The 57139-nt window shown below is 69.8% G+C and carries 49 protein-coding genes, 1 tRNA gene and 1 pseudogene (1 of these 51 cut by a window edge); 30 read left to right on the top strand and 21 right to left on the bottom strand.

Features of this window, described 5'->3' with window-relative positions; all coding sequences use genetic code 11:
- Positions 1-54, bottom strand: partial view of a hypothetical protein gene (locus AC07EJ_RS24905; RefSeq protein WP_478884955.1) — the 5' end (the start) only. The gene continues 594 nt to the left of window position 1, outside the view; the window shows 54 of its 648 coding nt (coding positions 1-54); the start codon lies at positions 52-54; the stop codon falls past the left edge of the window.
- Positions 51-305 (bottom strand): helix-turn-helix transcriptional regulator, encoded by a 255-nt coding sequence (locus AC07EJ_RS24900; RefSeq protein ID WP_383900498.1) that lies wholly within the window; start codon positions 303-305, stop codon positions 51-53. The genes AC07EJ_RS24905 and AC07EJ_RS24900 overlap by 4 nt, the downstream gene beginning before the upstream one ends.
- A 442-nt stretch (positions 306-747) precedes the next feature.
- Here AC07EJ_RS24900 and AC07EJ_RS24895 point away from each other — a divergent pair, with 442 nt between their 5' ends.
- Positions 748-1200 carry a nuclear transport factor 2 family protein gene (locus AC07EJ_RS24895; RefSeq protein ID WP_389477010.1) on the top strand — a complete coding sequence of 151 codons (453 nt, stop codon included), beginning with the start codon at positions 748-750 and terminating at the stop codon, positions 1198-1200.
- A 104-nt stretch (positions 1201-1304) separates the two neighbouring features.
- Here the strand turns inward: AC07EJ_RS24895 and AC07EJ_RS24890 are convergent, their stop codons facing one another.
- Positions 1305-1679, bottom strand: coding sequence for a hypothetical protein (locus AC07EJ_RS24890; RefSeq protein WP_389477012.1), 375 nt, complete (start codon positions 1677-1679; stop codon positions 1305-1307).
- Entirely contained in the window at positions 1676-1987 is a 312-nt protein-coding gene (locus AC07EJ_RS24885; RefSeq protein ID WP_389477014.1) for a hypothetical protein, read from the bottom strand. The genes AC07EJ_RS24890 and AC07EJ_RS24885 overlap by 4 nt, the downstream gene beginning before the upstream one ends.
- Positions 1988-2182: 195 nt before the next feature.
- On the opposite strand from AC07EJ_RS24885, the gene AC07EJ_RS24880 reads away from it, so the two are divergent.
- The 3 genes from AC07EJ_RS24880 to AC07EJ_RS24870 all read left to right on the top strand — a co-directional run bounded on the left by AC07EJ_RS24880 (position 2183) and on the right by AC07EJ_RS24870 (position 3735).
- Positions 2183-2977: a helix-turn-helix domain-containing protein gene (locus AC07EJ_RS24880; protein ID WP_478884954.1), complete on the top strand. Its 795-nt coding sequence runs from the start codon at positions 2183-2185 to the stop codon at positions 2975-2977.
- Positions 2970-3191, top strand: a complete 222-nt coding sequence (locus tag AC07EJ_RS24875; RefSeq protein WP_478884953.1) for a DUF397 domain-containing protein — start codon at positions 2970-2972, stop codon at positions 3189-3191. The genes AC07EJ_RS24880 and AC07EJ_RS24875 overlap by 8 nt, the downstream gene beginning before the upstream one ends.
- Positions 3192-3324: 133 nt before the next feature.
- Entirely contained in the window at positions 3325-3735 is a 411-nt protein-coding gene (locus tag AC07EJ_RS24870) for a hypothetical protein (RefSeq protein WP_393582159.1), read from the top strand.
- Between the two features lie 8 nt (positions 3736-3743).
- Here the strand turns inward: AC07EJ_RS24870 and drmB are convergent, their stop codons facing one another.
- The 5 genes from drmB to AC07EJ_RS24845 form a co-directional block, all read right to left on the bottom strand.
- Positions 3744-5618 (bottom strand): DrmB family protein, encoded by a 1875-nt coding sequence (gene drmB, locus AC07EJ_RS24865; RefSeq protein ID WP_393582158.1) that lies wholly within the window; start codon positions 5616-5618, stop codon positions 3744-3746.
- A complete protein-coding gene (locus tag AC07EJ_RS24860; RefSeq protein ID WP_478884952.1) occupies positions 5615-8902 on the bottom strand; it encodes a helicase-related protein in 3288 nt (1095 codons plus the stop codon). Before AC07EJ_RS24860 ends, drmB begins: the two co-directional genes overlap by 4 nt.
- Positions 8899-10815, bottom strand: coding sequence for a UvrD-helicase domain-containing protein (locus AC07EJ_RS24855; RefSeq protein WP_393582156.1), 1917 nt, complete (start codon positions 10813-10815; stop codon positions 8899-8901). The genes AC07EJ_RS24860 and AC07EJ_RS24855 overlap by 4 nt, the downstream gene beginning before the upstream one ends.
- A complete protein-coding gene (locus AC07EJ_RS24850; RefSeq protein WP_393582155.1) occupies positions 10812-15569 on the bottom strand; it encodes a DEAD/DEAH box helicase in 4758 nt (1585 codons plus the stop codon). The genes AC07EJ_RS24855 and AC07EJ_RS24850 overlap by 4 nt, the downstream gene beginning before the upstream one ends.
- Positions 15570-15699: 130 nt before the next feature.
- On the bottom strand, positions 15700-15960 hold the full coding sequence (locus AC07EJ_RS24845) for a hypothetical protein (protein ID WP_393582154.1): 261 nt from the start codon (positions 15958-15960) through the stop codon (positions 15700-15702).
- Positions 15961-16495: 535 nt separating this feature from the next.
- Here AC07EJ_RS24845 and AC07EJ_RS24840 point away from each other — a divergent pair.
- The 3 genes from AC07EJ_RS24840 to AC07EJ_RS24830 are packed head-to-tail and all read left to right on the top strand — an operon-like array spanning position 16496 to position 20513.
- A complete protein-coding gene (locus AC07EJ_RS24840; protein WP_393582153.1) occupies positions 16496-18649 on the top strand; it encodes a helix-turn-helix transcriptional regulator in 2154 nt (717 codons plus the stop codon).
- The gene (locus AC07EJ_RS24835; protein WP_393582152.1) at positions 18646-19638 is read left to right on the top strand and encodes a hypothetical protein; all 993 of its coding nucleotides are present in this window, start codon (positions 18646-18648) and stop codon (positions 19636-19638) included. The genes AC07EJ_RS24840 and AC07EJ_RS24835 overlap by 4 nt, the downstream gene beginning before the upstream one ends.
- Positions 19635-20513: a DUF6339 family protein gene (locus AC07EJ_RS24830; protein WP_478884951.1), complete on the top strand. Its 879-nt coding sequence runs from the start codon at positions 19635-19637 to the stop codon at positions 20511-20513. Before AC07EJ_RS24835 ends, AC07EJ_RS24830 begins: the two co-directional genes overlap by 4 nt.
- Positions 20514-20529: 16 nt before the next feature.
- Here AC07EJ_RS24830 and AC07EJ_RS24825 read toward each other — a convergent pair whose 3' ends face one another.
- From AC07EJ_RS24825 to AC07EJ_RS24805, 5 genes are all read right to left on the bottom strand, one after another.
- The gene (locus AC07EJ_RS24825) at positions 20530-21912 is read right to left on the bottom strand and encodes a DNA cytosine methyltransferase (RefSeq protein WP_393582252.1); all 1383 of its coding nucleotides are present in this window, start codon (positions 21910-21912) and stop codon (positions 20530-20532) included.
- An 11-nt stretch (positions 21913-21923) separates the two neighbouring features.
- Positions 21924-22919: a DNA cytosine methyltransferase gene (locus tag AC07EJ_RS24820; RefSeq protein ID WP_393582251.1), complete on the bottom strand. Its 996-nt coding sequence runs from the start codon at positions 22917-22919 to the stop codon at positions 21924-21926.
- A 17-nt stretch (positions 22920-22936) separates the two neighbouring features.
- Positions 22937-23317 carry a very short patch repair endonuclease gene (locus AC07EJ_RS24815; protein WP_393582150.1) on the bottom strand — a complete coding sequence of 127 codons (381 nt, stop codon included), beginning with the start codon at positions 23315-23317 and terminating at the stop codon, positions 22937-22939.
- A 444-nt stretch (positions 23318-23761) separates the two neighbouring features.
- Positions 23762-24808 (bottom strand): SEC-C domain-containing protein, encoded by a 1047-nt coding sequence (locus AC07EJ_RS24810; protein WP_478884950.1) that lies wholly within the window; start codon positions 24806-24808, stop codon positions 23762-23764.
- Positions 24809-24848: 40 nt separating this feature from the next.
- Positions 24849-25298 (bottom strand): DUF3592 domain-containing protein, encoded by a 450-nt coding sequence (locus tag AC07EJ_RS24805; RefSeq protein ID WP_478884949.1) that lies wholly within the window; start codon positions 25296-25298, stop codon positions 24849-24851.
- Between the two features lie 290 nt (positions 25299-25588).
- On the opposite strand from AC07EJ_RS24805, the gene AC07EJ_RS24800 reads away from it, so the two are divergent.
- The 4 genes from AC07EJ_RS24800 (at position 25589) to AC07EJ_RS24785 (ending at position 28700) form a co-directional block, all read left to right on the top strand.
- Positions 25589-26404: a class E sortase gene (locus AC07EJ_RS24800; protein ID WP_478884998.1), complete on the top strand. Its 816-nt coding sequence runs from the start codon at positions 25589-25591 to the stop codon at positions 26402-26404.
- Between the two features lie 103 nt (positions 26405-26507).
- Positions 26508-26819 carry a DUF6412 domain-containing protein gene (locus tag AC07EJ_RS24795; RefSeq protein WP_389477030.1) on the top strand — a complete coding sequence of 104 codons (312 nt, stop codon included), beginning with the start codon at positions 26508-26510 and terminating at the stop codon, positions 26817-26819.
- Positions 26820-26953: 134 nt separating this feature from the next.
- Positions 26954-27727, top strand: a complete 774-nt coding sequence (locus tag AC07EJ_RS24790; protein WP_389477032.1) for a YidC/Oxa1 family membrane protein insertase — start codon at positions 26954-26956, stop codon at positions 27725-27727.
- Between the two features lie 115 nt (positions 27728-27842).
- Complete coding sequence (locus tag AC07EJ_RS24785) at positions 27843-28700, top strand: fumarylacetoacetate hydrolase family protein (protein ID WP_389477034.1); 858 nt, start codon at positions 27843-27845, stop codon at positions 28698-28700.
- Between the two features lie 117 nt (positions 28701-28817).
- Here AC07EJ_RS24785 and AC07EJ_RS24780 read toward each other — a convergent pair whose 3' ends face one another.
- Positions 28818-29282: a heme-degrading domain-containing protein gene (locus tag AC07EJ_RS24780; RefSeq protein WP_389477036.1), complete on the bottom strand. Its 465-nt coding sequence runs from the start codon at positions 29280-29282 to the stop codon at positions 28818-28820.
- Positions 29279-30406, bottom strand: a complete 1128-nt coding sequence (locus tag AC07EJ_RS24775; RefSeq protein ID WP_478884997.1) for a Gfo/Idh/MocA family oxidoreductase — start codon at positions 30404-30406, stop codon at positions 29279-29281. Before AC07EJ_RS24775 ends, AC07EJ_RS24780 begins: the two co-directional genes overlap by 4 nt.
- A gap of 67 nt (positions 30407-30473) precedes the next feature.
- On the opposite strand from AC07EJ_RS24775, the gene AC07EJ_RS24770 reads away from it, so the two are divergent.
- The 11 genes from AC07EJ_RS24770 to AC07EJ_RS24720 all read left to right on the top strand — a co-directional run bounded on the left by AC07EJ_RS24770 (position 30474) and on the right by AC07EJ_RS24720 (position 41634).
- A complete protein-coding gene (locus AC07EJ_RS24770) occupies positions 30474-31865 on the top strand; it encodes an ROK family transcriptional regulator (protein ID WP_478884948.1) in 1392 nt (463 codons plus the stop codon).
- Positions 31866-31988: 123 nt separating this feature from the next.
- Positions 31989-33035, top strand: a complete 1047-nt coding sequence (locus AC07EJ_RS24765; RefSeq protein ID WP_478884947.1) for a hypothetical protein — start codon at positions 31989-31991, stop codon at positions 33033-33035.
- A 115-nt stretch (positions 33036-33150) separates the two neighbouring features.
- Complete coding sequence (locus tag AC07EJ_RS24760) at positions 33151-33909, top strand: GntR family transcriptional regulator (RefSeq protein ID WP_389477042.1); 759 nt, start codon at positions 33151-33153, stop codon at positions 33907-33909.
- A 186-nt stretch (positions 33910-34095) separates the two neighbouring features.
- Positions 34096-35151 carry an ABC transporter ATP-binding protein gene (locus AC07EJ_RS24755; protein ID WP_389477043.1) on the top strand — a complete coding sequence of 352 codons (1056 nt, stop codon included), beginning with the start codon at positions 34096-34098 and terminating at the stop codon, positions 35149-35151.
- Positions 35144-36016 carry a 2-aminoethylphosphonate ABC transporter permease subunit gene (locus AC07EJ_RS24750; RefSeq protein ID WP_389477045.1) on the top strand — a complete coding sequence of 291 codons (873 nt, stop codon included), beginning with the start codon at positions 35144-35146 and terminating at the stop codon, positions 36014-36016. Before AC07EJ_RS24755 ends, AC07EJ_RS24750 begins: the two co-directional genes overlap by 8 nt.
- Positions 36003-36800, top strand: coding sequence for an ABC transporter permease (locus AC07EJ_RS24745; RefSeq protein WP_389477047.1), 798 nt, complete (start codon positions 36003-36005; stop codon positions 36798-36800). The genes AC07EJ_RS24750 and AC07EJ_RS24745 overlap by 14 nt, the downstream gene beginning before the upstream one ends.
- Positions 36801-36846: 46 nt before the next feature.
- On the top strand, positions 36847-37908 hold the full coding sequence (locus AC07EJ_RS24740) for a 2-aminoethylphosphonate ABC transporter substrate-binding protein (protein ID WP_478884946.1): 1062 nt from the start codon (positions 36847-36849) through the stop codon (positions 37906-37908).
- A 140-nt stretch (positions 37909-38048) separates the two neighbouring features.
- Positions 38049-38828 (top strand): HAD-IIA family hydrolase, encoded by a 780-nt coding sequence (locus tag AC07EJ_RS24735; RefSeq protein WP_356273178.1) that lies wholly within the window; start codon positions 38049-38051, stop codon positions 38826-38828.
- A gap of 98 nt (positions 38829-38926) precedes the next feature.
- The gene (locus AC07EJ_RS24730) at positions 38927-39490 is read left to right on the top strand and encodes a hypothetical protein (protein WP_389477052.1); all 564 of its coding nucleotides are present in this window, start codon (positions 38927-38929) and stop codon (positions 39488-39490) included.
- 13 nt (positions 39491-39503) lie between these two features.
- Complete coding sequence (locus AC07EJ_RS24725; protein WP_478884945.1) at positions 39504-40190, top strand: class F sortase; 687 nt, start codon at positions 39504-39506, stop codon at positions 40188-40190.
- 403 nt (positions 40191-40593) lie between these two features.
- Complete coding sequence (locus tag AC07EJ_RS24720; protein WP_389477056.1) at positions 40594-41634, top strand: glycoside hydrolase family 6 protein; 1041 nt, start codon at positions 40594-40596, stop codon at positions 41632-41634.
- A 66-nt stretch (positions 41635-41700) separates the two neighbouring features.
- Here AC07EJ_RS24720 and glxA read toward each other — a convergent pair whose 3' ends face one another.
- The 4 genes from glxA to AC07EJ_RS24700 all read right to left on the bottom strand — a co-directional run bounded on the left by glxA (position 41701) and on the right by AC07EJ_RS24700 (position 47409).
- On the bottom strand, positions 41701-43638 hold the full coding sequence (gene glxA, locus AC07EJ_RS24715) for a radical copper oxidase GlxA (protein WP_478884944.1): 1938 nt from the start codon (positions 43636-43638) through the stop codon (positions 41701-41703).
- Positions 43639-43953: 315 nt separating this feature from the next.
- A complete protein-coding gene (locus AC07EJ_RS24710) occupies positions 43954-45903 on the bottom strand; it encodes a glycosyltransferase family 2 protein (RefSeq protein WP_393582138.1) in 1950 nt (649 codons plus the stop codon).
- Positions 45904-46415: 512 nt separating this feature from the next.
- Positions 46416-47102, bottom strand: a complete 687-nt coding sequence (locus AC07EJ_RS24705) for a FadR/GntR family transcriptional regulator (RefSeq protein WP_389477062.1) — start codon at positions 47100-47102, stop codon at positions 46416-46418.
- Positions 47103-47335: 233 nt separating this feature from the next.
- Positions 47336-47409 (bottom strand) — tRNA-Lys (locus AC07EJ_RS24700).
- 186 nt (positions 47410-47595) lie between these two features.
- Here AC07EJ_RS24700 and AC07EJ_RS24695 point away from each other — a divergent pair.
- The 5 genes from AC07EJ_RS24695 (at position 47596) to AC07EJ_RS24675 (ending at position 53444) form a co-directional block, all read left to right on the top strand.
- Positions 47596-48942 (top strand): peptidoglycan-binding protein, encoded by a 1347-nt coding sequence (locus AC07EJ_RS24695; protein ID WP_389477064.1) that lies wholly within the window; start codon positions 47596-47598, stop codon positions 48940-48942.
- 181 nt (positions 48943-49123) lie between these two features.
- Positions 49124-50419: an SPFH domain-containing protein gene (locus tag AC07EJ_RS24690; RefSeq protein WP_478884943.1), complete on the top strand. Its 1296-nt coding sequence runs from the start codon at positions 49124-49126 to the stop codon at positions 50417-50419.
- A gap of 166 nt (positions 50420-50585) precedes the next feature.
- Positions 50586-51182 (top strand): lytic polysaccharide monooxygenase auxiliary activity family 9 protein, encoded by a 597-nt coding sequence (locus AC07EJ_RS24685; protein ID WP_389477068.1) that lies wholly within the window; start codon positions 50586-50588, stop codon positions 51180-51182.
- A gap of 98 nt (positions 51183-51280) precedes the next feature.
- The gene (locus tag AC07EJ_RS24680; RefSeq protein WP_389477070.1) at positions 51281-51718 is read left to right on the top strand and encodes a DUF3592 domain-containing protein; all 438 of its coding nucleotides are present in this window, start codon (positions 51281-51283) and stop codon (positions 51716-51718) included.
- Between the two features lie 58 nt (positions 51719-51776).
- Complete coding sequence (locus AC07EJ_RS24675) at positions 51777-53444, top strand: long-chain-fatty-acid--CoA ligase (protein ID WP_389477072.1); 1668 nt, start codon at positions 51777-51779, stop codon at positions 53442-53444.
- Between the two features lie 23 nt (positions 53445-53467).
- Here the strand turns inward: AC07EJ_RS24675 and AC07EJ_RS24670 are convergent, their stop codons facing one another.
- Positions 53468-54304 (bottom strand): NAD(P)H-binding protein, encoded by an 837-nt coding sequence (locus tag AC07EJ_RS24670; protein WP_389477074.1) that lies wholly within the window; start codon positions 54302-54304, stop codon positions 53468-53470.
- A 109-nt stretch (positions 54305-54413) separates the two neighbouring features.
- Here AC07EJ_RS24670 and AC07EJ_RS24665 point away from each other — a divergent pair.
- From AC07EJ_RS24665 to AC07EJ_RS24655, 3 genes and pseudogenes are all read left to right on the top strand, one after another.
- Positions 54414-54785: pseudogene (locus tag AC07EJ_RS24665) on the top strand (winged helix-turn-helix transcriptional regulator); the annotation flags it as partial.
- Between the two features lie 263 nt (positions 54786-55048).
- Positions 55049-56314 carry a sensor histidine kinase gene (locus tag AC07EJ_RS24660; RefSeq protein ID WP_389477076.1) on the top strand — a complete coding sequence of 422 codons (1266 nt, stop codon included), beginning with the start codon at positions 55049-55051 and terminating at the stop codon, positions 56312-56314.
- Positions 56299-56958 carry a response regulator gene (locus AC07EJ_RS24655; RefSeq protein WP_389477078.1) on the top strand — a complete coding sequence of 220 codons (660 nt, stop codon included), beginning with the start codon at positions 56299-56301 and terminating at the stop codon, positions 56956-56958. Before AC07EJ_RS24660 ends, AC07EJ_RS24655 begins: the two co-directional genes overlap by 16 nt.
- The last annotated feature ends 181 nt before the right edge of the window (positions 56959-57139 follow it).

The raw sequence follows: 57139 nt of genomic DNA, 5'->3' as shown, positions 1-57139 counted from the left end.
CCAGGAGCGACGGGCGGGGGCGTGGTCGTTCGCCGACTGTTCTTCGTTCGTCATGAAGTGCTTCCGATCCGGGGGAAGGGCTTGAGGGAGAAGACCACTTCGACCGGGACCTCGAAGTATGCGGCGATGCGCAGAGCCAGGTGAAGGCTGGGACTGTACTCACCGCGCTCGAGATAGCCGATGGTCTGGTAGTGGACGCCCAGGGCGGTGGCCAAGTCGCGGCGCGAGATACCGCGCTCGGCCCGCAGCATCGGGATCCGGTTGTAGGCGTTCCCTTCGTCCTTGTCCTGTTTGCCGGCGGGCATCAGGCGTCACCCAAGGCGGCCGGGTGTCGCGCGACCGTGTCATCCATGTGCTTCTCCTTGTATATGAAGCTTGATGTCTCATCCTATCTCTAGGGTCATCGGTAGTAGTTCTACTACAGAAAATTGTAGGTTCGCAACCGCGGTGCCATGACGGGATTGACCGGTGTGGTGCGCGGAGAAGCGCTATGAGCAGGCGTCACGGCGGGTGTGGCCGCTGTGCAGCCGCCGCGCCGACACGGCGATGGGTGGCACCTGGAAGCTGGTTTCGCCAGCCAGGGCGGGGAGTCTGCGTTCTCGCAGGCGAGTGCACTACTGGGCGGGCGCACGCAGCTATGTCGCTGAGTGCGCTCTGCCCCAACGCCTCGGCAACACAAGGGCGTTGAAAGTCGTCCAGGCCCAGTAGTGATTGGAGGCGGACAACCAGAGTGCTACGTTCGCCGCCATGCCGAAGGCCACCGAAACCGCCAAGTCCGCCATGACCGCCAAGACCGCCATGACGGCCAAGGTCGAGATAGATGAGATCACGGCCGAATTCTTCGGCGCGTTCGACAACAGGGGCGGCGGTGAGGCGGACGTAGACCGGATCCGCCGGCTGACGCTCCCGGGCGCGCTGATCGTGAGCACCGGCCCGGCTACCACGGCCTACACGGTGGACGAGTTCATCGAGCCGCGCCGAAAGCTCCTGTCGGACGGCCGACTGGTGGAGTTCTCCGAGTGGGAAACCTCCGAACGGACCGAGATCGCGGGGGACATCGCAGCGCGCTTCGGCGAGTACCGCAAGTCCGGCATCATGAACGGCGAACCGTTCGAGGGCGGCGGCACGAAGTCCATCCAGTTCGTCCGCACGGCGGAGGGCTGGCGAATCGCGTCGTTCACTTGGTACGACCGGCCTTGACGGCCGTTGCGCGCGGAACGGGGCGTCAGCTGGTCGCCGATCGAGACATGCGGATGCAGGGCCCGATCGACGAACTGCTCAGTCCAGCGACACGATCGGCCACGCTAGTCCGTCTGTAGTTCAGTACCGGATGGCTCGTCGTCATCGGCATCGCTGTCTGGCGCGGCGAGGCGGGCGCCCCTGCTACAGGCGATGCGGTGCACGTCACGCAACGCCTCAGCCAACCGGGCAGCCAGGAAGCGTAGTTGGGGCGCGGTGGTCTTGCTGTCGCAGCCACCGTCGCAGAGCAGGTCGGCGGCATGGTTCAGGAGTTCTTCGGCCATGCCGAGCTGAACGGACTCGACGGTGTCGGCTACGCGGGAGAGGTAGCTGCTGCCTGTGCCGTCGCTGAGGAGGTAGCAGGGATTGCCGTCGATGTTGGACCAGGGGAGAAGGCGGGGTCGGCTGACGGTTGTGGCGTCGTGGCTCTGGTAGTTCACGCTGCCACCTCAACGCCGTGGATGCGGCGCGGGCCGATGTCCACTCCGTGCACGGCGAGCCAAAGGGCGCGGCGCCGGGCGCGTTGCCGCTTCGCCTGCTCGCGTTGCTCGTGGGCGAGGAGGTAGGGGCGGACGAGTCGCGAGTCTTCACCGCGGAGGAGCATCGCGTGTGAGGAGGGGCGGCGAGGCGGGGTGAGGGCTGCGGGCGCGGGGCTCGGCGGCGCCCCCGCGTGCTGCCGGTGCCGCCCGGAGGCGGGCCACGCAAGCCGCAGCAGCACCTCGATGAGGCGGGCGACAGGGTTCAACACGTCATCAATTCCTCTGAAGTTGGTGGCCATGCCCCGGGCCGTTTCGAGGACGGGCGCGGGGGTCTTCCGTGCCTGATGGCAGGTCGACCTGCATGGACATCGCTGTGTAGCGATCCACCTACAGAGTGAGATGGGTCGAGTTAGTCTCGCCAGGGGGTCAGAGGTGACAAAGCATCTGTCGCACGGGAGTTGACCATGAGCAACACCTATAGGGAATGGTTGAAGGCGCAGCGTGAGGCGGCGGGCGTAACGCAACAGGAGCTGGCCACGGCGGCAGTCATGACGCGTTCGCACATCTCGCACATCGAGGCGGGGCGAAGGTTGCCGTCGAAGGCGGACGCGCGGAGGCTGGACAAGGCCCTGAACACCGGGAATGTGTTGAGCAGCTTCCTTCCTGACAGCGACGGGGCGGTGGCCGAGCACTTCGAGTCAGCCCATGCGCTCGAACAACAGGCGGTTGAGTTAAGGGAGTTCGCGCTCTCCTTCGTCCCCGGCATCCTCCAGACGGAAAGGTATGCCCGTGCGGTTTTGAGTCCTTCCTACCCTCCCGTGAGGGGAAAGGAATGTGACAGGCTCGTTGTCACACGGCTCGAGCGAGCGAAGATCCTTGAGGATCCGGTATCGCCCGTAGTGTGGGCTCTCTTGGACGAGGCCGTGCTGGGCCGACCTATTGGCGGCCCCGACGTCATGGCCGAGCAGATAATGCACATCGTCAGGCTGGCCGAGTCGGGACGCATCCGCGTGCATGTACTGCCGCGTTCCTTGGGGTTCCACCCGTTGCTGGAGAGCATGCTGACGCTGATGTGGTTCGACGATCAGCCGCCGGTGGCATACAGCGAGGGGGTACGGATGGGGAAGGTGCATGACTCCCCGGCCATGGTTCAGGAGCTGCAAGGTCGTTACGATCTTGCGCTGAGCGACGCACTGCCGCTCAAGGAGTCTCTGGCCCTGCTACGGGCGACGGCAAAGGACTACGGACATCATGACTGAACCGATCATCTGGAACGCTGCCGGACTGAACGGCTGGCGGAAGTCGTCCTACAGCGGCAGCGAGGGCGGCAGCTGCCTGGAAGTCCTGGACCACCACCCCGCAGGCATCCCCGTCCGCGACTCCAAGACCCCGAACGGGCCCGCTCTGGTCTTCCCTTCGACTGGCTGGTCCTCGTTCATCACAGCGATCAAGGCCGGAAACCTCCACTCCTGACCTCTCGCGCCGGATCGGGCTTATTGTCTGGACTGGTGGCGAGCGGTAGCCGACTGTGCAGACAGGTGCGGTTGCGCTTCAGGTCTCGGAGCTCGCGGCGAACGCACTGCTGCACAGCCTCCACCTCTTTCAAGTGGCACTGACCCTGGCTAACAGCATGTTGAGGATCTCACTGTTCGGCCCCAGGGGAGAGCTGCTGGTGGATGCGTTCGCCGACCTTGGGGCGTCGTGCCGCGCGCGGGGTATGTCGCACTCGAAGATCACGTGGTGCGAACTGGCCACTGGTCTGTCCGCTCCGAACGGCCATGCCGGTGGACGGAGAGTGACCAGGGCGGAGTCACTCGTCACCCTTTTCGGCGAGGTCGGCGCACCGAGAGAAGCCCGGCACACACACCTGAGCATCGCCCTCGCGGAAGAGTCCGCGATCGACGTGATCACGGACCTCTCCACTGGCTACGAGCCCACGGCCGCGACCCGGACGAGGCATTGGATTGGGGCGAAGGGGCACTTCGAGGCCGAGGTGCGCGCGAGGGAATCCGGCTGATGTGTGCCTCAGCGATCCAGGAGCCCGGCGAAGAACCCGATGGACGGGGCGTCGGGGGTGCCTACGAGGAGCGCTCGGTCGAGAAGGATGTTGTTGTGCTCACAGCTCGTCTCGGGGAGCATCACGCAGGCGTGGCACGCGGCGAGGTTGGTGCCACCGGTGCCGGACCTGCGTGACTCGACGCACAGGGGGTCGGACGAGCACCATTCCGCGCGACGCACGGCCGAGTGCAGGGCGTCCGCCAGGCGCTCGGGCTCACCCTGGGCCACCAGGCCGCCGAGACTGCCCGCCGAATCGCTTGTCGCCGTGTAGATCAGTACGCCGGCCATGTGCTCGTCCGCGTACAGGCGCTCGCGCAGGGCCGCCGCCGGGTATCCGGCGTCCAGGCTCCACTCGTTGATGAGCACGTGCGCCAGCGTGTGCAGGAGCACCATGCGGGGGGACGCGGGCGAGGCCGGGACGTGTGCCGGGTCGGTGGCACGCTGTTCCAACTGCTTCTGGTGGGCGACACGAATCCTCTCGACCCGGGCACCTGCGGCCAGGGCAGTCTCCCAGGTGTGCAGCCGCTCCTCGTCGAGGCGCAGGAAGACACCCTCACCACGCACCTCCATCGCGGGCAGCCAGTTGAGGCCCGAGGCGGAGAGCGCGGCCTCGTGGGCCTCGGTCGCCGACTCGGGGTCGGCGAGCCGGGTGAACGCCCTCAGGGCGCGCACCTCGCGCAGCTTCTTCACCAGCATGGGGCCGGTGACACCGAGCGGGTCCAGGAGCTTGGGGTCGCCGAGCGGGGGTTCGCAGACGAACTGCTCTTCGCGGGAGCGCTCACGGTCGTCGTTTCCCGTGCGCAGACGCTCGTACTCCTTGTTGCGCAGGGCCTGGTAGCGGTGCTCGAAGGTGGGGTCGTCCTCGCCCTGGGGGTCCTCCTCGCGCTCGGCCTCGAGCAGTTCCATCACCTCGTCCACGGAGACCGGGGGGCCGTCCGGGAACGCTCCAGAGAGGAAGGCCTCAATCGCGGCGCGTCCCTCCAGCCGGCGCAGCGCAGGCCACCGATCGGCGAGCGGGTCGGCGCGCCCGTCGCTCCACGGCGGGATGGACAGCGCGGACTTGAGCACCGGCTGCCAGGCGGAGGAGGAACCGCGTTGGATGGCGCGCGCCGTGTGTGCGCAGGACTGCGCGGGCACGGAGGTGCCGAGCCAGGGGCGTGTGCCGCGACAGCGCAGCCCGAGGTCCTCCAGTGCGTTCTTGCGGAACGAGCCCTCCATCGACACCTCGGGCACCGTCCCGCACGTGCACGAGACGAGGATCGAGCGAAGCGACGAACTGCGGCCGGAGGAGCGCAACTTGAGCGTGCCGCCGCATGAGCCGGCGCTCGAACCCGAACCTCCGCCACGCTCCGAGGAGCGGTGGACCCAGTGCCAGTACGGGAACTCGTCGATGTGCCCCGCCTCGCAGGCGACGACGAAGCGGGAGGGGACGAGTTCGACCTCGCAAGTGCCGCAGAGGCTGCGACCGGTCGGGGAGTTGAACGCCTGGTGCCTCTGCAGGTCCTTGCATTCGGGGCACGAGTGCATGAGCGGGAACCGCCGGACCCGTAGCCCGTCGCGGCTGTCCTCGTCGGACGCGGGAGGCAGCCGGAAGTGGCTGACGCCCAGGAGACGAGACAGACGCTGCTCGTGGATGCGCGGAGCCTCGTCCCGGCTCCAGTGCTCCTCGGCTCCGTCCAGACCGGAGACGATGAACGACTCCTGGTCCACGGCGATCATCGCTCCGACCCCGTAGGTGGTGATGGCCTGCGCGCGGCGGACGGTGCCGCGGCGCGGCAGGTTGAGCGCGGGGGCGGAGCCGTTCGATCCGGTCCTGCGGCGGCGAGCGGGGGGCGGGGTCATCGGGAGGCCTCCATGAACAGAGCGGACTCGGCGTCGACGTCGCGCAGGCTCCACAGCGTGGGCCAGGCCTCGGCGTCCTCGGCCTCGTCGTCGTACGACTTCAGGAGCGAAGGGGTGCGGTTGCCCTTGATGGGCTCGAAGAGCAGGCCGCCGTGGACCTCGGCCTCGTCGCACCACCAGTTCACGAACTCGTCGAACTCGTGAGAGGTGACGTCGACCTCGCTCGGAGCGATCTTGCGGACACGGTCGAGGAGCAACGTCTTGATCTCGCCCCGCAGCCGGTGCTCGTAGTCGGCTACCCGACCGGCGGCGTCGTTGGCGCGGGCCGCCGGGATCAGGATCCGTGCCAAAGCCACGACCACCGCGTGCAGCCCGCGGTCGCGGGCACGCGCGGAGAACGGGGTGACCGAGGTGGACTCGACCTCGCGGTAGAGCGCCGAGTGGAAGTGCTGGAAGCTCTCGTAGTGCGAACGGTCACGTGAGCGAGCCGAGTTCAGCATCACGGCGACCAGACCGGGGTGCGCGCGTCCGACGCGGCTGGTGGCCTGGATGTACTCGGCCGTCGTCTGGGGCTGCCCCATGACGGCCATCAGTCCCAGGCGGTCCACGTCGACACCGACGGCGATCATGTTGGTGGCGAGGAGGACGTCCACGGTGTCCTCGTCGGGGAGCTTCTTCTCGATGCCCTTGAGGCGGGCCGGGATCTCGCTCGCGTCGATCCGGCTCGTCAGCTCCGAGTAGTTCGACACGGACCGGACGTCGACGCCCTCACGCGCGGCGAGCAGCTCCAGATAGGCCACGACGTCGTCGTGGACCTGGAGCTCCGCGGCGGACAGCAGTCGGAGGCTGTTGAAGTAGCCGACGAGGCTGATATACGCGTCACGCACCTCGTCCTCGGTCTGCGCGTGCTTCGCCCGGTGCAGCAACGTGGCGTACGTGCGGATGAGCAGCGTCGACTGGCTGGTGCCTGGGGCGAACAGGCCCACGTAGCGACGGCTGGCCTTTTCCTGCCGCGGGGTCTCGACGGCGAACCAGGAGTCGCGGGCGTCCAGACCGGCCGGCGGGAACTGACAGACCGCACGGTCGAAGAGGTTGGTGCCCTGATCCGCCGCGCGGCGGATCGTCGCAGTGGAGGCGATCACCTTGGGGCGGCCCGCCCAGGGACGCTCGGGAACGGCGGGCAACGAGGAGAGCGCGTCGACCGCCGTCTCGTACAGGCCCGTGAGCGTGCCGAGCGGCCCGGAGATCAGGTGGAGCTCGTCTTGGACGATGAGCTCCGGGGGAGGAGTCGCGTCGTCCCGGTCACGGTTGAACAGCGCGGCGGTCGCCGGGCGCCACGGCATGGACGCGAACTTGTCCACGGTGGCGATCACCAGTGTCGGGCGCGCGGCGTACACCGCCTCGTCGACCATGTGCACCGGCAGCCCGTCCGCGAAGTCGCAGCCGTCGCCCGGGCAGCGCACGAACATCCGTTGGGCTTCCTCGTCCGCGTCGTAGTTCCTTGCGTCGAGTCGGGTACCGCACCACGGGCAGGCGTGCAGCTGGACCGGGTTCTCCTTGGCGAGGCGTTTGTTCAGGTCGGCACGGAGCTCCGCGAGCTTCTTGTCCGCGCTGTCCAGGGTGTTCGGAGTCGCCGACTTACCGACCCACATGCCCAGGGAGAATTCCTCGTCCCCCAGCGTCGAGGGGGCGGCGCGCCGCATCTGCTCCATTGCGCACAGCAGGATCGCGGCGCGCTCGAACTGCTGGAGCGTGAGCAGCCGCAGCGTGTAGCGCATGAGCACTGTCACACCGCCGCCGTCCGCGCCGAGGCGGATGCGTCGAAGGAACGAGGCCAGCGCGATCAACCCGAGGTACGCCTCGGTCTTGCCACCGCCGGTGGGGAACCACAGGAGGTCCGAGACACCGCGGTCGGGGTGCTCGGGGTCGTCGACACCCGCCAGGCACAGCAGCACGAAGGCGATCTGGAAGGGACGCCAGTGGCCTGCCTCCGGGTTCGGGACGCCCTGCCGGCCGCCCTTCACCCAGGCGCTGCGGGCCCGCTGCTCGGCCATGGCCCGGTTGGCGAGCCGGAACGCCTGCATCAGGTCCGGCTTGGCGCCCAGCAGATCGATCCCCTCGCGGATCCTGGCCAGGGCTTCGCGGCAGTCGCTGATTCGTTCCTGCGCGGGTGTGTGATGAGCCTCGTCCTTGAACGTGGCCGCCTCGAACTCCTTGGCCTCGATCCAGTCCTCGTAGCCGTCGGCGAGCGCGCGCAGCGCGGCGAGGACCTCGGAGTCCGAGCGCTCTGCCAGGCCGACCATGGACAGGGCCGAGGTGTCGATCTCCGGGTTGGAGTCGGTCAGGAGCACTTCGACCGAGGGCACGAACGAACTGCGTACCTCGGAGACCGCTGCCTCCCGGGGGTCGTTGACCCCGACCGGCGACGCGGTCCAGTCCCACTCGACGGCACAGCCGTGACCGACCGCGAAGGTCGGGGCGTGCCGGTGCAGCAGGCGGCTTGTGGCCACCTCGGGGTCGTGGGAGGCGGTGTGTGCCCGACGCTCGACGATGGAGCTGGAGCCGTCGGCCGAGCGCACCGTCAGACCGCACTGGAAAAGCGAGAGGGCGTCCTGGAGTTCCCGCTCGCTGACCTTGTTCTCGTTGACCAGGGTGACTGTGACCGTCACCGTGCCCGTGATCGGGCTCAGGCGGCGGACGATGAGCCGGAGCTTGAGATCTGACCCCAGGTTGATCGCGAGGTTCGGGTTCGGCACCGTCACGTCGATCGGCGCGATCGGGGCGAACTCGAGCTCCTTGCGACGCCAGTGCTCGCGCTGGTCGGAGGTGGTACGCGCCTCGGCGCGACGGGCGGAGACCACTTTGCCTTCGGCGTCGATCGGCTCGTACATCGCGGCCCGCACGTCCACACGGATGGATCCGCAGATGCCCGGGTCGACCGCGAAGCTCAATCCCATCGAGGACGGACGCCGGCTCCCCGCCGTGTCGGTCTCGGGGGCCGTCGAGTCGTCCCCGTCCCTATGCGCTGACAGGGGTGTCTCGTCGTCGCCTTCGTGCTCGTCGGCGTCCTCACGGAGAGCTTGAGCCGCGACAGCGTCCGACGGCATCGGGTACAGGACACCGGACAGATACCGGTCGATCGGCGCGTCCTGAGTCAGTACCTCTTCGCGGTCCTCGGGCGCCGCGTCCAGGGCCGGGCCGAACAGCTCGCGACGCAGTCCCACGAGCAGTTCCTCGTCCCGGACCCGGTAGTGCTCGGCGTGCCGACCTGCGATGTGCCTCATGCGAGCTGCTCCTGCTCCTCGTCCGTCTCGCTTTTTCGATACCTGCCGATGCCGATGATCCGCGGGGCGATCCACACGCCCCGCTCGCCGAGCCCGGCGTTGGAGCCGGCGGCGGCACTTCCCGTGACCGTCTCGAGTGTGTCCACCCGCAGTTCACGGATCTCATCGGGCCACCAGGGGTCCCAGGTGCGGCTCACCTTCTGCACCCGGAACAGATCCTGTCGGAACCGCTCCGACGCCTCGCCGATCTCGCGTCCTTCGTGCAGCAGGACGTACGGCGGGCTCTGCCACTCGCCGAGCGGCAGATCGTGTCGGCGGCTCAGGACCACCTCGTTGCCGGGACGGACCTTCTCCAGGAGGTAGGCCTGCGTCGCCACGGCGTCGGACTCGGCCCCGGCCGGGGTGTCCGAGCAGATGTCGTGGGGGCCGGCCACGATGGCGTACCGCTTGTACGACTGCTTGCCGTATCCGCTGACGTACTGCCGTCCCGTGCCGTTGGCCCCGGCGCGTTTCATGTTCGGCAGCTCTGGGCCGTCCATGAAGTACAGGTCCTCGCGCGCGCGGGTCATCGCCACATAGAGGGCCCTTGCCTCGGCCGGGAGGTCCAGGCCGTCCTTGAACTGACTCTGCAGCTCGGCGACGGTCATCGGCGTCAGCACGATCACCCGGTCGAACTCGAGCCCTTTGGCCCGGTGTGTGGTGGAGACCGTCAGCCGTGCGGTTTCCGGATCGGCCGCCTCGTCCGGGAACCGCCGGTCGGCGACCACGCGGCGAAGCCGGTCCAGGTCGACCACGCCGCGACCGGGACCGCGCGCCACGCGCCGCAGCACGGTCCACAGGACGTCCGCGCTCGGCTCGTACGGCAGGGGGATCGAGGCGAGAAGCGAGCGGAACCTTTCCTCCGAAAGGCCCGACGCCTCGGTCCGGCGCAGCAGCTCGGCCACCCAGTACGGCATCGGCCGCTCCTCCAGCGGCTGCCGCAGCCGGTGTTCCACACCGTTGGCGTGCAGCAGGCCGGAGACGACGAGCGCCTGGCGGTTGTCGCGAGTGAGGATGGCCGTGGTGCCGCCGGAGGATCGCAGACCGTCCAGGGTGAACGGGTCAGTGAGGTCCGCCATCCTGTTCGCGGGCGTCAGCAGCAGCTCGCGCAGCTCGTCGAATAAAGTCGCGGCCTCGTCCTCGTCGGCGATCTCCTGGAGACGGGCACCCTGTGCGAGCGCGACCCGGGCCTCCGGAGTGGTGGCACGGAAGTTCTCGGTCAGGCGCAGCTCCACGAGGTCGTCCGGGAACGAGGCGCGCAGCCAGGCGAAGAAGAGACCGGTCTCGTCGGCACGCTCGGCCAGGTCCTTGATCTGGAAGCCGTAGACGAACTGTGCGGCATCGCCGACCACGGTGAATCCGCAGCTCCTCTGATACACGTCGAGCAGGGTCTGTACGAGTTCCCTGCGGTCGCCGACCAGGTCCTGTACCTCGTCGATCACGACGTGCGCGGGGGGTACGGCGTCACCGGCCTCCAACGCGCCGGCAGCGATCGCGTCGGCAGCAGCCCTGATCCGCTCGTCGAAGCCCGCCGCACCCCAGTCGCGGTCCGGATACGCCTGGGCGACGATGTCGTAAGCCCAGGCGTCGAAGGTCTGCGCACGGACGCGCCGGGCCCGCTCCCCGTGTCGGGAGATCCGCTCGCGGAGCTCGCGTGCTGCCGCCCGGGAGAACGTCAACACGAGGATCTCGGAGGCCTCCAGGGCCTCCTCGGGGTCCTCGTGCCCGCACAGCTCGTCGAGCCGGCGCACCAGGGTGTGCGTCTTGCCCGCGCCTGCCCCGGCGGTGACCAGGACGCGTGCGTCCCAGGGCTGCTCGACCACGGCCCGCTGCTCTTCGGTGAGCGGAGGGGTGTCGAGGTAGGCGTCGGTCACTTACGGCTCCAGAGGTGTTCGAACTCGGTGAAGGCGAGGTCGGTATCGAAGTTCGTGATGTTGTCGCTCACGTTGAGAATCAGGCAGGTGTCCTTGCCGCCGTTCTTGGGCCCGCGCAGGCCACGCCCGATCATCTGCTGGTAGACGTTCTTGCTGAAGACCGGCCTGGCCACGACCACGACGCGGGTGGCCGGGGCGTCGAAGCCCTGGGTGAGGACGCCGTAGTTGGTGAGCACGCGGATTCGATTGTTGCGGAAGTTCTCGATGCGGCTGCGGCGGTCTTGGGTGCTGGTGGTCGAGTCCACAGCAGCGGAGCGGATATCGCGGTCGTTCAGCATGGCAGCCAGGTACTTGGCGTGGTCCACAGATGTGGCAAAAAGCAGAGTCGGCCAGTCACTTGGCAGCGCGGCCACCGCATCGACGATGCGACGGCTGCGCGCGTGGTCGTCGGCGAGCCTCTGTTCGGCGGACCGGGAGAGCATCGCCATGGTGTCCGCGTGGCTCTTCTCGTCCCGCGTCAGCTCGATCTGCCCGCCTTCCAGAGTGCGGTGTTCCACCTGGGCGAGCATTTCCCATTTCTGAAGATCCTGATACGGGTCGCCGGAGGGGAAGACGCCCTCGTCGAGCCGGCGGTTTCCGAAGCGGCTGACCAGGCGACGCGTCTCGTCCTCGTTGTTGTTACGGAACGGCGTCGCGGTCAGGCCCAGGAGATGGCGCTCGGTCTCGTACTGCGTGAGCCCGAGCCGGCCGAGGATCTCCGTGTAGCGCTTGGAGACGGCGGTGTGCGCCTCGTCCACGATCACCAGAGCGGCTTGCCGCAGCCAGTCGTACTGGTCCGTGCCGAGGCAGCGTTCCAGCTTGGCGTCCGTGGCGACCACGAGATGCGGGTGGTCGACCACGTCGCCGACCTCGTTGCTGCCCCACAGCCGACTGATGACGAGAGGACGCTCCGCCCCGACCTTGCTCCATACGAACTTCCAGCTCTGGACGGCCTGTTCGCAGAGCTCTTCGGTTTGCGCGATCCACAGCAGCGGACCTGCGAGATCCCTGACTCGCTTGACCCAACGGATCACAGCCTCGGCTGTCACACGCGTCTTGCCCGCGCCCGTGGGCAGTGACAGCATGCCGCGCTGAGGTGCGAGGCGGTCGAGCATGATCGTGACGTTGCGGACCAGGTCCTCCTGGTAGTCGTGGAGGCTCGGGAAATCGCGGGGGCCGTCGATCGTCTCGAAGGGAGGAGGCGAGGGTGTGCGCGATCCCGCGAACGACACCGGGAGCCTGAGATCGGAGACGAACGCGATCGCGTTGGACGTTCCGGTGTAGCTGCCCGGGGCATTGGGGAACCGCGCCTGGACGTCGCGTGCGTGCTGCTGGAGCACGCCGTCACCGTGCGCGTTGAACGCCATTTGCGCGATGCGGCGCGGGGTCGGCTCGGCGCCGTCCCCCTCCTGCATCTCAGCCTCCACGAGCCCTTCGGGCAGGCCTGCGCGCAGGGCGTCCGCACCGATCAGCAGCTCGATCTTGGTGACCACGTCCTGTGCCTCGCGTACGGCCTTCACGGCGGCCTGCATCGCGCTGTCCCGGGCCATGCGCTCTTCGAGCTCCAGCACGGCACGGCACCCTTCGGCGCGGAGCCCGAGCCCGAGCTCGGTGTCGATCAGGGCCAGCATCGGTGCGCGCTCCAGCGGCACCCGCACCTTCACGACGTCGCCCTGGCGCACGGCCTTGAGGGGTGCCGAGCGCGTTCCGTTCGGAGTGCGGATCACCTCCTCCAGCTCACTGCAGCGCTGGACGGAACTGGAGCGGTTCGTGCTGTTCAGACGCTGGCGCAGCCCCGGATAGAGGTCGACGAGGAGCACCGGATCGCCGTCGGGGACCTCGCGCGTCTCCGTGCTGATCACGTCGGCGTAGCGGAGCATGCCCCACCGCTCGACCAAGAGCTCGGCGTCGGCAGCAGACGGGACCAGGAGCGCGGGAAGCTGCTCGGCGCGCAGCGCGCGGTATTCGGCCGTGTCGACGGCAAGCGTGATCTCGTCGTCGGGCCGGGTGCCCCACGTGTCGCCGATGCGGCATCGTGTCAGGGAGTCCTCGGGGAATTCGGCCTCGAACCGGGTGAGCATTACGTACGTGGCTCCGACGAAGACGTCGTCTTCGCTGCGGGCCACCGCGTCGAGCAGCGACTGCCAGAGCTGGGGCGGCACCTCGTCGACCGTGACGGGCAGATGGAGCTTGCGCGCCTTCTCCGGAGAGATATCGGCGACGGGCAACACGTCGCGGTAAGAAGCGAGTTGTGGTCCCACGGCCTCCTTGAGGGGCTTCAGACCCTGGGTGGTCCCGACGACCCCGTACTTACGCAGCATCCACCGGATGGGAGAGGGAACCGCCTGCCGGGTGTTCGTCTGCGCACCGAACTGGCGGGTCCAGTGGTCCACCACGGACTCGTCGGGGAGAGCCTTGAGGAAGTTGGCCCGGGACTCCTCGGACATGGCACGGAAGAGGTGCAGAGGTCCGCCGATCGGCGCGCCCTCCAGCTTGAGCCGGGTGATCGCGGGTCGAGCAGCGCGACTGTCCAGCCCACGCAGATGCGAGGCATGAACGGCTTCGCGGTACTCCTGGAACCACTCCTCGTTCGTGCTGGGTCGGACACCGCTCGACGGCTTCGGACGCAGCCCGACCTGGGCGAAGAACGGAAGGTCGTCCGAGTGGAACACGACGTCGACCGCGATCTCGGGATCACGGCTGACGTCGACGACGGGACCGGGCAGCATGCAGTCCGCGATCGGCCGGAAGCGGCCGTCACCGGTCCGGACATGCAGTGTGTCGCGAGGGTCGGATACCCGCTCCAGCACCTTGTAGGTCTGCTGCCTGATGCCGGCATGGCGGAACAGTTCCCAGAAGCGCTGCCATTCGGCTTCGCCGTAGTGGTCGAAGCCCTGATCGAGGACGCTGGTAAACCGACCTTCGACGTCGGCTTCCCGAACTCCCAGGACATTGAGCGCGTGGCCCAGTTCCGGGTCCCGCGCCAGCTCGTCCACCACATACACGAGCGACTCGCGCAGTCCGCCCTGCTCGGTGCGGCGGAAGACCTTGCCGTGCGTGGGTGCCACGAAGCCGTGCTCCTCGGTGAGGATGACACGGGCTGTGCGTGCTTCACGGGCCTCGGGGCGGTTCGACTCCACCAGGGCGGCGAGGATCCTGATCGCCGCGGCGGACGACTCGGCGGTGTCGGCCTGCACCAGTGCCTCCAACCACTCACGCACACCTGCGCGTTCCTGGCGCCGCTCGCCGAGGATGTGCTCCACCTTTCCCGAGCGCAGCCCGTCGGCATCTGCGCTGGGGTGCAGCCATTTCGACGGACGACCGGGGCACTCGTGCCAGAGACGCAGCCAATCGGCCTTGTCCTTCGCGTCCTTGAACCGGGGAGGGGCCTGCAGATCCGCAGGGTTGCGCAGAGTCCCGTCCTGGTCCGGCAGGGAAGGACTGCTCGCGGCACGGTTCCAGATCTCGCGCGTGAGGAACTCGTCGGCCCAGCTGATCGACTCCTTCACACGGCCCGGTAGCAGCGGCAAATACGCAGCGGGATCCTGCTCCGGGGCAAGCGAAGGGAGGGAATCGACGACGAGTCGTGCAGCCACCCGGATCATCTCCTGGTTGAACGGAGACGAGTCCAACAAGTTCTGGCGGTCCTCGTTCGTCTTCCAGGCACCGTTGAGAACGCCGCTCAACGTCATCTCGTATTTGGTCGGGAAGAAGGACCAGAACCGCCCGCGGCCACGGGCGTTGGCCGTGTAGAGACCGGTCGACGGGTCCTCGGTCAGCGCCGGAACGGCCCAGGACAGGTCCAGCGTGACGCGATCGTGGAGCTCACCGGCGTCCGCACGCGCCGCCGGCCCAGGCTCGTGCGTGGTGGTGAACACGCGCCAGGAGGTCTTGGCGACGGCCTTTCCGGTCCGCTCCTCATCGATGGTGTGCAGGTTGTCCACGAGGTGTGAGGCCAGGACACGACGCAACACCGGACGCGGCCTTCGGTCCTCCAGAACCACCCGTCCGACATGCGGGGAGAACAGCTGGAAGCCGACGGGGAATTCATCACGGATCTCGCCATGGTTCTTGGCCCGGCCTCCGTGCATGTCCCGGCCCAACCGATCGTCCGCGCCGGCGAGCAGGGGGAGGCGAACCACAGTGGTCGCCCAGGTCAGCAGCTCGTTCAGCACGGGGTCGGTGTCTCGTTCGGCCTGCATGTCGAGAGGGCGGGCCATGCGAAGCACCGGGGCGTCGAAATTCTCTCCGTACCGGTCAGTGACGCCAGGCACGGAACTGATCTCCTGGTAGGACCAGGACCGGTCGAACCCGAAACTCCCGGTTGTGCTGAAGAATTCAGGAGTGTCCGTCACCACAAGGACGGACTTCACGCCCACGCCGAAGCGGCCGATCTGACCTCCACGCTTTCTGGACATGCTCATACGGAGAATTGTCTCGGCACCCTCGGGGGTGACGGCATCCCCTTCGTTAGCACAATAGAGATGTGATTCTGTGAGAACGACCTGAATCTTTCCGCCAGGTGCCGCGGCTATTTCATCAGCGGCGTTCTGGACGAGTTCGAAGAGCTGCCTGTCCCCGTATCCACCCTGAGTGATTCGACGCTCGCCGTTCGCATGCTCGGCCACGAGGCCGGGGTCTACGGAATAGGTCTGAAGGACGCGTGAGGACTGCTCGAGGACGGTCTGAACGACCTGCTGGTCTGAAGGCTGCACGGCTGCTGCGCTCCTGGTGCGTCAAATGCGATGAAGACTGGGATGGGGGTGGGCCGGCCGCCGAAACGTGTGCGGCCGGCCCACGGGAGCGGGGGAGGGCTCGACTGACGCGCCCTCCAGGGGAACGGCGTCAGATGTCCCTGGAGGGCGCGTCAGGCCAGTCCTCCGAACAACCCTCGTTCCCCTCGGCGGGGGCATGCAGGTCATCGGGGAGGCTCTGGATCGTCTCTGCCAGGTCGGGCTGGTGGTGCGGGAGGGAATCCTCGGACAGCTCGTGGAGATCGAGGACCTTCTTCGCCTCTGCCTTGCTGCCCTCCATCAGGATGTCCAGCTCGATGGCGCTGAGCTCCCGGGAGGAGAGGATGAAATTTTCGTCGCTCGGGTCGATCATGAAACGTATCGCCTCTTTCTTTGGGGCGGCGTCGAAGTGATTTCAGGCATGAGTCATCTGCTGTGGGCAGATTTCTGCCCGAGGGTCGAGGAACACCAGTCGACCAGGGGTTGCGGTCGACTTGCCGGTGGATCCCCCCGATTCGGGGAAATGATTCTGCGGACGTCTTGGTCGTCGGTGTGTGGATACACCTCTCCCTATGCCGCACGCCGCCTCTTGTTGGAGGTTTGGCCGAGCGAGATGCACTGCATCGCCGTCGAAGGTAGCGGTGCGGGGGGTCGGCGCGCAACCTTCAATTCGCCCTGAGATTCGATGAGTTGAGGGGGTGGTACGGAACTGACGCTTCCGATTTTTGGAGCGGTACGGGTCGACGGAAAAGGGGGAAATCTGGACAAGTGGGCTGAGCCTTCAAGGGGGAATCGCGAAAGAGCCCTGGTCAACTGGCAGTTGACGTTGGCTGTGGTGTCAAATTACGCTGCGGGACCATCCGGTCACATGCGGTCTGGCCGGGGGCCCGAGCGAGGAGTAGCGGAGCATGGAGATAGGCGAGGAGTTCGGGCCCTGGTTGGCTCGACAGCTCAAGTTCGCGGGGAAGTCGCAGGCGGAGCTGGCGGACGAACTCAAGCTCACCCGAGCTGCGGTCTCCGCCTGGATCACCGGTAGGTCGACCCCGCGTCCGACGGTCATGACAGACATCGCGAGGGCGCTCGGCACGGACATCGGCACGGTGCACACCCGCACCACCGACACGCAGTCCGGCCTGCCGGTCACCTGGTACCACCGTCCTGGATACCCGGACGGCGGCCGGGACTTGGGCAACGCGGCCGCGTTCGCCTTCGACGCCGACGTGCAGGTGCTCGCCCGCGAGACCTGCCAGAACAGCCTCGACGAGCGCCTGCGTGAGAACGGCCGGCCGGTCCGTGTCCGCTACACCCTCCACGAGCTGACCGGCGACGCACTGGACGACTTCCGCGACGCCATCCTCTGGAACGACCTGTTCCCGCACTACTCGGCCGTCTCCGACGCGTCCGGGAACCAGAAGGTCGGCCGCGTAGTGGACTCGGGTGTCCGGGACATGTACGAGCAAGGGCGGCTGGTCCTGCTCCGGATCGACGACTACAACGCCTCCGGGCTCACCGGTGACGACTACGGCGACGGCAAGTTCGCCGCCGTCGTACGACGTCAGCTGGAGAGCCTCAAGTCCGGCCCCGGTGCGGGAGGTTCGTACGGCCTGGGCAAGGCGACCCTGTGGGCCACCAGTGCGCTCGGCCTCGTACTCATCAACTCCACTCTGTCGGCTGCGCATGAGGGCCGTACCGAGCGCCGGGTCATCGGGCGACTCGAACTGCCGTGGCGTGAGATCGACGGCGTACCCTATGCCGGTCCTGCCTGGCTGGGGCGCCCCGACCCGGACACCCCGGGCGCGGCGGTGGCCCGCTCCTGGTGGGCCGACGAAGCGGAGGTGAAGCGGCTGCACCTGACCCGCGAGAGCGATGAACCCGGCACCTCGTTCCTCGTCGTCGGCGCTCACGACGTAGCCAGTCTGGACGCGTCGACCTCCGGGACCGACGACGACATCGACGAAGCCGACGACGAGGGCACGGACCCGCGCAACATCGAGCGCATGCATGTCCGGTTGGTGGAGGCTCTCGGCCGGGACTTCTGGGCGGCGATGACGGGTGGTGGTGGAAGGCTTCCCCTGCTCGAAGTCTTCGTGCGGACCATGCGAAACGGCGAAGTCGTCGTGCCCGAGGAGCAGATCGACCCCTCCGCTGAGCAGCCGGCCCGCACCCGCGCGCTGAAGGCGCACTACGACGGCGCCACCGTGGAGAAGCTCACCGAGGCGGGGCAGGTCGCGATGCGGCAGATCCCGCTCAAGCTGCCACTGTCCGGCGGCGCCCGAGGATCGCTCGGCACTCACCAAGGTGTCCTCCTGCTCACCGACGCGGAGGAGAACGACCACGGCGGCAAGAATCAGGTCCACTCCCTGCGCGGAAACCGGATGACCGTCAAGCGGTCCGGGGTCCCAGGGCTACCACTCGGGGTCAACCCCTTCCAAGCGGTGCTCCTGCTCGGAGAGGCCGCCGGCGAGACAGCCGCCTTCACCCGCGAGGCCGAAGACTTCCTGCGTGCCGCGGAACCCCCCGAGCACGACGGCTGGGGACAGACCGACGAGCTGACCCTGAGGTGGTCCCCGGCTGCGTACCGACGGATCAACGCGCTCACCACCGAGGTCAATCGGGCCGTCAAAGATCTCGTCGCGCGACCCAAACGCGGCAGTACGGAGGGCGGTGCGGCTCTGCGGAAGGCGCTGACCGTGAAGGCGAAGCCCAAGGCCAAGGCGCCGAGCGGACCTGTCGTGCCCGTACTGGACACGCTGGATGCGGAGATCGGCGACGGGGGAGACTGGAGGATCACTGCCCAGGTGACCATTCCTCGCGGCGACGAGATCACGCCCATGGCGCCGATCGCTCAGCTCGACGTACGGTCCGGCGGCCGTCCCAACCTGCGGTGGGCTGAGCTGGAGGGAATCGAGGGTTGCGAGGTGGTCGACGGCACCCTGCGCTTCGCCCCCGGCGCCCGCCGAGCCACGTTCCGCGGTGCCACTGACGTCACCAGCCACCCCGTCCGGACGGCGCTCAGCCGCCTGGTCGTCGAACTCCGCACCGGCAAGGGGGAGGACGCGTGAAGGTCTACCCGTACACGCGGCTCAACCGGCCGATCTCCCTCCGGGTGACGGCGGTGTCGCTCAAGCTCACCGACGGTACGCGGGACCCGCTGGAGGCCAGTGCCTTTTCCACTGCGCAACGGGCGGTCGCGCTTGGCACAGCCGGTCACGACAGCTGGGTGAGCGCCGGCCTCCGGGTCTCCGCGACGATGCCGCCCGGGGCGGACGCGGAAGACGCACCCTGGTCCGAACTCCGTGTTCTCGCCGTGCTGACCGACGGCGAGACCAACGTGCGCACCTGTGTCGAGCTGACGCGTGACACGGAGGACGGCCGGGACTGGTCCGGCACGGTGGACATGCTCCGGGACGACCACGCGGGGAGAGCGTCCCTGTCAGCCTTTGCTGTCGGCACCGTCGACGAGATGCCGGGCCGCGTGATCACAGAGAGCAGCGCGAACTGGATCGTCGACACGCTGTCCGACGACCCGGTCAGTGAGCTCCGACTCAGCGTCCAGAAAGCGCCGTTCAGGACGAGCGCACGGGAATGGTTGCGCGCCTACGCCGATGTCCCATGGATCGTCGACACCTCGGCGCGCCTTCCCACGGTCTTCGTGAACACGGACGTCGACGGATTCCTCGGCCTGCTGGACAGCGTCGGTTCCGGTGTCGAGAGCAAAGTCAGCGACCTGCTGATCTCGCAGATGGCCACCGATGTCTGGAGCGCGGTCTTCCACAGCGCCCTCGGAGACCTGGAACTCGACGGGGGGGACCCGGTGTTCCCCACCGACTGGAAGGGCGAGGTGCTGCGGGAGATGCTTCCCGACGTGATCCCCGGCCTGCACGTCGAGGACGCCCTGCGCCAGGTCCACCGCCGTCGCACCGGTGACTCCGGCTGGGCCGAACTGCAGACCCGTATCCACTACGCGGCGGTGCGCCGCTCCGACACCACGAAGGCACTGAGCCACGCCATCCGGCGGCTGGAACAGATGAACCGAGAGAGCGCGACGTGATCAACAAACCGAACCACGTGCCCGATCGTCTCGGGCTGCTCGACACCTCCGCCGCCGACCCGTTCCTCACCGAGGGACTACTGAGGGGCGAGGAGGTGCACGGTGGGATCGACCTCGCCAAGGTCGTCGAGCCGCTCGCCGAGGACGATGCCAGATGGTCCACGGAGCCGATTCGGGGCTTGGTGGTGGATGCCATGTACGCGTTCGATGACGAACGGGCTCGCGCCGACGCCTGGCTGGCCCCGCGGCTCCACGCCACGCTCCGGTTGACACGCCGCGAAGCCGCCGACAAGCGTCTGTGGAACCACATCGCCGTGGCTGTGGCCCCCGACTACGTGGTGTGGCGGCACCTGTCGGAGGCGACCGCGAAGAGGAAAGTGCCGCGGGTCCCCGCCGAACGCTTCCGAGGCTCGCCGGACCGACAGTGCTTCTCACGGCTGTGGTGGGCGGCGGAACTCTTCAGGAACGGGCCCGACTACGCGCCCGTCGAGACGGCTTGCGGCAACCAGGACCTCATCCACAGCGTCCTGCGCAAGGAGCTGGTCGACCATCGTCCGACAGCCCAGGCCCTGGTTCGGCTCCTGCAGAGCGGAACCGTCACCACGGGCAGGGAGATCGACGGCCTGAGCGTCGCGATCAACGCGGCCGGCGCGACAGTCGTCTACGATGCCTTCGCCCCGGACGAACCCCGCGACCCCGAGCCGCTGCGCCGCTGGATCGGCGAGGCCGAATGGGCGCCACCGGTCGACCGTCACCTGCTGCCGGAGGGGCCGGATGAGGATCCCGTGCCCGAGGAGTCCGTGGCTGACCTCACCAAATACTTCGCGGAACTGTTCGAGACCGCGCCTGTCAGGGGCCGGAAGAACGCCGACTGAAGGTGCCGCGGCACGCTCACAGGGCGTACTGCGGCACCACAAGCCCCGCCGACGCGGGCACTCGCTTCGGTGGGTTCGTCGACGGTGGGGTCGAGCGACGCGGTGCCTTGTCGTCGGAGCGAGGGCACCTGTCGGTGCAGTCGTCGGGAGCACCGCAGCCGTGGAGCCGCCGCTTGGCCCGCTGCTCTTCAGTGGCCGCGGTCCATGGCTTGTCCATGAGCGAGGCCGAGGGCGTCGGAAGCCCCAGGGCGGCGCTCAACATGTGGGCGCCGAACAGCGGCGGGACCGCGTTGCCGACCTGCTGGGCCTGGGCCGCGCCGGACCAGGGGTAGTCGGGCGGGAAGCTCTGCAGCATGCCTGCCTCGTTCATGCTGAACCGATCGCCCTCGTGGACGATGTCCTCGTTCAGGTGCTGGAAGACCACGAAGCGAGAGATACGTCCGGTCACGGTGGTCGCCGGCTGCCGGTCGGTGCGCACACCGCGCCGCCCGGGGTTGCCGGAGCTTCCGTAGTTGGAGCGCACGATGAACGGCGTGGGGCGACCGGGATGCGAACCGGCCGGTTCGCCGAGTGCGTCACCCATCGATCTCCATGCCTGCAGCTCGGCGGGAGTCATCGAGTCGCCGTCGAGCGTCTCCTGTCGCACCTCCACCTCGGCTTCCTCGACCACCGGCACCGAGTCGTGGTTCCACTTCCTGGGCTCGTACGCCCGGTGCGTGGGAGGAGGAAGGGAAGGCCTGCCCAGCCCGACGCGCCGGGCGATGAGCACCGCGCGCTTTCGCGTCTGGGGCACACCGTAGAGCTCGGTGCCCAGGACGCCGACGCTGACCTCGTACCGAGTGCCGTCAGGCAGGCCCTGCTTCTGCAGCACCTTCGCGTACTGCTGCCAGAGCGCTTTGACCGCCGGAACCTGTTCCAGCACGATGACGTCGTACGGCCGGTGCGAACGGTTCGGGCTCCGGGTGGCCTGGATCGCATACCGGAGCGGTTCCAGGACCAGGGCGGTACGGGGGTCGCTGAGGTTGCTCAGCGCCTTGTCGATGTCCTGGTCCGAGTCGCCGTGCATCAGGCGGTCGATGTAGCCCTTCACCTCGTCCAGGGCCTTCCGGCCGACGCCGCTACCGGCCACCGAGTACGTCTGGCACGGCGGGCCCCCGGCGAGAATGTTGATTTCGGGCGGCAGTGACTCGAATTGCTCCCTGCGTACGGCACTCACGTCCGCATGCAAGGTGTCGAGGCCGGCGGTATATCGGGTCAAACACGCGCTTTTGTCCCATTCGATGCCGAGGCTCGGAATGTCGAGCGCGTGCGCGGCGACGTCAAGTCCTCCAGGACCAGCGAACAAGTCCAAGACGAACGGCGCGTCGAGAATGGACTTGTGGGGTGCCGTGCTGGTCATGGTGCTGAATTCTAGCCGGCTGCGCGACATGCTGAATCCCTCTTGAGCGCTTCCGCCACGGCCCGTCCCAGGGCCCGCCCGACGGGCGGCGGCAGTGCGTGTCCGATCTGGCGATAGCGAGGCGTCTTGGGACCGCTGAACTCCCACGATTCGGGGAAGCCCTGAAGGATCGCCGCCTGCTCAGGGGTGATCTTCACCATGTGATCCCGACCCCGCTCGGGATCCCAGACGAAGTCCTCGCCGGGTACCTGGTCGCCCAGGGTGTGCCCGTTGACGCCCATGGTCGCCCACTTCTTCTTGGAGCCCGTCGGCCCCAGGTCGGCGCCGCCGCGGTTCTTGGAACCTCCCACGAGAGTCGGCGCAGGCCGGTCGGCATGCGCGGCCCAGCGCGCTGCGTCCGGCCAGCCCCGGGCGCTCATCGAATGTCGCAGGGCGGCGCCGACGGTCGTCGGCTCGTCCACCGTGGGAACCGGAGGACGGAACGAATTGCCGTGGCCTCGCTCGACGGCGACGAGCACGCCCGACCTGCGGTTCTGCGGGACCCCGAAGTCGACGGCGTCCACGACGAACCAGCTGAACTCATAACCGAGGTGCGCCAGTTCGGCGCGAGCGAAGTCCCTGAACGGCTGGTAGTCGTCCGAGTGCGCAAGACCGGGGACATTGTCGATGAGTACCGCCCGCGGCTTGATCGCATGGGCCAGAAAGATGGTGGCCCGCAGCAGCCGCTCTTCTTCGCCGGAATCCGGGCGGCTGACCGTCGCACTCGACTTCACCCGGGGGAGCCCCGCGGAGAGCAGATCCACGTCATAGCTCTCGGGGTGCTCGCTCGGGTCGAAGTCCAGGAGATCTTCGAGCACCACGTTCCAGTGCGGCCGATTGGCCGTGAGGGTGGCGACGGCGCGCTTGTCGTCGTCGAGCAGAAGGCGAGGTTCGAATCCGGCTTGCTCCAGGCCGAGCGCGAGACCGCCTGCTCCTACGCAGACATCTACCAAGGTCAGCCCGCCCATGTTCCCCGTCCCTCTGCTCATCGATCGCTGCTCCGCAGTACGACGGCTCTGATCTGCGCCGCCACGTCCTCCGGGTCCTCGTGCTCCCAGAACCGCAGTACGGTCCAACCCGCTGCCGTCAGGTGCTCGGTGGTCTCCCGGTCCCGCGCCATGTTCCTGTCCAGTTTCTGGCGCCACCACCCCGCGTTGACTTTGGGCTGCGTCGCGTGCTGCGGACAGCCGTGCCAGAAGCAGCCGTCGATCAGCACGGCGACCTTGGTGCGGGTGAAGGCCACGTCGATCCGACGACGGGCCATCCCCGGCACCGGGTACTCCACGCGGTACCGCAGCCCCGCCGCGTGCAGCAGTCGCCGGACCGCCAGCTCGGCACCGGTGTCCTTGCTGGCCTGCTTGCTCATGCGAGCCGATACGTCGGGGGAGGAGGGCTTCATCTCGGTCACAGCTGTCGTGCCTCACGCATGTGGGTCTTCACGATCGATGATCGCAGCTTCGTTCCTGCCCGAGTCGACGGCTCGGAACCGCACCAGAGGACGGCCGCCGGTCGCCGTCGAAGTCGGGGCGACGAAGGCGAACGCCATCACGAGGTCACGCGGATCGACCGACCGGCGGACGCGATCCGGGGTTCGGATTCCATCACGGGGTACAGCACCAACGTACCTCGGCGCGGTCGGACGTTCTCCTCGACCGTCGCGTTCCCGGTCAGAGACGTGGCGCCCGCCAGACGCATCGCGGCGGCCACATGGCGAGGCTCGCGGATCGCGCCGAACAGGGCCCCACGGCGCCGGGTCCGCCTGCCTTCGCGAGTATCCGGACCGCCCAACTCCCCTCAGCCCGCCGTCAGGTCAGCTCTCCTCCACCCCATGACACTCCCCGTAAGCCGACCCCGACCCGCACCAGCACTCCGCCCCCCGCTCCGGCGGCCACGGGATCGCGCGGCCTCGGGCCGCCAGCGTCGTGGCGTACTGCGGTAGCAGCGACGCATCTGTGGGGGGCGAGGACTCCGACGCCGCGAACGCCTCGTACGACGGGACCGTGCCCGTGACGATGCCCAGGTTCGGGGTGCCCGATGCCGCGAGTTCGCGGAGGGAGGACTCTATGGTCGCCAAGTGCTCCTCGTGGGACGGGTATTCGGTGGACAGGGTCGGGTACGCGGCCAGTAGTTCCGTCAGCTCCGTCGACGGCCAGTGCAGTACCGCCACCGGGAACGGGCGGGACAGGGCCTGCCGGTACGTGCCCAACTCTGCGCGCAGGCGCATGATTTCGGCCTTCAGCTCCGCCGGGTTGTTCGAGCCGAGCGCCCACGTCCGGTTCGGGTCGTGGAGTTCGTCCAGGGACACCGCCGCCTTGTGGACGAGGTCCGCGAGCGCGTCCCAGTCGTCGTGCTCCGCACCGATCAGGCGGCGTACGCGGTGGCGGCCCAGGAGGAGCGGGTGCGTCTCGTACGGCGGGTTCGCGCGCTCCGCCTCCGGCAGGAGCAGCGTCAGGGCCTCCGTGAAGGACTCGTGCGCCGCTTCGAGTTCGTCGTGCGACTCCAGGGACTCCGCCACGATCACGTACGCGGCAGGGTCCCGCGGGGCCGCCGTCCGGATGCCCGCGATGATCGCGCGGGCCTCCGCCTCGTGGCCGTACTCCCACAGGTTCGCGGCCATCAGGGCCTTCACCAGATGCGGCTGCTCCAGCTCGGACGGCGGTCCGGCAATGAGGCCGTCGTACAGCGAGGCCGCGCGTTGGCGGGCGTCCGCCAGTTCGTAGTGCGCCGCGGCCTGGAGGAGCAGCTGCTCCGCGTCCTCCGGGTACAGGCCGGCGATGCGCTCCAGGCGCTCGGCTTCGGCGATGTGGTTGACAGGGTCTACAGGCTCGGCGGGCGTAGCAGGCGTGTCGGGGCGCATGGGTGACACCGTACTGCCGACCACCGTCACCGGCGCCAGGTCACCACCCGCTCGCGTAGCCGTTGCTTTCGTTCAATACGTACGCCATGCGCCCGACCACCACGGCCAGCGTGCCCGCCCACAGGACCGTCCCCGCCCACAGCCAGGCCACGCACGAGCGGTAGCGGCCGTCGGTGTCCAGGGCCGCGAGAGCGGGGTGCGCCGGGTCGAAGCGGACGCGTACGCGGCGGCCCTCGGGGAGCGCGTGGGCGCCCACCTCGTCGGGGAGCGCCTGTTCGTGTGCCGTGCCGTCGGGCGCCGTCCAGCTGACCACCGGATGCAGTACCGCGTACGACGCCTCGTTCGACGCGACATGGCCCGTCACGATCGCGTCGACCACCGTGCCGGTGCTGCGCCGGAGCGTCTCGGTGACGAGTTGCAGCACCTGCGAGGTGGCCAGGGCGACGCCTGAGATGAAGGGGATCAGCGCGAGCAGCCAGAGGGGACCCATGGGGCGCGAGCTTAAGGGCCGGCCGGTCGGACGGCCGGGGTGGGGGAGTGGCCGGGTGCGGGGCCGGTCGGCCGGCCGATCCCGTAGGCAGTCGGCCGGTCAGTTCACTGGTGAGTTACGGAGGCAGGGCCTATCTTGCGGCCGTGCGGCAGCGGCAGCGGAAGCGGGAGTGGCGACGGGACCGGGAATGGGATCCGGACCGAGACCGAGACCGGGAACGGGAACGTCAGCCGGTCGTCGTGCGGCAGGGGCCGCGCGCGGGACGCCGTGCGCCCGGCCGCCGTCTCTCGATCCTGCGCGCGGGGCGCCGTGCGCCCGCGGGGCGGCGCCTCTCGACCCTGCGCCGCACCCTGTGGACCGGCGCCGAGGTCACCGTCACCCTCGGGGTCGTCCTTCTCCTTCTCGTCGTCCATCAGCTGTGGTGGACGAATCGCGAGGCCCGGGCCGGCGCCGAGCGCAAGGTGCAGGCGCTGGAGCGTGAGTGGGCGGCCACGCCCACGGACGGGCAGGGCGACGGAGGCCAGGACAGCGCCTCGGATCAGGCCGGTGACGACACCCCAGCCGGCTCGTCTGGCGAGGGGGACGGTGGCGGGTCCGGGGGCCGTACATCCGCCGACTCCACCTCCACCTCCACTTCCCGGGAAACGCCCCGCTGGGACCAGGCCTACGCCGTCCTCACCATCCCCCGCCTCGGCCTCACCGTCCCTGTCGCCGAGGGTGTCGGGAAGCAGAACGTCCTCAACAAGGGCTACGTCGGTCACTATCCGGGCACGGCCCAGCCCGGCCGCGCCGGGAACTTCGCGCTCGCCGGGCACCGCAACACCCACGGGGAGCCCTTCCGGTACATCACCCGGCTGCGCAAGGGCGACGAGGTCCAGGTCCGTACGCGCGGCGCTGTGTACACGTACGTCGTCGACAAGAGCCTCGCGCAGACCTCCGCGCGCGACGGCGGCGTCATCGCGAGCGTGCCGCGCAGCGGCGTCGTGCGGGGCGCCGGGTACAGCGAGCCGGGGTACTACATCACGCTCACCACCTGCACCCCCGAGTACACGTCCAAGTACCGGCTCGCGGTGTGGGGGAAGCTGCGGTCGATGCGGCCCCGGTGAGCGGGTGGCCGAGAAGGCGCCCCTTCATCCGATCGGGGCGCATCCTGTATAACGGGCAGAACGCCACAACGCGAGATACGGGAAGGAAGGAGGGACGCCGGACATGACGCGCACCTGGGGCACGGCCCTGCGGCCCGCCGCCCTGCTCCTGTTCCTCCTCGTCGAGACCGTTCTCGTCGACACCGGCAGCCTCACCGCCGCCGTCGCGCTCGCCGCGACCGCCGCCGCGGGCTCCGCGCTCGCCGTCTGCTCCCTGCTCGCCGCGCGCAGCGCCCCCGCCGTGCCCCCCACCCGGGTCCGCACAGCGATGCGCGACCGTGAGCAACGCACCGCGTTCCTGCCGCAGCGCGATCCCGACGCCCGAGGGCGCAGTCGCCCCCGAGCACCCGGCCGTCTCCTCCTGACGGCCGCGTAGGGGACCCGCTCCACCCGCTCCACCCGCAGTCCCCCAAGGGGACCGCAGTCCCCCTACGGGCCGTCACGCCGATCGGCCGCCCTTCCCGGCGGTCTTCCGATTCCGGCACGACGGGACCCCCGGAGGGCTCACCCATGTCGACGTTCATGTCTGTCTTCGCCAGCCTGGTCGAGCACATCGCCGACCTGCTCGACCCGATCTTCCACGCCTCGGCGACCGCGGCGGCGATCGTCCTGTTCACCGCGTTCGTACGCCTTCTCGTCCACCCCCTGTCCCGGGCCTCGGCCCGCGGGCAGCGCCAGCGCGCCAAGCTCCAGCCGCGCATCGCCGAGCTGCGCAAGAAGCACAAGAAGAACCCCGAGAAGCTCCAGAAGGCGATCATGGAGCTGCACAAGGAGGAGAAGGTCTCGCCGCTGTCCGGCTGCCTGCCGAGCCTCTTCCAGCTCCCCGCCTTCTTCCTGCTCTACCACCTGTTCTCGAACGGCAGCATCGGCGGCGAGCCCAACGCCCTGCTCGGCCACACCCTCGGCGCCGCGCCGCTCGGCGGGCGCTTCAAGGACGCGCTCGCGGACGGCGGCCTCTTCGGCGCGCAGGGCGCCGTCTATCTGGTCCTGTTCGCGATCGTCGCGGCGGTGGCGACCTTCAATTACCGGCGTACGAAGCGTCAGATGGCGGCCCAGCCCGTGCTGCCGGCTGCCGCGGACGGGCCGCAGGCGCCGGGCGCGGGCGCCATGGCCTCGATGACGAAGATCATGCCGCTGATGTCGTTCATGACGCTGTTCACGGTGGGCTTCGTGCCGCTCGCGGCCGCCCTGTACGTGGTGACGAGCACGACGTGGAGCGCCGTCGAGCGGGCCGTCCTGTACCGCGACATGCCCTCCGCCGCGGTGCTTGCTACTGCCGCGTAAAGGTCCAGTCCGTGAACGAGGTATTGCGGACTGGACGAGGACCTTGGACGATCGACCAGTCCTCCGATGGCTGCACCCATCGTGAGGTCCCTCCTCGATCAAGGGAGTCTCAACCATGAAGCTGCTGCGAGTCGGTACCGCGGGGGCGGAGCGCCCGGCCCTGCTCGACGCCGAAGGTGTCCTGCGTGACCTGGGCGGAGTCGTCCCCGACATCGACGGGACGCTGCTCGCCGACGACGCGGCGCTGGCGCGCGTACGGGCCGCCGCCGAGTCCGGCGAGCTGCCCGTGCTCGACGCGGACGGCCTGCGCGTCGGCCCGCCGGTCGCGCGGATCGGCAAGGTCGTGTGCATCGGCCTGAACTACCACGACCACGCCGCCGAGACCGGCGCCCAGCCGCCGGCGGAGCCCGTCGTCTTCTTCAAGGCGGCGGACACGGTCATCGGCCCCGACGACACCGTGCTCGTACCGCGCAAGTCCGTGAAGACGGACTGGGAGGTCGAGCTGGCCATCGTCATCGGTCGTACGGCGCGCTACCTGGAGTCGCACGAAGAGGCACTCGCGCACGTCGCCGGATACGCGGTGGCGCACGACGTGTCCGAGCGCGAGTTCCAGATCGAGCGCGGCGGCACGTGGGACAAGGGCAAGAACTGCGAGACGTTCAACCCGCTCGGCCCCTGGCTCGTGACGGCGGACGAGATCGCGGACCCTCAGGCGCTCGACCTGAAACTGTGGGTGAACGGCGAGCTGAAGCAGGACGGCTCGACGGCCGACCAGATCTTCCCGGTCGCCGAGGTGGTCCGGTACGTCAGCCAGTTCATGACCCTGTACCCCGGCGATGTGATCAACACGGGGACGCCGGCGGGCGTGGCGATGGGGCAGCCCGAGCCGAAGCCGTATCTGCGGGCCGGGGACGTGGTGGAGCTGGAGATCGAGGGTCTGGGGCGCCAGCGTCAGGAACTCAAGGACGCGTAAGCGCTCCGCCGGGGCAGGTGGGGAACTGCGGGGCCATCGGGTGGCGGTCGTTCGTCGGCCGCCGGTCCGTTGTGGCTGAGCGCGCAGTTCCCCGCGCCCCTTTCAGGGGCGCTTACCTCACCCGGCGACGAAGAGGTCCAGGGCCTTGACCACCAGTGCGTGGTCCTCAAGCTGGGGGAGGCCGGAGACCACCACAGCTCCGATGACTCCCGCGCCCTCGACGGCGAGCGGGAACGCGCCGCCGTGTGCCGCGTACACGTCCGGGTCGAGCCTGGACGAGTCCTCGAACGTCGTGCCCTTCGCCCGGAAACGGGTTCCGACCAGCAGCGACGAGCAGGCATAGCGCTCCACGACGCGGCGCTTGCGGGCGATCCAGGCGTCGTTGTCCGGGGTCGATCCCGGGAGCGCCGCGTGGAAGAGCTGCTGGCCGCCGCGCGTGATGTCGATCGCCACCGGAGCCTGACGCTCCCTGGCCAGCTCGACGAGCAGCGAGCCCAGCTCCCAGGCGTCCTCGTAACCGAACTTCGGCAGGACCAGGCGGCGCTCCTGCTCCTCGATCTCCTCGGCCGTCGGCGCGCTCACAGCGTCACCGTCACACCGTCGCGGGCCGAGCGGCGGGCCGCCTCCAGGACGTCGAGCGCGGCCGCGGCCTGCTCGGCGGTGACCGGGTTCTCGCCGGTGCCGCGCAGGGCGGCGGCGACGGCCGCGTAGTACGCGGGGTAGGCGCCGGGGAGCGTCTCGACGGGGCGTCCGCCGCCGGTCAGCGGGGATTCACCGGAGCCGATCCGGCCCCACATCGACTCGGGCTCCACGCCCCAGGGCTCGCCGGCCGCCGGGATCGTGCCCTCGCGCAGCACCGCCTCCTGCGGGTCGAGGCCGTACTTCACATAGCCGGCCTGCGAGCCGAGGACGCGGAAGCGCGGGCCGAGCTGGGCCGCGGTCGCGGAGACGTACAGGTGGGAGCGGACGCCGTTCGCGTGCGTGATCGCGATGAACGTGTCGTCGTCGGCCGCCGCGCCCGCGCGCCGCACGTCCGACTCCGCGTAGACCGAGACGGCCGGGCCGAACAGGACCAGGGCCTGGTCGACGACGTGACTGCCGAGATCGTAGAGGAGACCTCCGATCTCTTCCGGATCGCCGGACTCGCGCCAGCCGCCCTTGGGCTGCGGCCGCCAGCGCTCGAAGCGCGACTCGAAACGCCAGACGTCACCGAGCTCGCCGTCCGCGATCAGGCCCTGCAGAGTCAGGAAGTCGTTGTCCCAGCGGCGGTTCTGGAAGACCGAGAGCAGCAGACCGCGCTCCTCGGCGAGGGCCGCGAGCTCGCGCGCCTCGGCCGCGGTGCCGGCGATCGGCTTGTCGACGACGACCGGGAGGCCTGCCTTGAGGGCGGCCGTCGCGATCGGTACGTGCGTCTTGTTCGGGGAGGCGATGACGATCAGGTCGAGCTCGTCGGCCAGGGGCCACAGTTCGTCGGGCGTGGCCACGAAGCGGATTCCGTCACCGAAGGAGGCGCGGGCCTGCGCCTGCCGTTCCGGGTTCGAGGTGACGACCGTGTCGAGCACGAGGCCGTCGGTCGCGGCGATCAGCGGGGCGTGGAAGACGGAGCCCGCCAGTCCGTAGCCGACGAGACCGACGCGGAGAGGGGAGCCGGTGGCCCCAGCCGTACCTGCTGCCGTACCTGCTGTACCAGCCGTACCTGATGTCATGCCTTCAGTCATGCATCCACTTAAGCAACGGTGTTGCCAAAGTGCAAGCGGAGGGGACAATGGGGGAGTGAACAGGGCTAACTCCGGGGTCAATCTGGCGGTGCTGCGAGGCCATAACGCCGCACTCGTACTCGATCTGCTGCGCACGGCGGGCGACGAGGGCATCAGCAGGCTCGAACTGGCCGAGCGCACGGGGCTCACCCCCCAGGGCGTCAGCAAGATCACGGCGCGCCTCCGGGAGCAGGGCCTGGTGACGGAGGCCGGCCGCCGCGCCTCGACGGGCGGCAAGCCGCGCACCGTCCTGCGCCTCGTGCCGGACGCCGGATACGCGGTCGGGCTGCACCTGGACCGCGACGAACTGACCGCGGTCCTGGTCGACCTCGCGGGCACGGTCGTCGCCGAACGCCGCGCACCGCTGGCCTTCGGCGCGGGCGGCGACGCGGTGGTGGAGGCGGCGGCGAGCGAGGTGGAGGCGCTGCTGAGGGAAGTGGCGGCGGCGGGGGGCTCACATGCCGAAGACCCGGGGCATCCCGACGCGCAGGGCCTCGACGGACAGGGGCTCGACGGGCAGGGCCTCGACGGACAGGGGCTCGACGGGCAGGGCCTCGACGGACAGGGGCTCGACGGGCAGGGCCTCGACGGACAGGGCCTCGACGGGCAGGCCCCCAAGGCGCAGGCCTCCAACCCACAAGACCCCGACGCGCAAGACCCCGGCGTACACCCCGACGCCCCCACCCCCCGCGTCCTCGGCGTAGGTGTCGCGCTGCCCGGGCCCCTCGACCACTCCTCCGGTGTGCTGCACCGCGTCACCGGGTTTCCCGAGTGGGACGGGTTCCCGCTGCGGGACGCGCTCGCGGGGCGGCTCGGGCTTCCCGTGGTCGTGGACAAGGACACCAACGCGGCCGCGCTCGGCCTCGCGCTCGCCGGGTGCGGAGACTCGTTCGCGTACCTCCACCTCGGTACGGGGCTCGGCGCCGGACTCGTCCTGGGCGGCGCGCCCTACCGCGGACCGCACACCGGAGCGGGCGAATTCGGCCATCAGGTGATCCAGCTGGACGGTCCGCTCTGCGGCTGCGGCAATCGCGGCTGCATCGAGGCGCTGTGCCTCGCGGCGGTCGCGTCCGGTTCTTTCGCCGAGGCCGCGCGCGTGCTCGGCGAAGGCGCGGCGAACATGGTCGGCCTCCTCGACATCGACCTCGTCCTCCTCGGCGGGCGCACGGTCGCGGCGGCCGAGGAGCGCTTCGTCGAAGGGGTTCGGGCGGTCCTCGGCGAGCGGGCGCGGCGGGGCGGCACGGTGGAGGTCCCGGTCCTGCGCGCGCCAGGTTCGCAGAGCGTGGTGGTCGAGGGCGCCGCCCAATTGGTTCTCGCACCCCTGTACGGCCGGGCGCACGGCCGCTTCCCCGGGCAACCGGAAGGACAGAAAGCACCGGCCAACCGGAATGACAGAAATCTGAGCTGATCGAGGGGAATCGCTCGGGCATCGGGCCGTACGGGGCCCTGCTGGTCCCGTACGGGGCGCGGCGCGCGTGGGACGGTCGCGACGGCCGTACCCTTCCCGCCCCGCGATCAGCGAAGGCTCACCATGCGATTGCGTACCCCGCTCGCCGTCACCGCCGTGGCCCTGACCGCCGTAGCTCTGACCTCCGCGGTGACCGGCGGCTCCCCCCTCGCGGCCGACCCGGTCCGGGCCGGGTCCGTCCCGCGCGAGCCCACCTGCGTCGCCCGGCACCCCGCCGTCTTCCCGATCAGCACCCGGATCCACGGCGGCCCCACGACGTACCACCCCGGGGGCGGCTCCCGGACCTGGTCCCTCGACCTCACCAACGAGACCGACGCCGAGTGCGCGGGCATCCACCCCGTCCTTGTCCTCATCGACGAGAAGCGGACGCTGGAGACGCGGCAGATCCGGCTGGAGTTCTCGGACGGCAAGCGCCGCCACCCCGTCCGGTTCGAGCGGACCGACCGGGGCGAGAACATCGGCGTCTTCGATGACGGCTTCCCCGGCTTCCGGGTGGGTCCGGGCAGGACCCTCACCGTCCGGGCGCGGCTCACGTTCACCTCCGACGCCCGGCCGAACAGCGTCGTCGCCAACGCGGCCGTCGTGCAGCGCCGGGACGACGACGGCGACTGGGTGGGGGAGTCGGGTGACTACCGGTTCACGCTCACCGACGACAAGGGCAAGCACAAGGAGCGCAAGGACAAGCGCAAGGACAAGGACGAGGGCGGCGAGCAGTCCGGGAGGCGCCCCGGCGAGCAGCGGGACGAACCTGACGCGGGCCTGCGCGAGCCCGGCCACGACAGTGGCACCGCGAGCGGCCGGACCCCCGACGGGACCAGCCACACCACCGGCCCCACCACTGACACCGGCCCCACCACTGACACCGGCCCCACCACTGACACCGGCACCGACACCGACACAGGCGCCGGCAAAGAACCCGACACCGACCCCCGCACCGCCCCCGACACAGGCGCCGGCAAAGAACCCGACGTAAGCCCCCTCTCGCCCAGCGAGCTCGCGCTGACCGGGTCGCGCTCCCTGCGTGGACTCGGCGTCGCCTCCGGCGCCCTGCTCTTCCTCGGCGCGGCCCTCGTGGCGGGCTCCCGGCGGCTGCGCACCGACCGCAGATGACGGCGGATTCCGGCCACGCCGCCCGCCGCCCGCACCGCACTCCCGACCGCCCCCGCGGCACCCATTAACAACCACCCCCGACACCCCGTTAACAAATGTCTGCGAACATCCCTGGGTGGATTACCCGAACGACCAGGCACCTGGCGCACCCGTACGCGCCGGCATCCCCGAGCACGGCCGCATCCCGAAGTACTACGCGGTCAAGGCCCACGTCTCCGCGCTCCTCGACGAGCTGGGCGAGGGCGAGCCGCTGCCCACCGAACGGGACCTGGCCCTGCGCTTCGAGGTGGCGCGCGAGACCGTGCGCCAGGCGCTGCGCGAGCTGCTGCTCGAAGGGCGCCTGCGCCGCCAGGGCCGGGCGACGGTCGTGGCCGGTCCCAAGCTGGAGCAGCCGCTGTCGATGGCCAGCTACACCGAGGGCGTGCGCCGCCAGGGCCGCCGCCCGGGACGTACGCTCATCGGCCTCGACCGCTTCCCGTGCCCGCCCGCCCTCGCCGACGAGATCGAGATCGAGCGGGGCGAGCCCGTGTGGCACATGGAGCGGGTGCTGCTCGCCGACGACGAGCGCGTCGGCCTGGAGAGCACCTATGTCGCCGTGGCGCGGATGCCGCGCCTCGGCGTCGACTTCGATCCGGACTCGTCCTTCTACACGTATGTGCACGAGCGGCTGGGGATCGAGTTCGGGTCCGCGGACGAGCGCATCGAGACCGTGCTGGCCACCCCGCGCGAGGCGCTTCTGATCGGCACGCCGCCCGCCCTGCCGATGCTCCTCATCCACCGGGTCTCGTACGACACGGGCGGCCGGCCCACGGAGCGGGTGCGGACGCTTTACCGGGGGGACCGGTTCTCGTTCACCACGCGTTTGGGCAACTGACCGCAGGGGGGCGGTAGTTGACTCACTGCGGTAACGGAAACGTAACGGGTCTAGGCCAACTTTGGGTGCCCGTTCACCGTCCCGTTGCCGTGCGGACCGGTACGGGTCATCCGCCCCGAGGAGCGTGGCCGCCGTGAGAGAGAAGACCGACCCCATACCCGCCGTGCGCCTGGGAGCTGAGAGCTGATGGCCAGCGGCATCCGCTTCGACAAGGTGTCCGTCGCCTACGGCGCGAACACCGTCCTGCACTCCCTCGACCTGACCGTCGAGCCCGGCGAGGTCATGGCGCTGCTCGGCCCGTCCGGCTCCGGCAAGACGACGGCCCTGCGCGCCGTCGCCGGATTCGTGCGGCCCGCGTCGGGCCGCGTCCTGATCGGGGACCGCGACGTCACGGACCTGCCGCCCCACCGGCGCGGCATCGGCATGGTCGTCCAGCAGTACGCCCTGTTCCCGCACCTGCGCGTGGAGGACAACGTCGCCTTCGGCCTGAAGGCCCAGAAGGTCGCCAAGGCCGAGATCCCCGCCCGGGTCACCGAGGCCCTCGAGATGACCGGCATGGCGTCCTACGCGAAGCGCTACCCGCGCGAGCTGTCCGGCGGACAGCAGCAGCGGGTGGCCATCGCGAGGGCCCTCGCCATCCGCCCGGGAGTCCTGCTCCTCGACGAGCCGCTGTCCGCGCTCGACGCCCAGCTGCGCTCCGGCATGCTGGCCGAACTGGCCAGCCTGCACCGCGAGTTGCCCGACGTGTCGATCCTCTACGTCACCCACGACCAGGTCGAGGCGCTCACCCTCGCCGACCGGATCGCGGTCATGGACAAGGCGCGGCTCCAGGACTGCGGGACCCCGCAGGAGCTGTACCGCAGGCCCCGCACCGAGTTCACGGCCTCCTTCGTGGGCAACGCCAACCTCCTTCCCGTGCAGGTGGGTTCGGGGTCGGTGTCCTTCGCCGGCGCCCAGCTGAAGGTGCCCACCGGCGACGTCGCCTCCGGGGTGTCCGCCACGCTGTGCGTGCGCCCGCACCTCGTCGGACTCGGCGACGGGCCCAACGCCCTCACCGGCTCCGTGTCCGAGGTCCAGTGGCGCGGCTCCACCCATCGCCTGTACGTCGACGTGGACGGCCACCGGCTCAAGGCCGACCTGCGCGAACTGCGCACCCCGCCCGCGCTCGGCGAAGAGGTCACGGTGCACTTCGCACCCGAGGACGCGGTGCTGCTCTCGGCCGGGGTGAGCAAGGATGGCTAGCGCCACGCTGAGCACGCCGGTGAGCAAGGCGACGAGGCCCCGCCAGGGGATGCCGAAGTGGGTGTGGGCGCTGCCGCCCGTCGCCGTACTGGCCCTCGTGTTCCTCTACCCGCTCGCCCTCGTCGTGCAGCAGTCCGTGCAGCCCGACACCGGCGGCACCTCCCTCGAGCCGTACGCCGACGTCTTCGCGTCGACCGCGTTCCGGGAGGCGCTCGGGACGACGGTGTGGCTGGCGCTGGGGGCGACCGTCGGATGCCTCGTGCTCGGGTTCGCGCTCGCGCTCGTCATCGCGTTCGTCCCGTTCCCCGGCGGGAAGGCCGTCGCCAAGTTCATCGACGTGTTCCTCTCCTTCCCGTCCTTCCTCATCACCCTCGCGCTGCTCTTCGTCTACGGGTCCGTGGGCATGGCCAACGGACTGTGGACGGACGTCACGGGCGCCGCCACCGGGCCCTTCCAGTTCCTGACCACCCCGTGGGGCGTGCTCCTCGCCGAGATCACGTACTTCACACCGTTCGTGATGCGGCCCCTGCTCGCCGCGTTCTCGCAGATCGAGACCGCGCAGCTGGAGGTGGCGTCCTCGCTGGGCGCGAAGCCGGCCCGCATCGTGCGGCAGGTCATCCTGCCCGAGGCGCTGCCCGCGCTCGCCGCCGGCGGCAGCCTCGTCCTGGTCATGTGCCTCAACGAGTTCGGCATCGTGCTCTTCACCGGCGCCAAGGGCGTCACCACGCTCCCGATGCTCGTGTACAGCAAGGCGATCCTCGAGTCCGACTACCCGGGTGCGTGCGTGGTCGCCGTCGTCAACGTCCTGATCTCCGTCGGCCTCTACGGCCTCTACCGGGTGGTGAGCCGCCGTGCTGGTGCATAGCCGTAAGGGCAAGTGGGCCACCTGGGTTCTCTTCTTCGCCTTCTTCCTGCCTCTGTTCGCGCTGCCGCTGCTCGTCATCGTCGCCGCGTCCTTCGCCACGAACTGGTCGAGCGCCTTCCCGACCGGATTCACCGGCGCTCACTACGAGGCCGCCACCAGCGGCGCGTCCCTCCAGGCGCTGACCACCAGCCTGGTCACCGCCGTCAGCGCGAGCCTCCTCGCCCTCCTCGTCGGCACCTGGGCCGCGCTCGCGGCCGCCGCCCTCAAGAAGGGCGGCCGCAGGGTCCTCGACGCCCTGTTCATGCTGCCGGTAGCCGTACCGTCCGTCGTGGTCGGCCTCGCCGTGCTCGTCGCGTTCTCCAAGCCGCCGCTGGTGCTCAACGGCACCCGCTGGATCGTCATCCTGGCGCACACGATTCTTGTCACCGCGTTCGCCTATCAGTCGGTTTCGGCCGCGATCGTGCGACTTGACCCCGCGTACGAGCAGGCCGCCGCGTCACTCGGCGCCCGCCCCTCGTACGTCCTGTGGAAGGTGAAGCTGCCCCTCCTTCTGCCGTCGCTGAACGCGGCCGCGGGACTCTGCTTCGCCCTGTCCATGGGCGAACTGAGCGCCACGATGATGCTCTACCCGCCGGACTGGATGCCGCTGCCCGTGCAGATCTACGCGATCACCGACCGCGGCTCCCTGTTCACCGGATCGGCGATCTCCGTGATCCTCATGGCAGCGACGCTGCTCGTCCTGCTGCTCGTCTCGCGGATCCGCACCAAAGCCGCCTACCGCTGACCCTCGATTCCCACATCGCTTATCGCTGCAAGGAGTTCACCTCGCCATGCGCAGAAACACGCTCAAGCCGATCGCCGCCGTCACCGGAAGCATCGCCCTCGCCGCGACCCTCTCCGCCTGCGGCGGCAGCTCCGCCGCCTCCGACGAGAAGTCCGTCACCGTGTACAGCGCGGACGGCCTCAAGGGCGAGAACGGCGACGGCTGGTACGACCAGGTCTTCAAGGACTTCACGAAGAAGACCGGCATCAAGGTCAAGTACGTCGAGGGCGGCTCCGGCGAGATGGTGCAGCGCGCCGCCCGCGAGAAGTCGAACACGCAGGCCGACGTCCTCGTGACGCTCCCGCCGTTCATCCAGCAGGCCGACGGCAAGGGCCTCCTGGAGAAGTACACGCCCCAGGGCGCCGACCAGGTCGACGGGGCCGACAAGGCCGCCGACGGCACCTGGACCTCCGTCGTGAACAACTACTTCGGCTTCGTCTACAACAAGAAGGAGCTGAAGACGGCGCCCACCACGTGGGACGAGCTGCTCGACGGCAAGTACAAGAACAAGCTCCAGTACAGTACGCCCGGCGTCGCCGGTGACGGCACCGCCGTGGTCGTCAAGGCCATGCACGACTTCGGCGGCAAGAAGCCCGCCATGGACTACCTGAAGAAGCTCCAGGCCAACAACGTCGGCCCGTCCGCCTCCACCGGCAAGCTCGCCCCCAAGGTCGACAAGGGCGAACTCCTCGTCGCCAACGGCGATGTGCAGATGAACTTCGCGCAGGCCAAGACCATGCCGAACCTCGGCATCTGGTTCCCCGAGAAGGCCGGCGGCAAGCCGACCTCGTTCGCCCTGCCCTACGCCGGCGGCCTGGTGAAGAACGCCCCGCACAGCGAGAACGGCAAGAAGCTCCTCGACTTCATGCTGTCCACCAAGGCACAGCAGCAGGTCAGCTCCACCGGCGGCGGCTTCTCCGCGCGCAAGGACGTCAAGGCGACCGACGAGAACGCCATCGCCCTCGCCAAGGTGATGGACGGCGTCGAGATCTTCGAGCCCGACTGGAACGACATCGACAAGAACCTCCAGACGTACGTGGAGGACTGGAAGTCGGCGACCGGCAGCTGACCTGCCGCCGCTCACGCAAGGCTCGACGGGGTCAAGATCAGCACGTCCTGATTAGGCTGGGGGCCGTCGGCACAGAGTGGTCCCGGCGCCCCAGCTATTTCTTGACCCCAGTGTTTTCTTGTATGGCAGGAGACCGGCACATGGCAGAGCGCAAGCCCATCGAATCGTGGCTCACCGACATGGACGGTGTGCTCATCCACGAGGGCGTGCCGATCCCCGGCGCCGATGCCTTCGTCAAGAAGCTCCGCGAGTCGGGCAAGCCCTTCCTGGTGCTGACGAACAACTCGATCTACACCGCCCGCGACCTCCAGGCCCGGCTGACCCGCATGGGCCTGGAGGTGCCGGTCGAGAACATCTGGACGTCGGCCCTGGCCACCGCCAAGTTCCTCGACGACCAGCGCCCCGGCGGCACGGCGTACGTCATCGGCGAGGCCGGCCTGACGACGGCGCTGCACGACATCGGGTACGTCCTCACGGACCACGACCCCGATTACGTGGTTCTCGGCGAGACGCGCACCTATTCGTTCGAGGCCATGACGAAGGCCGTCCGCCTGATCAACAACGGCGCCCGCTTCATCTGCACCAACCCGGACGAGACCGGCCCCTCCACCGAGGGACCGCTGCCCGCCACCGGCGCCGTCGCCGCGCTGATCACCAAGGCGACCGGCAAGCAGCCCTACTTCGCGGGCAAGCCGAACCCGCTGATGATGCGGACCGGCCTGAACGCCATCGGGGCGCACTCGGAGAGCAGCGCCATGATCGGCGACCGTATGGACACCGACGTCCTCGCGGGTCTGGAGGCCGGGATGAAGACCTTCCTCGTCCTGACCGGGCTCACCGGCAGGGCCGATGTCGACCGCTACCCCTTCCGGCCTTCCGAGGTCGTCAATTCCATCGCTGACCTGGTCGAACTCGTCTGATCCCGGCTCCCGGGGCGGCTTTTCCCGGCGCCCCGGGATGCGGATCGGGCCTGCGCGCGTGACCCTTCCAATACAGGAGGTTCACAATGCGTAGAGAGATGTTCGCTCTCCGTGCGATAGGGGCGGCGGCCGTACTCGTGACACTGCCCGTCGCCGCCGCTCACGCGGAAGGCGGCGGAAACGACGGATCGGCCGGTTCCGTCACTGTCACCCCGTACGCCCCCGCCCCCGGGACCCAGGTCGACCTCAGGGTCTCCGGTTGCAGGGAAGCCAAGGGCAAGGCCTACTCGGACGCCTTCGAGAATCCCGGCGATCTCGCTCCGTCCGCCGATCAGCCCACTCTGACCACCCAGGCCCATATCCGCTCGTCAGCGACGCCAGGGATCTACGAGATCAAGGTGACCTGCGACGGCGTCAGCGGCAAGGTCAGGGGCAGCGTCCAGGTCCTCCAGCCGGGCCGCCCCGCGCCGGCCCCCACCGCACCCGTGCACGCGGGCGGCGGCGGCACCGCGCAGCTCACCGCGGCCCACGCCACCGAGATCGCCTTCGGTGTGCGCGAGGAGGGCCCCGGCACCCGGTACACGGTGATCGGCCTGGTGCTCGCTGCGGTCGCGGCCGTCGCCGTGGCCCTGCGCAGCGTCCGCCGACGGCGCTCCGGCTGAGCGGGGACCGATCATGGCTGATGGCGAACGACCTCATGGCAACGGGCGGCTCGTGACCGGAGTGGCCTGGGCCGTACTGCTGCTGGGCCTCACGGTGTGGGGCCGCGAAGTCACCGACTTCCACGGTCTGTCCGCGCCCACGACCGGCGACGCGGCCGCCGTGGGACGGCCGCTCGGCATCGAAATGCCGCCCGCGCACGAGCCGATGTCGGTGTCCGGCGCGAAGCCGCGGAGCGTCGACGTCTCCGCACTGAAGATCCAGGCACCGGTGACGGCCCGCGGCCTCGACGGGGGCGGCGCGATAGACCCGCCGCCGTTCTCGCAGGCAGGCGTCGTCGGCTGGTACGGCGGCGGCCCGAAACCGGGCGAGCGCGGCACGGCCCTGCTCGTCGGCCACGTCGACACGGACACCAAGCCCGCCGTCTTCTACCGCCTCAGCTCGGCCAAGCCGGGCGACAAGGTGCGGGTCGCGCGGGACGACGGCTCCGTCGCCGAGTTCACCGTCGACGACGTGCAGGTCTTCAGCCGCGAGCGGTTCGACGCACAGAAGGCGTACGGCCAGCGGCAGTCGGGCCGGGCCGAGCTGCGGCTGATCACGTGTGGCGGTTCCTTCGACCGGGCGTCGCACACCTACACCGCCAACGTCGTCGTGTCCGCGTACCTCACCGGCGTGAGCGACGCGCCCGCGTCCGCGAGCTGACAACGACAACAACGGCAACAACCACATCAACGCCGACAGCGCTGACAACCTGGCCCGGCCGGCGACCCGCTCCCCCCGGGGGGAGCCGCCGGCCGGGCTGATCCTCGACCGCGCGCGCTCGGGTTGCGGGAGTAACCCGGCGTCGGCGCGGGAGGCCAGGCGGGACCTGCCCTCTCGGAGAGGTGGTGCCGGCCGGGGGCTCGGGCCGCTCACGACGACTCTAGAGCGGATGGGCGACGCGGCCTAGAGGCTGTTCGACGCCAAGTCCGGATGCGCCCGCCCACCTGGTGAACGCCGAACGCGGGGGCTGTAACAGGTACTTGACGAACCCTGTCCGCCCTCGTGGTCGCGGCGGCCCGTATGCCAGGATTGAGAGTCGTACAGGGCACCCAAGGGGGAGTGGATGTACCGCAAGGACGCAGGCCGCGTACGCGGTGTCGGCGCCTGGGGGGTGAGGGCGGGAGCGGCGGCCGTGGGGGCGGCGCTGCTGGTGTCCGGATGTTCCTCCGGGGACGGCAAGGACAAGAACGGCTCACCGTCGCCCGTGAAACAGCAGCCGAAGGGTTCCGACCCGTACTGGGTCAACCCGGACGGCAGCGCCGCCAAGCAGGTCGCCGCCTACGAGAAGGCCGGCAAGAAGGACGACGCCGAGCAGATCCGGAAGATAGCCGAGCAGCCGAGCGGCGAGTGGATCCTCCCGGAGAACGCGGAGGACCAGGCCCGGGGCTACACCGAGGCGGCCGACCAGGCCGACCGGGACGCCCTGCTCGTGCTCTACAACATCCCGCACCGCGACTGCGGCCAGTTCTCCAAGGGCGGCGCGGCCGACGGGAACCAGTACCGGGCGTTCATCGACAGCGTCGCCAAGGGCATCGGCGACCGGCACGCGACGGTGATCCTGGAGCCGGACGCCGTGCAGCACATGGTGGACAACTGCACGCCGGAGGAGTTCCACGAGGAGCGCTACGACCTCCTCAAGGGCGCCGTCGGCAAGCTCAAGTCGCTGAAGAACACGACCGTTTACCTCGACGCGGGGAACGCCGGCTGGGGGAAACCCGACCAGATCTTCCAGCCGCTGCAGTGGTCCGGCATCGACCAGGCCGACGGCTTCTCGGTCAACGTGTCGAACTTCTACACCACCGCGGACTCCGTGAAGTACGGCAAGGAGCTCTCGGCGAAGGTCGGCAACAAGCCGTTCGTCATCGACACCAGCCGCAACGGGAACGGGCCCTACACGGGCGGCGACCCCGACCAGCGCTGGTGCAACCCTCCCGGCCGTGCGCTGGGCGAGGAGCCCGGCACCAGGACCGGCGATCCGCTGGTCAAGGCGTACCTGTGGGTCAAGCGGCCCGGCGAGTCGGACGGTGACTGCAAGGGCGGCCCGAAGGCGGGCGCCTGGTGGCCGGAGTACGCGATCGGTCTCGCCAAGGCCACCACCAAGTAGGGGCAGGCGCCGGAAAGACAAAGGGGGTGCGGGGCAGTTGGCCCCGCACCCCCTACGTACGTTCCCCTACGGCACGTGCACCCACTGCGCCTTGCCGGGAGTTCCCTGATCATCCGTCACGAACAGCATGTACCAGCCCGATTCGACGAGGCTGCGGTTGTTCGGGATGGTCACCGTGACGCTGTCCTTCGACTTCTTCAGGTCGAGGGCGATCGACGTCTGGTCGACGTCCGTGACGTGCGTGGACGCGCTCGGCCTGATCAGGCGGGCCGTCCTGATCGCCGTCGCGTGGTCCGACTTGTACGTCGCCGTGCCGCCGCGCGCGACGGTCTTCGTGCCGCCGCTGAGCGTGGGCCGCGAGTCCTGGTACAGGTAGGGCGGCGTGTAGATCTCGATGCGCTGCTCGAAGACGCCGGGCTTGGTGTTCGCCTTGTCCGCGTAGAGGGAGTCGGAGCCGAAGAACATCACGCGGCCGTCGGGCAGCAGGATCGAGCCCGAGTGGTAGTTGCGGCCGACGAGCGGGTCGGCGACGCGCTTGAACGTGTTGGTCTTCACGTCGTAGAGCCGCGCCTGGTGGATGTTCGAGTCGCCGCGGCCGCGGTAGTCCTCGGAGCCGCCGGACACCAGGACCGTGTCGTCGGGGAGCGTGGAGGACTGCGGGTAGCGCGTGCCCTTCTCCAGCTCGGGGCCGTCGACGAACTTCGGGTCCTTGGCCTTCAGGTCGACGATCCGCGTCCTTCGGCTCGACTCCTTGGACTCGCCGACCCCGCCGCCGCCGACCACCATGTAGCGCTGGTCCTGCGCGGGCGGCAGCTCCACCGTGCCGGCGGTCTCCATCAGCTTCGGGTCGCTCAGCCCGGGTATCTTCCGGAACTTGTTGGTCTCGAGGTCCCAGATGCCGGGCGTGCGGCCGACGTTGTCGGGCCCGTAGCCCGCGTTGGCGCCCGAGTAGAAGATCTTCCCGTCCTCCATCTGGAAGAGGGCCGGGTACGTCGGGAACTGGCGGATCCCCTTGGTGTACGTCCACTTCTTGGTCTTCGGGTCGTACGTCTCGTTCTTGCCGGGGACGAGCTGGCCGATGTCGTCGAGCCCGGAGACGGAGAGGACCTTGCCGTCCGAGAGCGTGGTCAGCGTCGGGTACCAGCGCGCCTCGTTCATCGGGTCGACCTTGATGTACTTCTCGGCGACCGGGTCGAACTCGTAGCTGTCCCTGATCCCCTGGAAGTCCTTCTTGTCGAGGGCGAGCTTCTGCGCGATGCCGTAGACGTTGCGCGCGTCGGCGCCCTTGAGGCCCTGCACGCGGTAGTTGTCCTGCGTGCCCGTCTCGTACTTCGTGCCGCTCTTCTGCGCCTCGACGTAGACGCGGCGGATGCCCGGGTCGTTGCGCAGGAACTTGCCCGTCGCGGGGTCGAAGACCTTCTTCGCCCGCTCGACGGTGATGTTCTCGCTGGTGACGAAGGTCTTGCCGTTCTCCTTGCCGGTGAACCTGGACCCCTTGGGGATCGTCTTCGGCTCGTCCGGGTCCTCGTTGTGGACGATCATCAGGCCGCCGGCCTTGGTGACGTCGCCCTTGAGCTTCTCGTAGCTCTTGGTGCCGCCCGCGATGAGCAGATTGCCGTTGGCCAGCTGGGTGTGGCCCGTGCAGAACAGGTCCGTGGGCGTGGGGATCTTCTTGATCGTCCCCTTCACCGGGTCCCACAGCCGGGTGTCGAACTTCTTCGCGTCGAAGTTGTCCTGGTTGTTCCCGGAGCCGGCCACGAGCAGGATCTTGCCCGTGTGCAGCAGGGCGGCGTGGATCGTGTTCTGCCGGTACTCCTTGGGGAACTCGACGATGTCCCACTTGCCGTTCTCGGCCTTGTACTCGGGTCTGTTGATCTTGTACTCGTGGTACTTCGCGGACCCGAACCGGTAGACCCACGGCCCGTTCATCCCGGCAAGCGCTAGCACCACCACCGTGCCGATGGCTATGCGTCGGGCACGGCGGCGGCTGGCACCGTCTTTCACCTGCAGTCCTTCCAAGAGTCCCCGGCTGTCCGGTCGGGGAACGGCGGATTCGGTCGAAACTCCGCGAAGTATCGCGAGTTCCCTTACGATGCCGTCATCGATCCGCGAGCCCTTTGAAGGCACGAACCGGCTTCGCCGGGGAAACGGTTGTAGTTGGTGTCGACCGGTTCGATGTCGCCAGGTTCGTCCTGGCGTGGGGCCCTGTCATCGGTCCCGCACCACCACGGTGGTGGATGCGACCCGTGACCGTCCTGTCGTAGAGGGCAGTCGGGAGCGCGACAAGGTGTGAACCGCCGAGCCCCCGGGCCTGGCGCCTCACGACTGAGGCGATGACTTGTTACGTCCCCCTAGGGCGATCTGCATCGTCTGATCGGCGCCCCCGCCTCCGCCCCAACTGGGCTGGTACTGCGGAATGTTGTGGGACGAAACCGGATGCGGCCGCTCGGGCGCCTGTGAAGGCCGCTCGGGCGGCTTCGGCTTCTTCCTGTCCTGGCGCAGCATGTACCGCCAGGCGAACATCGGCAGCGCCGTGATCAGCAGGGCGAAGCAGGCCCAGGTGATCATCGCCGGGTGCGAGTGCCCGTACACGAAGCCCGCGGTGATCGACCCGGCGAAGACGAGGATGAAGTACCAGTGGTAGCGGAAGGTGCCGAACCACCGGTCGGGGCTGGCCGAGTCCCCCTTGGGCGTGACGACGAACTTGCTCTTGCGGCGCAGCACCGCGTCGAACAGGGCCTTCGCGTACAGCGGCGCGGACAGCGCGGACATCACCATGCCGGCCACACCGCCGGAGCCCTCGGGCTCGTGCGGCGAGACGTTGTGCCGGCGGTTCCAGATGTAGAGGCCGATCTGCAGCGCCGATGCGTTGCCGTACAGCATCAGCCAGATCGTCGGGTCGATGTTCACACCCGAGGCGCCGAGACCGAGGAACAGGGCGCAACTCAGCGCCGCCAGAATCCAGTTCATGGCGGACATCGGGTAGAAGATGATCATCATCGTGTAGTTGAAGAGCTTGCTCGGCGGGAGCGAGAAGAAGCCCTTCCAGTACTGCTTGAGGATCGTCTCGTACGTGCCACGCGACCAGCGCATCTGCTGCGTGAAGAAGTCCGTCCAGGCGCTCGGGCCCTCACCGACGGCGAGCACGTCCGGCGTGTACACGGACCGCCATTTCCTGCCGGTGGCCGGGTTCTTGGCGCGGTGGATCTCGAATCCGGTCGCCATGTCCTCGGTGATCGAGTCGTACAGACCGCCGATCTGCTTGAGGGTCTTGATGCGGACCGCGTTCGACGTGCCGACGAACATCGGGGCGCCGTAGGCGTTGCCCGCGCGCTGGATCAGAGCGTGGAAGAGGAACTGCTGCGACTCGGCGGCCTTGGTGACGAAGTTGTCGTAGTTGCCGTACACCTGGGGGCCGATGACGAAGCCGACGTCCGGGTCGCGGAAGAAACCGAGCATCCGCTCCAGGTAGTTGGGCAGCGGCACATGGTCGGTGTCGACGGAGGCGAAGTAGTCGTAGTCGTCGCCGTGCGCGTCCAGCCAGGCGTTGTAGTTGCCGTGCTTGGTCTTGGCGCGGTGCGGGCCCTTGGCCTGGTTCCACCGCGCGACGCCCTTGCGGGAGAAGTGGTGCACGCCGAGGCGCTCGCAGACCGCCTTCACCTCGGGGTCGTCGCCCTCGTCGAGGAGCCAGATGTGCAGCAGCCCCCGGTGGCGCAGCTTCACGGCCGCCTCCAGGGTCTTCGTCACCATCTCGAGCGGTTCCTTGCCGGGCACGAACGAGGTCAGGAACGCGACTCTCGTGCCGGTCTCGGGCACCACCGGGATCGGGTCACGGGCGACGAGCGTGGCGTGCGCGTTCGACAGCACGTTCATGCAGCGGAAGAACTCGATCAGGCCGATCGACACCAGCATCACGACGTCGAGCGCGGGCAGGAAGTCGTACGCCGGGTAGTCCCGCTCCGTCCAGTGCTCGGGCTGGAGCAGCCAGAACAGCAGCACGAGGGAGAGCAGCGGAGCGGCACCGAGCATCAGCGCGGCCCGCAGCCGGTGCGGTTCCTGCGAGAGCAGTGAGCGGTACTGCACCTTGTACGGCTTGCCGGGTTCCGGCTGGGTCAGCGGGCCCGCGAGCCGGCTGTAGTGCTCGTAGTCGTAGCGCGGCAGGGCCTTCTTGATGCGCCGGAAGCCGCCGGTTCGATGCGGCGGCACGCGTAGCTGGGTGGTCTGGGACGGATCGAAGTTCTGCCGGGCGCCTGGCGGCGTCGACGTCATGAGTCATTCCCCCCGCACGCGAGTCACCGCGTGGTCGTCGGTCATCCGTCCGGTTGGGTCCCCCTCGACCTTCCCGGACGTGTCAGTGGCAGGCCACCGTCCCCCGTCTAAGACTGAGAAGACGGCCTTCCGGTTGCATGATGCCCCCCTCGGCATCGCTTCATGAACGGGGCCCCCACCCCTGAGTCGAGCGCAACCGGCGCCGGCCGGGCGCCGGCCCCAACTGCCTTGTGCCACCTGCCTCATCGGAGCCAATGGCTCCCGGACAGGGTTCTACGCACCTCATCATGATCGCAAGGGCGATACGAAGCGAAACAAGCTGTTTACCGGTCATACGCGCGATTTGGTGCGCCTGTTGGGGCGGATGGGGCGCGCAGCAGATACGCACGGGGCGTGCGCCGGGGGGCGCGCCGGGGTGCTCGGGTGTTGCTCGCTGGGGCGCTCGCCGGGTGCTCGCCGGGCTGGTCAGGTGTTGCTCGCCGGTTGCCCGCCGGGGGCGTTTGCCGGGCTGCTCAGGCTTTGCCCGCCGGGGTGCTCAGGCGGGCGCGGATGTCGCCGAAGTGCTCCCTTATGGCGCTCTCCGCCCGCAGCGGGTCGCCCGAGCGCACGGCGTCGACGATCTCGCGGTGCTGGAGTCCGGTGACCTTCGGGTCGTGCGGGATGGCGACGAGGTCGGTGCGGACCCGGTGGAAGGCGTCCCAGAACGCCTCCATGACCTCGCCGAGCAGCGGGTTTCCGAGACCGCGGTAGAGCGTCGCATGGAAGGCGCGGTCGGTACCGGGGCTGACGGCGCCGTCGGTGGCCGCCTCGGTGTCCATGCGGTCGACGAGGGCGTCCAGTTCGGCGAGGTCGGCCTCGGGGACGCGGCCGGCGAGGCGGGCGATGAGGCCGGTCTCGACGGCCTCGCGCAGTTCGAGGAGCTGGAGCAGGCTGTCCTCGCCGCGGTAGTGCCCGGCGACGGTGCGGAAGGTGAGCCCTTCGATCATGGGAGCCATGGACATAGGGCCGACGTAGGTGCCGAAGCCGTGCCGGATCTCCACGATGCCCATCGCCTGGAGAGCCTTGAGCGCCTCGCGCACGGAGTTCCGGCTGACGCCGAGGATCTCCATCAACTCGGGTTCGGTGGGCAGGGAGGCACCGGAGGGAAGCCGCCGGTCGATGATGAGCTTTTTGATCCGCTCCTGGAGGTCGCGCGCCATGGGCCCACGTTATCGGCAGAAGCGGCCGCCGTACGCCCCCGAGCAGCAGAAAGGCCCTCCGCTTACGCGGAGGGCCTTCGCTTGTCTGTCCGCCGGGGACTCGAACCCCGGACCCGCTGATGCTGTGTCTTCCCGGGGGATGACCCCCGGACCCCCAGCCGCTCTTGGGCTGTCGGGGTAGCCCCGCCCATAGCGAAAGCCCCCCACGCGTGTGGAGGGCTTTTGCCTGTCTGTGCGCCGCCAGGGACTCGAACCCCGGACCCGCTGATTAAGAGTCAGCTGCTCTAACCAACTGAGCTAGCGGCGCCTGCTGACCTGGAGAACTCTACCCGAATCCCTGGAGTGCTCAGGACCACCACGCCTGTCCGTATCACCCTATTTATCCGGTAAATACATCATTCGGACCGTCAACATGCGATATCGCCAGAGAGTTGAGAGGCTTCCGTTTGTGGAGATGGTTGGACATTTCGTTCTGGAGTGTGAGGGGAATCGCATGAAGGCTCCGGTGTTCGAGGAATTCGATCCTGCGAGCGATTGCGACTGCCCTGGGTGCCTTCGCTGGCGGCAGGTCGCCCGGTGCTCCCCGTCGTCGCTGACGATCAGTCTGGGCGGCCACCCCGCCGCCGCCCACGGCGCCCGGCGCGCGCTCGTCCTCGCGGCCGCGGCCGGCACGGTCATCGGCGGTGCGCACACGGTCCCCGCCGTCGCGTCCGCCCACGCGTCGGCCAGACCGGGGCTGCCGTCCGCGGACGAGCCGCCGACCCCACAGGGCGGGTCGGGCCCGCTACGCGGACCAGCGGGCGGCCCGGCCATGCCCCCGGACCGGGTTGCCGCGCTGCCCGCCACGACCCGCGCGGCGATCATCAACCGGGCCAAGCTCTGGACCACCGCCAAGGTGCCGTACAGCATGGCCAAGTTCTGGAGCGACGGATACCGGCAGGACTGCTCCGGCTTTGTCTCCATGGCCTGGCACCTCGGCACCAACGAATGGACCGGGAGTCTCGACAAGTTCGGGACACGCATCACGCGCGATCAGCTCCAGCCCGGGGACATGCTGCTCTTCCACAATCTGGCGGACCCGGAGAAGGGCTCGCACGTCGTCATCTTCGGCGGCTGGACCGACTACACGCACACCTACTACATCGCGTACGAGCAGGCGCCGCCCCGCACCCGCAAGCAGTCCACGCCCTATGCCTACTGGAGCAATTCGACCCGCTATGTTCCCTATCGCTACAAGGGTCTGAAGCAGGAGGAGAAGGTGGCGCTCGGCGGTCCGGCGTCGACGCGGTTCCCGGGCGCCAAGTCGTTCGGTCCCGGGGTGGACAACGCGAACGTCACCCGGCTCGGCAAGATGCTCGTCGACCGGGGCGGCGGCAGGTTCTATACGACCGGCCCCGGGCCGCGCTGGGGTAACGGCGACCGGCTCGCCACGCAGGCGTTCCAGCGCGCACAGGGCTGGACCGGCGCGGACGCCGACGGCCTGCCCGGGTCCACGACCTGGGCCTATCTCGTGGGCGGCAAGGGCAAGGACATCCCACCCGCCCTCGGCGGCGCGCCCGCCCCCGGCAGCCCGCCCGGCCCCAACTCCTCCGCGTCCAAGGTTCCGCCCTATCCCGGGCGCGGCATGTTCCGGCCGGGTGCGGACAGCGCGCACGTCACCCGGCTCGGCAGGCAGCTGGTGAAGAAGGGGTTCGGCAAGCACTACACGAAGGGCCCGGGGCCCCGCTGGGGCGAGGCCGACCGGCGGGGCGTCGAGGCGTTCCAGCGGTCCCAGGGCTGGCGCGGCGGCGCGGCCGACGGCTACCCCGGGCCCGAGACCTGGCGACGGCTCTTCTCGTGAGCGCCCACCGGCCGCCGGTCTTCTCGTGAGCGCCCACCGGCGGCCGGCGGGGCGTGAGGTCCCGTCGGCCGCGCGCGGGGGTGTGCGGCGATCCGCCTCGCCGCACACCCCGCCCTCTCCGGCCCTGCCGAACCGGAGGCCATCGCGGATGTACGGACCCAGATCCAGCACGGAGGCAAGGATGAGGACGACGATGGAGCCGCCGGAGCGGGCGGAGGGGCCGGAGGGGCCCGAGCTGCCCCCGGACGCCGATGCCGATGCCGATGACGGCGACCGCGACGCCGACCGCGACCGCGACCGCGACGGCGACCGCGACGGCGCGCGAACCTGCCGTGGGGAGTCCGGGGGTGGCCGGGACGTGGCCTTCGCCGAGCCGGGACCCGAGGCGTCGGCCGTCCGGGCCGCCCGGGTGATCCACGGCGAGGCCACCACCGAGATCCCGGTCCATCTGCTCTTCCGGGACGGGCCTGACCCCGTCTCGGTGCCGCTGCCGCCTACCGTCGTCGGGCGCAGGTGGGGCAGCGGCGAGCTGCCGCGCGTACCGCAACGGATGCCGCCGCGGCCGGCCTCGCGCCCGGCGCCGGTCGTCGACCCGGACCTCGTGGAAAGCCCCGGACGCGCGGTGCCCGGCACGGTCGGTGTGCTCGGCGGCCTCGCGGGAGCGGCGGGCGTCTCCGCGTCGCTGTGGTGGGGTGGGGTGCTGCCGCAGATCGCGGCGCTGCCCGTCCCCTCGGGCGCGCACCTCGGGCCGCTCCAGTGGGCGGCGGTCGTGGGCTCCGGCACCCTCGCCCTGTTCGGGCTCGGCGGTCTCGCGCGCGGCCGGACCGGCGGGGCCTGGGTGCTCACCCTCTTCGGACGCTACCGAGGAACCGTCCGCCGCACCGGCCTGGCGTGGGTGAACCCGCTGCTCCTGCGCCGCCGCTGCGACGTACGCCTGCGGCACTGGCGCAGCGAGCCGATGCCGGCCGTCGACGCGAACGGGGTCGCCCTGCGCGTCGTCGTCCTCGTCGTGTGGCGCATCAAGGACACCGCGCGCGCCGTGCTCGCTGTGGAGGACCACCAGCAGTATCTGCGCGAGTGTGTGGACGCGGCGATGGCGCGGGTGCTCTCGCAGCTGCCCGCCGACGCCTTTCACCAGGACGCCCCGACCCTGCGCAACGCCGAGGTCGTCGGCGACGCGCTCACCCGGCAGCTCGCCGCCGACGCGGCGCCCGTAGGCATCGAGGTGTTCTCGGCGCAGCCGACCAGGATCGAGTACGCGCCCGAGGTCGCCGCCGCGATGCAGCGCCGCCGGATCGCGGCGCTCGACGCGCAGCACCGTGACAGCGTGCTCACGTCGGTGGTCGACTCGGTCGAGGAGACGGTGACGCGGCTGACGACGCGGGGCCTGGTCGAGCTGGACGACTACGAACGCAAGGCGCTGGTCAAGGATCTGACGGTGGCCTTCTGCACCGGGCGCGGCAGCGACGCGTCGTAGGGCCCCCGTCGGGATCCTCTCCGCCGGTCGTGGAGCCCCGCCGGATCCTCTCCACTATTGGTATGGACATGTTCAATGAACGGCAATAATCTGGGCCCTGGTCTAGACCTGATGTAGCGCTGTGCGCACGGCTCACCGGAACTCCCCCACGTTCAGGAGCGGCAGCATGCGAAAGAAGATGTACGCGGCACTGCTCGGCCTCACCACCGCCGGAGCCTTCGTGCTCTCGTCGGGCGGCGCGAGCAGCCACGGCTACACCGACCTCCCCGTCAGCCGGCAGAAACTCTGCGCCGACGGCACCGTCACCGGATGCGGCAACATCCAGTGGGAACCGCAGAGCGTCGAGGGCCCCAAGGGCTTCCCGGCCGCGGGTCCCGCCGACGGGACGATCTGTTCCGCCAACCACGGAGAGTTCGGCGCGCTCAACGGCGCGAAGGCCCCGAACGGCACCGCCTGGCCGACGACCAAGGTCACCGCGGGTGCGAGCCAGACCTTCCGCTGGCAGTTCACCGCGCGGCACTCCACCACGGACTTCCGCTACTACATCACCAAGAACGGCTGGGACGACAGCAAGCCGCTGACCAGGGCCGACCTGGACACCGCGCCGTTCCTGACCGTGCCGTTCAGCGGGCAGCCCCCGGCCACCCTCTCGCACACCGGCACCCTGCCCTCCGGCAAGAGCGGCCACCACGTGATCCTCGCGGTGTGGACGATCGCGGACACGGCGAACGCGTTCTACGCCTGCTCGGACGTTCAGTTCTGAGCCTGGCTTGAGGCTCCCGGGGCCTTCGCGCGGGTACGTTCCGTGCACGCCGTTCCGACCGGGGCGGCGTGCACGGAACGTGGTATCGGGGGATGGCCATGCAGGTGTTGTTCTTGATCGCGCCGGTGTTCATCGCGGCCGTCGCGATCTTCATGGCGGTGGCGATGACCCGTCGCTCGATGCAGGTCAGAAGGGCCTGGGCCAGCGGCCTGACCGCACAGGCCCGCTGCCTGCGCGCGTTCACCTCGACCAGCCGCGACAGCGACGGCCACAGGAGCACCACACAGCACCACGTCTACGAGTTCCTGACCGGCGACGGGCGCCCCGTCAGGTTCCAGGAGGCCAACGGGCCCGCGACCACCGTGGAGGGCGACCTCGTGCGGGTGCACTACACCGCCGACCGCCCCGACCGGGCCACGGCGCACCCCCCGGCCCCGGTGCGCAACGCGACGTGCCTGGTGCTCCTCCTCGCCTTCCTCGGCTTCGTCGTCGCCGTGTGCGTCGTCTTCGTGTGCGTCATCGCCCTGACGCTCTGAGGTCTCGTACTCTCCTGGGGCTCCACTTCTGACAGTGCGTCAATTATGGTGCGCGGTCATGGGTCCCATGAGGCGTTCGGTCGCGGAACTCGTACAGGAGCGTTGGGGCGACCACCGCCCCGGACTGTGGTGCGAGGACCAGGTCCTCAGTCATCACGAGGTGGCCGCGGGCGCCGCCGCCCGCGCCGCGCTCCTCGCCGACCTGCTGCCCCGGGGGGCGGAGCCGCACATCGGCGTACTCCTCGACAACACCCCGGAGTTCCCGCTCTGGCTGAGCGCCGCGGCCCTCGCGGGCGCGGCCGTCGCCGGCGTCAACCCGACCCGGCGCGGCCCCGAACTCGCCCGCGACATCCTGCACACCGACTGCCGCGTCCTCGTCACCGAGCGCGCCCATCTGCCGCTCCTCGACGGCCTCCAACTCCCGGGCGTACGCATCCTGGTGACCGACTCCGACGCGTACGGCGAATTGCTCGCGCCGTACGCGGGCGCCGAGCCCGACCCCGCTCGCGCCACCCCCGAATCCCGCATGCTGCTGTACTTCACCTCCGGCTCGACGGGCGCGCCCAAGGCCGCGATCTGCTCACAGGGGCGGCTCGCGGCCGCCGGACACTCCCTCGTCGGCCACTTCGGCGTGCGCCGCGACGACGTCCACTACATCTGCATGCCGCTCTTCCACGGCAACGCGGTGATCGCCGACTGGGCTCCCGCCGTCGCCGCGGGTGCGGGCGTGGCGCTGCGGCGGCGGTTCTCGGCGTCACGCTTCCTGGACGACGTACGGGAGTACGGAGCCACGTACTTCACGTATGTCGGGCGCGCGGTGCAGTACATCCTGGCCACAGACGAGCGGCCGGACGACCGGGACAACCCGCTGCGGGTCGGCTTCGGCACCGAGGCGGGGGCGGTGGACGCGGCGCGGTTCGCCGAGCGGTTCGGGGTGCGGCTCGTCGAGGGGTACGGGTCGTCCGAGGGCGGCGCGGCCATCCAGCGCTCGGCGGGGACGCCGGCCGGGGCGATAGGGCGGGCGACGCCGGGGGACGACCTGGCCGTCGTCGACGCGGCCACCCGGCAGGAGTGCCCGCCCGCGGAGTTCGACTCGGACGGGCGGCTCCTCAACGGGGCCGTCGCGATAGGGGAGTTGGTCAACCGCGGCCGCACGCCCTTCGAGGGGTACTGGCGCAACGAGGACGCGCACGCACAGCGCGTACGGGACGGCTGGTACTGGACCGGGGACCTCTTCTACCGCGACCGCGAGGGGTTCCTGTACTTCGCGGGCCGCACCGACGACCGGCTGCGCGTCGACAGCGAGAACCTGGCGCCCGCGATGATCGAGAACATCCTCGCCCGGTACGAGGCCGCCGCCGCGGTCGCCGTCTACGGGGTGCCGGACCCGGTGGCCGGCGACCAGGTGATGGCGGCGCTCGCCCTGCGCGGGACGGACCTGGCCGAGCCCTTCGACCCGCTCGGCTTCGCCGAGTTCCTGCTCTCCCAGGCCGACCTGGGGACGAAGATGGCGCCGCGCTTCGTCCGGATCGTGGGGCGCATGCCCGTCACCGCGACGAACAAGGTGCACCGGGTGGGGCTGCGCCGCGAGGGGTTCCGGTGCGCGGACGCCGTGTGGTGGCGGCCGCCGGGGGAGAGCGGGTACCGGCGCCTGACCGATGCCGACGTCGCGGCGCTCACGGCCCGGTACGCGGCGCACGGGAGGTCGGAACTGCTCGACCGGTGAGGCGTGCGCACCCCCGGGACCGGTCAGGCGAAGGCCGCCGCGTTGCGTGCCGCCCACTGTGCGAACGTGCCGGGCTCGCGGCCGAGCAGCTTACGGAGGTCCGGGCTCACCCGCTGTTCGGCCGCGAGCGGCGAGCCGAGGATGTCGAGCGTGCCGTCCACGACCGGCTCGGGCATGAACCGCGTCATGAAGGCGCGGGCCTCGGCGCGGCTCAGTTCGGTGAACCGCACCTCGGCGCCGATCGCCTCGCCGAGTGCCACGGCCTGCTCGCGCGGTGAGAGGGCCACCGGTCCCGTCAGCTCGTAGGCCCGGCCCGCGTGGCCTTCTTCGCGCAGCGCGACGTCCGCCGCCGCGGCGATGTCCGCCGGGTCGACGACCGGCAGCGCCACATGGGCGAAGGGAGCGGCGACGGTCCGGTGGGCGCGTACGGAGTCGGCCCACGCGAAGGCGTTCGACGCGAACGCGCCGGGCCGCAGCAGCGTCCAGTCCAGGCCCGACTGCCGCACGGCCTCCTCGAATGCGTGCAGCCCGGCGTGCGAGACGGCATCGGGCCGCGTCACCACTCCCTGCGAGGAGAGCAGGACCACGCGGCGCACCCCGGCCGACTTCGCCACGTCGAGCACGGCGGCCGGCGGCTCCCCGCCCTGATGCAGCGTCGCCCCGATCAGCAGGAACAGCGCGTCGGCCCCCTCCAGCGCGGGCCGCAGGCTCTCCGCGTCGCCGACGTCCGCCCGGACGTGGCGCACGGGCAGGTCGGGCGCGGGCCGCCGGGACACGGCGGTGACCTGCTCGCCCGCGGCGGTCAGGGCGGCGACGAGCGGACGGCCGACGTTCCCGGTGGCACCCGTGACAACGATCATCTTCAACTCCCTTGTCCTGCGCGGACCTTGGGGCCGCGCTCGGTTTTCGGAAGCTAGCATCCTGAGTAAAGTAGGTACCTAGAGGAAAGTGACTTCCCTGGAGGGCTGCATGAGCGACAGTGCGCGGTGGCAGGGCGGCGGACCCGCGCAGGCCTGTCCGATCTCGCCGGTCCTCGACATCGTCTTCAGCCGCTGGACCACACCGATCCTGTGGGCGCTCAACGAGTACGGAACCCAGCGCTTCGTGCAGCTCCAGCGCACCATCGGCACCATCACGCCGAAGGTGCTCACGCAGCGCCTGCGGCAGATGGAGCGCGACGGACTCGTGGTGCGCACGTACTACCCGGAGGTGCCGCCCAGGGTCGAGTACGAGATCAGCGACCTGGGTCGCAGCCTCGCCCCATTGTTCGCGACACTCGCCGAGTGGTCGTCCGGGCACCTGCCCCAGGTCGAGGAGGCACGACAGAGGTTCGACGCGGCGGAGTCGACGGGGGTGTCTCCGGTTGCGGGGGCGTCCGCGGCCGCGGCGGGCTCGGCGGGCTCGGTGGTCGGGGGGTCCTCCGCGGCCGCTGGGCTGTCCCCGGCCGGGAGGCCCGCCCCGGCCCGGAGGCCCTCCGCGGTCACGGGGCTCTCCCCGGTGCGGCCGCCCTCCCCGGTCGCGCCACCGTCCCCGGTCGCGGGGCCGTCCCCGGTCGCGCCGCCCTCCCCGGTCGCCGGGCCGTCCTCAACTCGTGGGCCCGCCCGATGACTTCCCTCGCCGCCTCCCTGCGCGGTCCCTCCTACCTGCGCGGCGGCGCCCCCTGGCGCGCCGCCGGGTATCTCGCGGGAGGCGTGCTCGTCGGGGCGCCGCTCCTGGTCACGTTCGTGACGCTCGGCGTCGCGGGCGCCGTGCTCTCCCTCGTCCTCGTGGGGCTGCCGCTGCTCGCCCTGCTCGCGCTCGCCGGGGTCCCGGTCGCCGCGCTGGAGCGCCGCCGGCTGCGGCCCGTGACCGGCGACGCGGCGCCCAGCCCGCACCGCACACCGGCCGAGCCCGGCGCCACGGCCTGGCTGCGGCTGCGGCTCGGCGAACAGGCGACCTGGCGCGAACTCGCCTACGCCGCGCTCCTCGCGCTCGTCCTGTGGCCGCTCGACCTGCTGGTCCTGGCCTGCACGATCGGACTCGCCGGGGCGGTGGCGGCGGCTCCGGTCCAGCTGGCGAGCGCCGGACGCGACACCCGGGTCGTGAAGCTGTGGCTCATCGACTCCTACGGGCAGGCCGCCCTGTGCACCGTCGCCGGGCTCGCCCTGCTCGCGGTACTCCTCTACCCGCTCGGCGCGTACGCCGCCGCGCGGGCCGCGCTCGCCCGGCTGCTGCTCGCGCCCCGCGAGACGGAGGAGGAGGCGCGGCTCGCGGAGGTCACCAGGTCGCGGGCGCGCCTGGTCGCCGCGTTCGAGGCCGAGCGGCGCCGCATCGAGCGCGACCTGCACGACGGCGCCCAACAACGCCTGGTCGCCCTCACCATGAGCCTCGGGCTCGCCCGCCTCGACGCCCCCGCCACGGGCCCCCTCGCCGAACGCATCGCCACCGCGCACGACGAGGCGGGCCAAGTGCTCGTGGAGCTACGGGAGTTGATCCACGGAATCCACCCCCAGGTCCTCGCCGACTACGGGCTGGCCGCCGCCCTCGAAGACGCCGCCGACCGCTCGGCCGTCCCCGTCGACACCCGCATCGACCTGCCCCGACTGCCCGGACCCGTCGAGTCCGCCGCCTACTTCGCCGTGTGCGAGGCCCTCGCTAACACCGCCAAGCACAGCGGCGCCGGCCGCGCCTCCCTCACCGCACGCCACGAGCGAGGTCGCCTCGTCGTCGACGTACAGGACGACGGAGACGGCGGCGCCGACCCCGCGCGCGGCAGCGGGCTCACCGGGCTCGCCGACCGGCTCGCCGTCCTCGATGGCACACTGACGATCACCAGCCCGGCCGGCGGGCCGACCGCACTGTCCCTGGAGATCCCGTGCCCAGCGCTCTGAGAGTGGTCCTCGCCGAGGACGCCGTGCTGCTGCGCGAGGGTCTCGTCGGCCTGCTCGGACGGTTCGGGCACGAGGTGGTCGCCGCGGTCGGTGACGCGGACGCCCTGCGGAGCGCCGTCGCCGAGCACGCGCCCGACCTCGTCCTCACCGACGTACGCATGCCGCCCGGCTTCCAGGACGAGGGCCTGCGCGCGGCGCTCGCCCTGCGCGCCGACCGCCCCGGCCTGCCGGTCCTGGTCCTCAGCCAGTACGTGCAGCGCTCGTACGCGGCCGAGCTTCTCGACACGGGCGACGGCACCGGCGTCGGCTATCTGCTCAAAGACCGCGTCGGGCAGGTCGAGCAGTTCGTCGAGGCGGTGGAGAAGGTCGCCTCCGGCGGCACGGTGGTCGACCCCGAAGTCGTACGCCAGCTGCTGCGCCGCCGCCGCGACCCCCTGGAGCGGCTCACCCCGCGCGAGCGCGAGGTCCTCGCGCTGGTCGCCGAGGGCAGGTCGAACGGCGCGATCGCCCGGGACCTGGTGGTGAGCGAGGCCGCCGTCGGCAAGCACATCGGCAACATCCTGGGAAAACTGGACCTGCCACCGGCCGAAGACACGGACACCCACCGCAGGGTGCTGGCGGTGCTGGCGTACCTGAGGGCTTGAGGACGCGAGCAGGATCACAGGGCCCCGCTTCCGTGAGGGGCCCCGTCTATAGCGAAAGCCCCCCACGTGTGTGGAGGGCTTTTGCCTGTCTGTGCGCCGCCGGGGACTCGAACCCCGGACCCGCTGATGCTGTGTCTTCCCGGGGGATGACCCCCGGACCCCCAGCCGCTCTTGGGTTGTC

The sequence above is a fragment of the Streptomyces sp. NPDC045026 genome (genome assembly GCF_056432625.1).
Note: the sequence above shows the minus strand (reverse complement) of the source record. Positions and strands in the feature narration are given on the sequence as shown.

Excerpts from the sequence above, each read along its gene's own strand:
- AC07EJ_RS24900 (WP_383900498.1), bottom strand. The coding sequence starts at position 305 with ATGCCCGCCGGCAAACAGGACAAGGACGAAGGGAACGCCTACAACCGG.
- AC07EJ_RS24895 (WP_389477010.1), top strand. The coding sequence starts at position 748 with ATGCCGAAGGCCACCGAAACCGCCAAGTCCGCCATGACCGCCAAGACC.
- AC07EJ_RS24880 (WP_478884954.1), top strand. The coding sequence starts at position 2,183 with ATGAGCAACACCTATAGGGAATGGTTGAAGGCGCAGCGTGAGGCGGCG.
- AC07EJ_RS24875 (WP_478884953.1), top strand. The coding sequence starts at position 2,970 with ATGACTGAACCGATCATCTGGAACGCTGCCGGACTGAACGGCTGGCGG.
- drmB (WP_393582158.1), bottom strand. The coding sequence starts at position 5,618 with ATGACCCCGCCCCCCGCTCGCCGCCGCAGGACCGGATCGAACGGCTCC.
- AC07EJ_RS24860 (WP_478884952.1), bottom strand. The coding sequence starts at position 8,902 with ATGAGGCACATCGCAGGTCGGCACGCCGAGCACTACCGGGTCCGGGAC.
- AC07EJ_RS24845 (WP_393582154.1), bottom strand. The coding sequence starts at position 15,960 with ATGATCGACCCGAGCGACGAAAATTTCATCCTCTCCTCCCGGGAGCTC.
- AC07EJ_RS24840 (WP_393582153.1), top strand. The coding sequence starts at position 16,496 with ATGGAGATAGGCGAGGAGTTCGGGCCCTGGTTGGCTCGACAGCTCAAG.
- AC07EJ_RS24825 (WP_393582252.1), bottom strand. The coding sequence starts at position 21,912 with ATGACCAGCACGGCACCCCACAAGTCCATTCTCGACGCGCCGTTCGTC.
- AC07EJ_RS24820 (WP_393582251.1), bottom strand. The coding sequence starts at position 22,919 with ATGGGCGGGCTGACCTTGGTAGATGTCTGCGTAGGAGCAGGCGGTCTC.
- AC07EJ_RS24815 (WP_393582150.1), bottom strand. The coding sequence starts at position 23,317 with ATGAGCAAGCAGGCCAGCAAGGACACCGGTGCCGAGCTGGCGGTCCGG.
- AC07EJ_RS24810 (WP_478884950.1), bottom strand. The coding sequence starts at position 24,808 with ATGCGCCCCGACACGCCTGCTACGCCCGCCGAGCCTGTAGACCCTGTC.
- AC07EJ_RS24805 (WP_478884949.1), bottom strand. The coding sequence starts at position 25,298 with ATGGGTCCCCTCTGGCTGCTCGCGCTGATCCCCTTCATCTCAGGCGTC.
- AC07EJ_RS24795 (WP_389477030.1), top strand. The coding sequence starts at position 26,508 with ATGACGCGCACCTGGGGCACGGCCCTGCGGCCCGCCGCCCTGCTCCTG.
- AC07EJ_RS24790 (WP_389477032.1), top strand. The coding sequence starts at position 26,954 with ATGTCGACGTTCATGTCTGTCTTCGCCAGCCTGGTCGAGCACATCGCC.
- AC07EJ_RS24785 (WP_389477034.1), top strand. The coding sequence starts at position 27,843 with ATGAAGCTGCTGCGAGTCGGTACCGCGGGGGCGGAGCGCCCGGCCCTG.
- AC07EJ_RS24775 (WP_478884997.1), bottom strand. The coding sequence starts at position 30,406 with ATGACATCAGGTACGGCTGGTACAGCAGGTACGGCAGCAGGTACGGCT.
- AC07EJ_RS24765 (WP_478884947.1), top strand. The coding sequence starts at position 31,989 with ATGCGATTGCGTACCCCGCTCGCCGTCACCGCCGTGGCCCTGACCGCC.
- AC07EJ_RS24755 (WP_389477043.1), top strand. The coding sequence starts at position 34,096 with ATGGCCAGCGGCATCCGCTTCGACAAGGTGTCCGTCGCCTACGGCGCG.
- AC07EJ_RS24750 (WP_389477045.1), top strand. The coding sequence starts at position 35,144 with ATGGCTAGCGCCACGCTGAGCACGCCGGTGAGCAAGGCGACGAGGCCC.
- AC07EJ_RS24740 (WP_478884946.1), top strand. The coding sequence starts at position 36,847 with ATGCGCAGAAACACGCTCAAGCCGATCGCCGCCGTCACCGGAAGCATC.
- AC07EJ_RS24735 (WP_356273178.1), top strand. The coding sequence starts at position 38,049 with ATGGCAGAGCGCAAGCCCATCGAATCGTGGCTCACCGACATGGACGGT.
- AC07EJ_RS24730 (WP_389477052.1), top strand. The coding sequence starts at position 38,927 with ATGTTCGCTCTCCGTGCGATAGGGGCGGCGGCCGTACTCGTGACACTG.
- AC07EJ_RS24725 (WP_478884945.1), top strand. The coding sequence starts at position 39,504 with ATGGCTGATGGCGAACGACCTCATGGCAACGGGCGGCTCGTGACCGGA.
- AC07EJ_RS24720 (WP_389477056.1), top strand. The coding sequence starts at position 40,594 with ATGTACCGCAAGGACGCAGGCCGCGTACGCGGTGTCGGCGCCTGGGGG.
- AC07EJ_RS24710 (WP_393582138.1), bottom strand. The coding sequence starts at position 45,903 with ATGACGTCGACGCCGCCAGGCGCCCGGCAGAACTTCGATCCGTCCCAG.
- AC07EJ_RS24705 (WP_389477062.1), bottom strand. The coding sequence starts at position 47,102 with ATGGCGCGCGACCTCCAGGAGCGGATCAAAAAGCTCATCATCGACCGG.
- AC07EJ_RS24695 (WP_389477064.1), top strand. The coding sequence starts at position 47,596 with ATGAAGGCTCCGGTGTTCGAGGAATTCGATCCTGCGAGCGATTGCGAC.
- AC07EJ_RS24690 (WP_478884943.1), top strand. The coding sequence starts at position 49,124 with ATGAGGACGACGATGGAGCCGCCGGAGCGGGCGGAGGGGCCGGAGGGG.
- AC07EJ_RS24685 (WP_389477068.1), top strand. The coding sequence starts at position 50,586 with ATGCGAAAGAAGATGTACGCGGCACTGCTCGGCCTCACCACCGCCGGA.
- AC07EJ_RS24680 (WP_389477070.1), top strand. The coding sequence starts at position 51,281 with ATGCAGGTGTTGTTCTTGATCGCGCCGGTGTTCATCGCGGCCGTCGCG.
- AC07EJ_RS24675 (WP_389477072.1), top strand. The coding sequence starts at position 51,777 with ATGGGTCCCATGAGGCGTTCGGTCGCGGAACTCGTACAGGAGCGTTGG.
- AC07EJ_RS24670 (WP_389477074.1), bottom strand. The coding sequence starts at position 54,304 with ATGATCGTTGTCACGGGTGCCACCGGGAACGTCGGCCGTCCGCTCGTC.
- AC07EJ_RS24660 (WP_389477076.1), top strand. The coding sequence starts at position 55,049 with ATGACTTCCCTCGCCGCCTCCCTGCGCGGTCCCTCCTACCTGCGCGGC.